Raw genomic sequence first — 57,671 nt, 5'->3', positions numbered from 1 at the left:
AAGCGCGGTAAAACCTGTTGGCTTCCCGTCAACCTCCGAGCGCACATAATTTTCTTTGGTCTTCCGGCTGAATCGAACCACAGTTTTCACGCCATCCGGATCTTCCGCCGGCGCTTCCGTCAGGTACAGGAACTTCGGCGACAGCCTGTCTTTGAACCGAACCAGTTCTTCCACCAAAGGTGCACGGGTTTCACGAGATTTCGGGAACGTGCTGGCAGCCAGGAACAAACCTGAGGCGCCATCACGCAAAACAAAATAGGCATCTTCATCCTGAGTACAAGGCAGTTCCGGCAAATGTACCGGATCTTCCTTCGGCGGTGCCACTTCACCGTTTTTCAGGATTTTTCGGGTATTCTTACAACTCTCGTTGGTACAACCCATATACTTGCCGAAGCGGCCATTTTTCAACTCCATGTCTGAGCCGCATTTATCGCACTCAACCACAGGGCCATCATAGCCTTTCAGCTTGAACTCACCTTTTTCGACCTCGAAGCCATCACAGCCAGGGTTATTACCACACACATGCAGTTTACGGGTTTGGTCAATCAGATAAGCATCCATGGCGGTGCCGCACTTCGGACAGCGTTTCTTTGCTCGCAGTGCCGCAGTTTCAACGTCCTCTTCGAGAACGTTCACCACACCTTCTTCATCGCCTAGATTAATCGTTGTTTTACAACGCTCCTTTGGCGGTAATGCATATCCGGAACACCCCAGGAATACCCCGGTCGATGCTGTGCGAATGCCCATCGGACGTGAACAGGTCGGGCACTCAATATCGGTCAGAACGATCTTGTTCGGCTTCATGCCGCCCTCGTCCTCATCCAGCTCTGCCTTTTCCAGCTCACCGGTAAAGTCACTGAAGAACTTATCCAGCACAGCTTTCCAGTTGGCTTCACCTTCTGCAATCTTATCCAGATCGCCTTCCATACGAGCAGTGAAGTCGTAATCCATCAGATCAGCAAAACTGTCTTCAAGGCGGTCGGACACGATCTCACCCATCTTCTCTGCATAGAAGCGGCGCTGATCCACTTTCACATAGCCCCGATCCTGAATGGTCGAGATAATCGACGCATAAGTCGACGGACGGCCAATCCCGCGCTTCTCCAGTTCTTTCACCAAGGCAGCTTCCGTAAAACGAGCCGGTGGCTTGGTAAAGTGTTGTTTAGGTTCCAGTTGCTCAAGAGACAGGATATCGCCGACCTGAACCATTGGCAGCGTGGTGTCTTCATTTTTTCCGGATGGGCGCTGAACTTTCGTCCAACCGGCAAAACGCAAGGTCCGGCCTTTGGCTTTCAACGTGAAATCATCTGCCTGAACAGTAATGGTACTGGAATCATATTGGGCCGGCGTCATCTGACAGGCCACAAACTGACGCCAGATCAAGTCGTACAGCTTCACTGCATCCTGATCCATGCCTTCAAGATCAGCAGGCAAGGTATCCACATTGGATGGACGAATCGCTTCGTGCGCTTCCTGTGCGTTTCCTTTACTGCCATAAACCGTTGGATTGGCAGGCAGATAGCTGTCGCCATATTCTGAGGCAATATAGCCACGAACCGCTTCAACCGCTTCTTTGGACAGATTGGTCGAGTCCGTACGCATATAGGTAATATAACCCGCTTCATACAGACGCTGTGCCAGACCCATGGTTCGCTTCACACCGTAGCCCAGGCGCGTACTCGCAGCCTGTTGCAGTGTCGACGTAATATAAGGTGCAGAAGGTTTACTGCTGGTTGGTTTGTCTTCGCGTTCAACCACTTCGTAGCTAGCTTTTTCCAGCAACGAGACCGCTGCATCCGTGTCCGTTTTATTCTCCGGACGGAAGTTTTTGCCAGCTTGCTGGGCAACCATCAGCCGTAAAGCGTCTTTGCCGCCAGTCAATGTATTGGCGTGAATATCCCAGAATTCTTCTGGAACAAACGCTTTGATTTCACGTTCCCGCTCGACAATGAGCTTCACCGCAACAGACTGAACACGTCCTGCAGACAGGCCACGGGCGACCTTCTTCCACAGCAGCGGCGAAACCATGAAACCAACCACCCGATCCAGAAAACGGCGGGCTTGCTGGGCATTCACACCATCCAGATTGAGTTCACCAGGCTTTTCAAACGCCTGCTGAATTGCATTCTTGGTGATTTCGTTGAAAACGACACGTTTATAGCGTTCCTCATCGCCGCCGATGAGCTCACGAAGGTGCCACGCAATGGCTTCTCCTTCGCGGTCCAAATCCGTTGCGAGATAGACATAATCAGCATTCTCGGCCAGTTTTTGCAGCTCTTGGACGACTTTTTCTTTACCGGGCAGCACGGCGTAATGCGCTTCCCAATCTTTATATGGGTTCACACCCATTTTATTGATCAGCGCCTTCAGCTCTTTCTCTTTCTTGACTCGTGCTTTCTCATCAACGCTCAGTCCTTTCGTCGACGTTGCAGCGGCTTTTTTTCCTGTGCTGCTAGTGCCCGTCGACAAATCCCGGACATGACCAACGCTGGACTTTACGATGAAATCCTTACCAAGGTACTTATTAATCGTTTTTGCCTTGGCGGGGGACTCCACAATAACGAGAGATTTACCCATATGACTCTATTACGTCCTCGTGCTTGCGAAATTCTCAAATAAAAACATGTAGTTGCACGCTAAAAGTTACAGTGTACGCACGGCAACGCTCTTACAATATTGGGCTACTATACAAGAAGGTCAACCTGTTTTTAATAAATTCAGACTGATTGCTCGACCCTTCTACACTTGTAAACACAGTGTTAAGTGCACCTGTTTTTTCAAATCATCCGTGACATTTCATTCAATGATGTCCGAATTCGGGCTGGCGCAGATCATTACCACCTCGTCAGCGGTTTGACTATTCTCACCCCATTTTATTTGTACCAGCTCACATAATTTTCCAGAAATGGACAAGGAAATGACGATTTTCGCACGGTTTATGTGCATCCAGATGAATTCCTTGAATATTCAGCCTCTATATCGTCAATGAAACGACGAGGATACCGAGATAATCAATGACTCTGTTCTTTCAATCGAATTACGCTGAAAAATATAACCCGCACGAAGCGGGTTATATCTGGGTCCATGTTTACATGACAGGTCGCTGTCCGCGGCCAATCCATTTCAGTAATAAATGATCCGCCGCTTCACCGCCGGCTCCTGCCAAGCGTTCCGCCAGCTTTTTACGCTGAACGAAGCGAACTTGCAAGACTTCCCGGTCCTTACAGGCAGACATAATAAAGTCATCACTGGTGCCTATCTGATCGACCAGACCCAGTGCAAATGCCTGCTTACCAAACCAGTGTTCACCGGTTGCCACCTTTTCCAGATCCAGTGCCGGACGGTGTTCTGCAATGAAATCTTTAAATAAACCATGGGTTGCTTCAATTTCGGTCTGAAACTTTTCGCGGGCTTTGTCGGTGTTTTCACCGAACATGGTCAGGGTACGTTTAAACTCACCCGCTGTGATTTGCTCAAACTCAATATTATTCTTTTTCAGCAGCTTATTGAAGTTGGGCAGTTGAGCAATCACCCCAATCGATCCCACCACGGCAAAAGGTGCCGAGATAATATGATCCGCCACACAGGCCATCATATATCCGCCACTGGCAGCCACTTTATCAACAGCAATCGTCAATTTGATTCCCGCCTGTTTCAGACGGTCCAACTGAGATGATGCCAGACCATAGCCGTGCACCATGCCGCCGCCGGTTTCCAGTCGCAGCAGAACCTCATCCCCTTCAGTGGCCACCGCCAGAATTGCAGAAACTTCTTCACGAAGGCCTGCCACTTCTTTTGCGTCGATACTGCCATGGAAATCCAGTACAAAAAGTCTGGGTTCACGGGCAACCGATAATTCACCCGACTTCGCCGCAGTCTTCACTTCATGCTGGCGGGCTTTATTTTTCTCTTTTTCGCTTTTTTTCTCTGCTTTTTCCCGCGCTTTCAGCAAAGGTTTATCAAACAGATGTGATTCAAGATGATGAACCGTCTCTTTATATTGTTCAGTCAAATCGGTGACTTCAAGGGAGCCTTTTCGTGGGCCGTGACGACCGCCTGCGCTTTTTACAATGACCAGTATCGCAATGATTGCGACAACGACGGTCGCGATTTTGGCCAGAAAAAGTCCGTAATCAAACAAAAAATCCAAAAGAAGTTCCTCAATATCGGGTTTCGTTTCATTGTAATACCAATCCAATCAAGCCTCTAGGGGCGAATCGCTTTGATTGACCACAATCTCTTCGAGTGAACCGACGCTTTTTACAATCAACGGCCCCGTTGGGTTGTCACATCGGCCAGAGAGCACCTACAATAGCGGCAAAATGCCCGACCAAGAAGGATATCAAGTGAATTATCAAATTGCGGCCGACTCGCTGAAAGATCGAGTCATTCTGGTCACCGGTGCCGGTGATGGTATCGGCCGACAAGCTGCCCTCAGTTATGCTGCACATGGTGCAACAGTCATTTTACTGGGCCGCACCGTGTCCAAACTTGAAGCCGTGTATGATGAGATTGACGCACTGGGCGCGCCTCAGCCCGCCATTATTCCCCTGGATATGAAAGGTGCAACCAAACAAAACTATCTGGATATGGTGGATACCATCAAAGATCAGTTTGGTCGTTTGGATGGTGTGCTGCACAATGCCAGCCTGCTGGGCGTTCTGAGTCCCTTTGACCAGTTGGGTGAAGACACCTTTGATGAAGTGATGCACGTCAATGTCAAAGCACAGTTCCTGCTGACGCAGGCGATCATGCCGCTGATCAAAGCATCTGAAGATGGCCGGATCATCTTTACCACGTCAACGGTTGGCCACATTGGCCGGGCGTTCTGGGGTGCCTATTCCATGTCGAAATTTGCGACCGAAGGGATGATGCAGATCGTGGCAGATGAATTGAGCAATACCAATGTCCGCGTCAACGCCATCAATCCGGGCGGTACCCGAACCGGCATGCGTGCAAAAGCCTTCCCGGCTGAAGATCCGAAAACACTGAAAACCCCCTTGGATATCATGCCGCTCTATCTGTACCTGATGGGTCCAGAGAGCAAAGATGTCAACGGTCAGTGTATTGATGCGCAGTCAAAAGACTAATCTGACCCCTTAGCATAGAGATAAAAAAGCCGACCTGTCAGGGTCGGCTTTTCATGGTTCTTTATTCAGACTGCAGTCTGTTACTTGCTGCGCGTTCGCGGCTTAGCAGGCTTATTCTTCAACGGATTCCGTCGATTTGCAGCATTTCCGGACGGCTTACGCTTGGGGCTGGCTGGACGCTCTGTTGCTTCAGCCTGCTGACCACGGGTTGAGGACCGACGGCGGCCACCCCGTGAATCATCCGTCACACGCTCTTCGTGACGACGAATGGCGCGACGAATCTTACGGGCGCCTTTCTTCCGTTTCTGGCCTTCCACCGTCAGATGCGTCCGGCTTTCAGCAGGCAGTTCAACCACTTCACGCAGATAGTTCACTTCCTGCAGTTCCAGTTCCATCCAACCGCCGCGCGGCAGATCTTTGGTCAGGAAAATATCACCGTAACGTACACGCTTCAAACGGCTGACCGTGACACCCTGGGAGTCCCACAGACGGCGTACTTCGCGGTTACGACCTTCGGTAATCACCACGTAGAACGTATGGTTCATCCCTTCACCACCGGCGTAAACAACATCTTCGAAACGGGCCATGCCGTCTTCAAGTTCTACGCCGTTGACCAGATTTCTGACCATCTTCTCAGTGACTTCACCGAATACACGAACCATGTATTCCCGCTCAACACTGCGGCTTGGATGCATCAACCGGTTTGCCAGTTCACCATCGGTTGTGAACAGCAGCAACCCTGAAGTGTTCGCATCCAGACGACCCACAGAGACCCAGCGCCCTTCTTTCAGGCGAGGCAAGCGATCAAAAACCGTTCTGCGGCCTTCCGGATCGTGTCGGGTACACAGTTCACCCTCAGGTTTGTTATAAGCAAGCACACGGCAAACTTCTTCAGAAGGCTTGACCAGATCAACTTTGTGGCCGTCAATGCGAATCAGGACATCCAAATTCTCAAGACGATCCCCTAACTGGGCTTTACGGCCATCAATACTGACGCGCCCTTCCTGAATCATCATCTCGACTTCACGGCGAGAGCCCTGACCGGAACGTGCGAGAACCTTCTGTAATTTTTCACTCATCAGACAAACCTTTGTCGCCTTCACAGGCGTCGAAACATTCTAAAAACATCACCGTACCGCTCATTTTTCAGATACAAACCGGACGGGATACCCGCCATCCATCAATAATTGATAATGGCGTCAATAATTTTTCAAATCAGCCGTGAATTATGCCAAAAATCTGCGACTGATACCACAGAAAAAGCAGGGAGAATCCGAAGGAATTCGGCCTCTCACACTGCTTTCGTATGGTCAGCGCCCGGCTCACTCAAATGGCGTCGTATCACCTGCGCCTTGACGGACAATTTCAACGCTGTCGTTGCTGAAATCGATCACAGTCGTTGGCTCTTCTCCGAGGATACCGCCATGAATAATCAAATCGACCGCGTGCTGCAATGCGTCCCGGATCTCCTCGGGATCGGACTCCGCCGTTTGATTTCCAGGCAGGATGAGGCTGGTCGACATCATGGGTTCACCCAAGGCATCCAGCAACGCCAGCGCAATTTCATTGTCCGGGACACGAATCCCAATGGTCTTCCGCTTTGGATTCATTAAACGGCGCGGGACTTCTTTCGTCCCTTTAAAGATAAAGGTGTAAGCCCCGGGCGTGTTGTTTCTCAGCAGACGGAAAGCATCGTTTTCAACCCGTGCATATATCGACAGTTCAGACAGATCCCGGCATAACAAGGTGAAGTTATGTTTCTCGTCCAATTTCCGTATACGGCAAATTCGGTCTAAAGCCTGTTTATTGGCGAGCTGACATCCCAGCGCATATCCTGAATCCGTCGGGTAAACAATCACACCGCCATTTCGGACAATCGCAACCGCCTGACTGATCAGCCGCGCTTGCGGGTTGTCTGGATGAATATAAAAAATTTGGCTCATCGCTCCTCCTGACCTGCGCCCAACGTCGGCACAGGCTTACTTCATTCTTTTTCAAGGCCCCAGTCTTGCCAAACGGGCACCGAAGCTTTGGGTAACCACAGATTACGGCCCAACTCTGTCCAGGGCGACGGATAGTGAAAATCAGAGCCTTGCGAAGACAACAGACCGAATTGTTCGGCATAGTCAGCCAGATTCCGGCGCTCCTGCTGCGCCTGCTGAGGCTGAGCGACTTCCATCGCATCCCCACCGGCTGCAACAAAATCTGCCAGCAATCGTTTCAACCATTTCGCGGTCATATCATACCGACCCGGATGGGCCAGCACGGCCTGACCACCCGCCTGATGAATCGCCGCCACCGCTTCTGCAATGCTGCACCAGTTCGGCGGAACATACCCCGGATTCCCCCGGGTCAGGTACTTCTTAAACACGGCCTGCATGGTTTTAGCATGCCCGTTTTCCACCAGCCATTTCGCAAAATGAGCCCGGGTCAGGGTTGCTTCGCCAGCCAATGCTTTTGCACCTTCATAGGCACCAATAATCTGATTTTTCGCCAGCCGCTCGCCCATCAGAACCGCACGATTCTGACGCCGTTCAGCCTGTTCCGAAATCAGCGATTGCAGTGCTGGATGTGCCGGATCGATGTTGAGCCCGACAATGTGAATATCAAAATTATTCCAAACTGTCGATATTTCAATTCCCTTGACCAAGGTTAAGGCCAAATTCTGCGCATCAATTGCCTGCTGTGCAATTGCCAGACCTGCGACGGTGTCGTGGTCAGTGATTGCCAGCACATCCACTCGGAATTCTGCAGCCCGGCAGACCAGGTCTTCCGGGGATAAACGGCCATCAGAGGCCGTTGTATGACTATGTAAATCAAACAACATAAAAAGAAAGTCTTGACATAATATTCTTGAACTAGTTTACTAGTACACAGTTACTCACTGAACACTTCATCACTCAGGTTCTGACTATGGTACAGCAAAAACATCATCAGCTTCGCGCTTTCTTCTCTTGGTGGTGGCACAACCTTTAGCGGGTCGTGAAAGTTGCTGTGCACGCTGCACACAATCATGAACCCGCCTGAAGCGGGTTTTTTTGTACCTGACAACGAAACAACATACGTATTTTCAATTTTGGCTAGTAAGGACAACACCATGATTATCGTACTGAAACCAAGCGCCACCGAAGCACAGGCAAAAGACATCCTGACCCGCATTGAACAAGCCGGCCTGAAACCATTATATATGCCGGGCGTGGAACGCATCGTGCTGGGGGCGCTGGGTGACGAGCGTGTGTTGCAAAAGCTGAATCTCGAAGCCAACCCATGCGTCGAGAATATTAAGCCCATTCTGACCAAATATAAGATGGTCAGCCGCGAAGTTCAGGCCCACGATACTGTGGTGCGCTTCGGTAACGCTGCCGTGGGTGGCAATAAATTTGCCGTGATTGCCGGTCCCTGCTCTGTGGAATCGGAACAGCAGTTACTCTCTGTCGCTGAAGTAGTGAAAAAACACGGTGCCGTTGCATTACGCGGTGGTGCGTACAAGCCCCGGACCAGCCCCTACGATTTCCAGGGCATGGGTGTTGAAGGCCTGAAGTTGCTGAAACAAGCCAGCCAAATGCTGGATATGCCGACCGTATCTGAAGTCATGGAAGTCGGTCAGATGCCGGCCATGTGTGAATACATTGACTGCCTGCAGATTGGTGCCCGAAACATGCAAAATTATGCTTTGCTTAAAGCTGTGGGTGAAAGTAAAAAGCCCGTTCTGCTCAAGCGTGGCCTTTCTGCGACGATTGAAGAACTGCTTTTAGCGGCAGAGTACATTTATGACGCTGGCAACCCGAACATCATCCTGTGCGAGCGTGGTATCCGCACCTTCGAAACGGCAACCCGCAATACGCTGGATCTCAACGCCGTTGCCTACCTAAAACAAAAAACACATCTGCCGGTCGTTGTTGACCCTAGCCATGGTACGGGTGTTCGTGAACTAGTAATCCCGCTCTCCCGCGCTGCTGCGGCAGTCGGTGCGGACGGCATCATCGTTGAATCGCATCTCAACCCGGGTGAAGCCCTGTCTGACGGCCATCAGGCCCTGACCGGCCCCATGTTCGAGCAATTGATGCAAGAACTGAAACCTTTTGTAGAAGCCGCAGGTAAATCACTATGAAAACCACGCCATTCGCTGTCGGTGAGCTGGATGTCCTGAGTTTGGATGTCCCTTATGTTGCTGACCCAACGGAACTCTACTCCGCCATCTGTGGCGAGCGTCCTCATAATCTCCTGCTGGAGTCGGCTGAAATCGACTCCAAAGAAGATTTGAAAAGTCTGATGCTGATCGATGCTGCCGTTCGTATCGTCTGCCGGGGTCGCGAAGTTCATCTGGAAGCACTGACAGAAAATGGCGTGAATGTTCTTGAGGCGGTGAAAGCCAATGTCGCCGGGAACATCGGAATCACAGCAGATGACAGCACGGTGATCCTGACTTTCGAAACCCATGGCAGAGCCATCGACGAAGACAGCCGTTTACGTCAGTCCTCGCCTTTTGATGCGCTTCGCTTGATTCAGCAAATTTTCCATCAGCCTTCTCAAGCCCGGGAAGCGTTGTTCCTGGGCGGGCTGTTTGCCTATGACCTGGTGGCCAGTTTCGAACCTCTACCGACAGTTGAAGAAGGTAATCGCTGTCCGGATTACCTCTTCTATGTGGCAGAAACACTGCTGATCGTTGATCACCAGCGTCGAAAAGGCACTTTGCAGGCCACCTTATTTGGTGGTGAGCACTTCACCACCAGTTACTTTGAACTGAGCCGCCGGTTGCAGCATATCAAAGAACAATGCCTGGAGCCGGTCGCTCTGCCAGCAGCGCAGCAACTGGAACGCTGTGAACCGGAAGTCAGTATCAGTGATGAAGACTTCTGCCAAACCGTTGAGCAACTCAAAGAATTTGTGGTGCGCGGCGATGTTTTTCAAGTGGTGCCATCGCGTCATTTTCGACTGCCATGCCCTTCACCACTGAATGCTTACAAAGCGCTGAAAATTGGGAACCCAAGTCCGTATATGTTCTATCTGCAGGATGCCGATTTCACCCTGTTTGGTGCTTCTCCCGAAAGTGCACTCAAATACTGCACCCAAAGCAATCAGGTGGAAATTTATCCGATTGCCGGGACTCGGCCACGTGGCAAGCGGGCAGATGGCAGCATTGATCTGGATCTGGATGGCCGGATTGAACTGGAACTGCGCTGCGACAAGAAAGAAAACGCCGAGCACATGATGCTGGTGGATCTGGCCCGAAACGATGTGGCCCGTATCAGCCAGCCGGGGACCCGTTATGTCGCGGATCTGCTGCAAGTGGATCGCTACAGCCATGTCATGCATCTGGTATCCCGTGTCGTCGGCCAGCTCCGTGATGATCTGGATGCCCTGCACGCCTATCAGGCCTGTATGAACATGGGGACCCTGACCGGTGCACCGAAAATCCGGGCCATGCAACTGATTCGGGATGTCGAACAACAACGTCGTGGCAGCTACGGCGGCGCCGTGGGATATCTGACAGGCCATGGCGATATGGACACCTGCATCGTCATCCGCTCGGCTTATGTCGAAGATGGAATTGCAAGCGTTCAGGCAGGCGCCGGTGTGGTCTATGACTCCGTCCCTCAGGCAGAAGCCGATGAAACGCGAGGTAAAGCGCAAGCCGTCATCACCGCCATTCGCCAAGCACACAGTGCGCAATAAGGAGCCGAACATGAACCCGACCATCGACATTGTTTTACTGGATAACTTCGACTCTTTTACTTACAACCTGGTTGATCAGTTCCGTGCTATGGGTCACCCGGTCACCATTTTCCGGAACAGCCTGAATGCCGAACAAATCGAAGCCGCACTCAACGAAAAAGCGAATCCTGTTCTCGTGCTCTCACCCGGCCCGGGCGCACCGTCTGAAGCGGGCTGCATGCCTGAGCTGATCAAACGCGTGGCAGGTAAAGTGCCCATGATTGGCATCTGTCTGGGTCATCAGGCCATCGTGGAAGCCTATGGCGGCACCGTGGCAGGCGCTGGCGACATTGTTCATGGCAAAGCGGCACAAATGCAGCACACCGGCCATGCCGTCTTTGGTTTATTGCCAAGCCCGATGACCATCGCCCGCTATCACTCACTGGTGGCAACACAGGTGCCGAGCGCACTCTCGGTGATCGCCGATGTTGAAGGCCTGGTCATGGCGGTGACTCATGAAGAAGACAACGTGTGTGGATTTCAGTTTCACCCGGAATCCATCCTGACCGCACAAGGCGCACAATTGCTGGCAAATACCCTGCTCTGGGTCACGGGCCAATCCAAAGTTCAGACCAAATTATCAAGTTGTTAAGAGGGACGCCCAGATGAGTCATTCTATTTATCAGATTACCGAAAAGCTCTATGACCAGCAGACGCTGACACAGGCCGAAAGCCAAACGCTGTTTGATGCCATTATCAAAGGTGATGTAGAGCCAGCACTTCTGGCCGCGATTCTGACCGCACTGAAAATTAAAGGGGAAACGCCCGAGGAGCTTGCAGGGGCTGCCACGGCCATGCTGGCGAACGCCGCACCATTTCCACGCCCGGATTATGATTTTGGAGATATCGTCGGCACAGGCGGTGACGGTGCAAATACAATCAATATCTCCACCACCGCAGCCTTTGTTGCAGCGGCCTGCGGGGTAAAAATCGCCAAACATGGTAACCGCGGGGTTTCCAGCAAATCCGGATCGTCCGATCTGCTGGATAAATTTGGTATCAATTTAGCCATGAGCGCGGCAGAAGCCCGAGCTGCGCTGGATGAACAAGGCGTGTGCTTCCTGTTCGCCCCGCAATATCACAGCGGTGTCCGCCATGCCATGCCTGCCCGTCAGGCCATGAAAACCCGCACGATTTTTAACTTGCTGGGTCCGCTGATTAACCCGGCCCGCCCGACCATTGAGCTGATGGGTGTTTATGATGCTGCACTGGTTCGCCCGATTGCAGAAACCATGATTGCGCTGGGCATGAAGCGGGCCGCGGTCGTTCACGGCAGCGGGTTGGATGAAGTCGCCATTCACGGCACGACACAGGTCGCAGAAATCATCAATGGCGATATTCGCGAGTATACGCTGACCCCGGAAGATTTCGGCTTGCAATCCCATGCATTAGATGCGATTAAAGGAGGGGAACCCGAAGAGAATCGTGCCATTATCACCAATATTCTGACCGGCAAAGGCACAACAGCACAACAAAGCGCTGTTGCCGTCAACGTTGCGTTGCTGCTTCGCCTGTTTGGTCAGGAAGACCTGAAAGCGAATGCGCAGCAAGCCATGGAAGTGATGCAATCCGGCAAAGCTTACCAACTGGTCACGCAACTGGCCGCACGAGGTTAAGCATGGAAACTGTACTCGCCAAAATCGTCGCAGATAAAAAAATATGGGTGGAAGCGCGCAAAGCCCGCCAGCCCCTGGACTCATTCATCGCGGACCTGACCCCGAGCGACCGGGATTTTTATCAGGCACTGAATCAGGATGGCGCCGCCTTCATTCTGGAATGTAAAAAGGCATCACCGTCAAAAGGCCTGATCCGTCAGGACTTCAATCTGGATCAAATTGCTCAGGTATACCGTCAGTATGCCCATGCGATTTCCGTCCTGACGGACGAAAAATATTTTCAGGGCAGTTTTGATTTCCTGCCTCAGGTTCGTCAGCAAGTGACACAGCCGGTGCTGTGTAAAGACTTCATGATCGACCCCTATCAGGTCTATCTGGCCCGCCACTATCAGGCGGATGCGATTCTGCTCATGCTGTCTGTGCTCAATGATGATGAATACCGCGAACTGGCTGCGCTGGCAGAAACCCTGAAACTGGGCATTCTGACCGAAGTCAGTAATGAAGCAGAACTGGAACGTGCAATTGCACTGAAAGCCAAAGTGGTTGGCATCAATAACCGGAACCTGCGGGATCTGAGCATTGATCTGGAGCGCACCAAACAGCTGGCTCCCCGTCTGACAGAAGATACCATCGTCATTTCTGAATCCGGCATTTATACCAACCAACAGATCCGGGATTTGTCTCAGTATGCCAATGGCTTCCTGATCGGCAGTTCCCTGATGAGTGAAGACAATCTGGAACTGGCGGTGCGCAAGGTCCTGCTGGGAGAACACAAAGTCTGCGGCCTCACGCATCCGGATGATGCCTGTGCAGCCTATCAAAGCGGCGCTGTATACGGTGGCCTGATTTTTGTAGAAGGCTCTCCCCGTGCGGTGGATGCTGAACTCGCCCGGCTGGTGATGAGCGGTGCACCCCTCAAATATGTGGGCGTTTTCCGGAACGCCGATCCAGAGGCTGTCGCCAAGCATGCCAATGCATTAAAACTGGCAGCGGTTCAGTTGCATGGCGATGAATCGCCAGCATATGTTACTGCCCTGAAGTCTCAGTTACATGAAGGTTGTGAAGTCTGGAAAGCCCATGGCATTACCGATTCTCTGCCGGATCTGTCCGCCTGGCCCGTTGATCGCCACCTGCTGGATACTCAGGTGGGCAATCAAAGCGGCGGAACCGGCAAGACATTCGACTGGTCAGTGCTGGCGCAATGTCCGCAAAAAGAGCAAATCATGCTGGCGGGTGGCCTCGGACCAGAGAACGCACAACAGGCAGCCCAGCAAGGGTGCCGCGGACTGGATTTTAATTCCGGCGTTGAAAGCGAGCCCGGCAAGAAAGACAGACAAAAATTACTGACGGTGTTTCAAAAGCTGAAGCCTTAACCACCTTTCAGCAACAGGGGATCACCCACACTGTTCACACAAATAGGACTGCAAACACATGAGCAAACTTGACCCGTATTTTGGCGAATTTGGTGGCCAGTTTGTGCCCCAGATTCTGGTTCCGGCACTGGATCAGCTGGAAGACGCATTTATTGATGCACAAAAAGACCCGGCATTTGAACAGGCGTTTTTAACCCTGTTGAAAGAATATGCGGGTCGTCCAACGGCGCTGACCCTGTGTCAGAACCTGACCAAAGGCACGAAAACCAAACTTTACCTCAAGCGTGAAGACTTGCTGCACGGCGGCGCCCATAAAACCAACCAGGTGCTGGGTCAGGCGTTGCTGGCCAAGCGCATGGGTAAAGATGAGATTATTGCTGAAACCGGTGCGGGTCAGCATGGCGTCGCAACTGCACTGGCCTGTGCGCTGCTCGGTTTGAAGTGCCGCATTTATATGGGCGCGAAAGACGTTGAACGTCAAAGCCCGAATGTCTTCCGGATGAAATTGATGGGTGCCGAGGTGATCCCGGTTTACTCCGGCTCCGCAACCCTGAAAGATGCCTGTAACGAGGCCATGCGCGACTGGTCTGCCACTTACGATAAAGCACATTACCTGCTCGGTACTGCCGCTGGCCCACATCCGTTCCCGACCATTGTCCGCGAGTTTCAGCGCATTATCGGCGAAGAAACCAAAGTCCAGATTCGGGAGAAAGAAGGTCGCCTGCCAGATGCTGTCATTGCCTGTGTGGGCGGTGGTTCCAATGCCATCGGCATATTTGCCGACTTTATCAAAGAGACATCAGTCAAACTCATTGGCGTTGAGCCTGCCGGGAAAGGGCTGGATACGCCCATGCATGGCGCCCCGCTCAAACACGGCAAGCTGGGGATTTTCTTTGGGATGAAAGCGCCTCTGATGCAAGATGAGCATGGACAGGTCGAAGAATCTTACTCCATTTCTGCCGGTCTGGATTTTCCGTCCGTGGGTCCACAGCACGCACACCTCAATGCAACTGGCCGTGCAGAATACGGTTCTGTCACCGACGATGAAGCACTGGATGCTTTTCAGGCACTGGCCCGTCACGAAGGGATTATTCCGGCTCTGGAATCAGCACACGCACTGGCTTATGCACTCAAGCTGATCCAGGAAAATCCGGAAAAAGAACAACTGCTGGTGGTCAATCTTTCTGGCCGCGGCGATAAAGATATCTTCACCGTCCATAAGATTCTGGAAGAAAAGGGAGCGCTGTAATGGATCGTTATCAAGCTTTATTCAGCCGTTTGGCAACGCAACAGGAAGGTGCTTTTGTCCCCTTTGTCACGCTGGGCGATCCAACACCGGAGCTCTCTCTTCAAATCATCGACACACTGGTGGAAGCAGGAGCAGATGCACTGGAGCTGGGCATTCCGTTTTCAGATCCGCTGGCCGATGGCCCAACCATTCAGGGAGCGACGATCCGGGCACTGGACGCTGGCACCACGCCGGACACCTGTTTTGAGATTCTGAAGCAGGTACGCGCCAAATATCCGGCCTTACCCATTGGCCTGTTGATGTATGCCAATCTGGTGTTTGCCGGTGGCATTGACAACTTTTATCGTCGCTGTCAGGAAGCCGGAGTGGATTCCGTTCTGGTTGCCGACGTCCCGGTGAATGAATCTGCCGAATTCAGAGCTGCGGCTGAAAAATATGGCATTCACCCGATTTTCATCGCACCACCGAATGCCGATGATGCCACGCTGAAAACAGTGTCCGACTTGGGTGGCGGCTACACTTACCTGTTGTCCCGTGCTGGGGTGACCGGCGCAGAAACCAAAGCCGGGATGCCGGTGGAACATTTGCTGAAAGCACTTCGCGACCATCAGGCTCCTCCTGCATTGCTGGGCTTTGGCATTTCTGAACCCGCGCAGGTTTCGGCAGCCATCGCAGCAGGTGCAGCAGGTGCCATTTCCGGCTCCGCCGTGGTAAAAATTATTGAGCAGCATCAGGACAATCCAACTCAGATGCTCCACACACTCAGTCAGTTTATTCAAAGCATGAAACTGGCCACAAAACGCTGAATGCGTACTTTCCTCATCCCTCTGGTTAACAGCCGTTAATCAGGGGGCTGCAATATCCACTCGATAACATTTCCATAACCTCCCTGCCACCCGCATAAAAACCGAGATGCATATTGAGATTTGCCGTCACGGGTCAAACACCATCAATTTACCAACAGAAGTAGAAAGTATCAGCCTGAACCATTGATTATCGCATTATTCTGCTGTAAAAACTCCTTTCGCAAAACTTTGACTCAAAGTCAGCAACATTTACGAAACATAAAACTTTCGCGATTTAACAAATTTCAAAATAAGGTATTCAAGGTGCTTAAACAACAAGGACTACTTGGTAACATCGGGGTACAGGTTGTCATCGCCATGTGCTTGGGGGCACTGGCTGGTGCATTGATGGAAGAGTCTGCGAGCATGTTCGCGCCACTGGGTAGCATTTTCATCCATCTGATCAAAATGCTGGTCATCCCACTGGTGGCTGTTGCCATTATTTCCGGCGCAGCCAGCCTGGGGAACAGCCAATCTGCCGGTAAAATCGGCCTGCTCACACTGGGGTTCTTTGGATTCACGTCTGCCGTTGCTGTGGCATTGGCGCTATTCATGGGTGAAATGCTTCAGCCTGGGGTTGGCGTTGACCTGACCAATGTTCAAGGAATGTTTGCCAATACCTATGCCGACAAAGGCGACCTGCCTTCATTCTGGGCAACTATTCTTGGGATGATCCCAACCAACATTTTCCAGTCTCTGAATGAAGCCAACATTCTGCAAATTTTGGTCTTCTGCATGTTTTTCGGCCTGGCAGTCTCCAAACTGGAACAGGATCGCCGCGCTCCCCTGCTGAACGGTGTGAATGCGATTGTTGATGCCATGGTGTGGATGATCAACGTTGTGATGAAGATTGCACCGATTGGTGTCTTCGGTTTGATGGCTGACGCTGTCGGTGCCTTTGGCTTTGATGCACTGATGGTCGTATTCAAACTCTTTGTCGTCTACATTGCTGCCATTCTGGTTTACGGCTTCGTCTTCTACCCGCTGATGATTCAATGCTTCAGCAAGACTTCGCCGCTGAAGTTCCTGTCAGCCATGAAGAAACCTCAGGCCGTTGCACTGTCAACAGCGTCATCAATGGCTACCCTGCCAGTGACCATGGAAACCTGTGAAGAAGAACTGAAAGTGAAAAACAGCACCGCCGCTTTCGTGCTGCCGCTGGGCGCCACCATCAACATGAGTGGTAACGCGATTTACTACGGTCTGGTTGCGGTTTTCTTTGCTCAGCTGTTCAACATTGAGCTGGATATGGCTGCCTACGTCGCCATTATCGTGACCTCAACGCTGGGTGCCGTGGGTCAAGCTGGCGTACCAGGGCCGTCTTTCCTGGTTGTCGCAGTGCTTCTGGCTGCTGGTATTCCAATTGAAGGCCTGCCACTGCTGTTCGCGCTGGACCGGATTTTCGACATGATTCGTACTGCGCTGAACATCACGGGCGATGCTGCCTGTGCTGTCATTGTTGACAGCCTGGTCAAAGATGAGAAAGCAGAAGATCTGCCAATGGCGACTCAAAAAGAAGCCTGATCTTATCCGCTAAAGCATCAACAGAGGCTGCCATTTTGGCAGCCTTTTTTCTATCCGGGGCTCACCATCCCAACTTTCGTTCAAACTTACATCGGTTCTGGGTCTGACCAGGCGCTTTCCGCTTGCAAGGTGAACCATAATTGATGAACATATAAATACCTGTTCCAATCAACCTGTAAAATGATGAATTCAGAAAATAATGTTCCTCGTGGCCAGTTATTACTGCGCACTCTGGCAATGCCTGCTGATACAAATGCCAATGGCGATATTTTCGGTGGCTGGATTATGTCGCAACTGGATTTAGCCGGTGCGATTCTGGCGAAAGAAATTTCCCGGGGCAAAGTCGTGACCGTGTCTGTCGACAACATCGTTTTTAAAGCCCCTGTCAGTGTGGGCGACGTGGTCTGCTGCTATGGCGAATGTAAACGGATCGGCAATACTTCCCTCTCGGTTGCCATGGAAGTCTGGGTGAAGCCGGTCGGCCATGACGGCATTGGTGAACGCTACAAAGTCAGTGAAGCGACTTTTAATTACGTTGCCATTGATGCCAATGGAAAACCGCGTCCAATCAAGCAGAACTGACGGAATGCCTGAACAAAGCCCCTTGGCCCTAGTTCGGGCTTTTTCTTTCCGTTATGATAACCGCTGCATTTTCACCACAAGTACAGGGAGACAGAACGAATGTGGTACGTGATTTTTTCTCAAGATGTTGAAAACAGCCTCGAACGCCGCCTGAGTGTCCGCGAAAACCATCTGGCTCGCCTGAAAGCGCTCCAGGATGAAGGCAGACTGCTGGTTGCCGGACCCATGCCAGCCATCGACAGTGAGAATCCAGGCGAAGCGGGCTTTACCGGCTCGACCGTGATTGCAGAATTTGACTCACTGGAAGCCGCAAAGGCCTGGGCAGATGCGGATCCTTACATCGAAGCGGGCGTTTATGACAACGTCATCGTGAAACCATTCAAAAAAGTACTGCCAGCTTGAATATGCGTATTCGAACAACCTTAAAAACGGGTCTCCTCGCAACGGTCGCAACTTTGTTGCTCGCCGGTTGTGCGAAATCCCCCGATGAGCTCAATCATGAATTGGCTGAACGCCGGGCAGCGGTGATCAACTCCAAAGCACCCTACCCGAAAGTGGATCAGTACCAGATCATGAAAGCCAAAGCCCGCCAGAGCATCGTCGAAATTACCATTCTCTATGGGGGCGGTGGCAAGACCTCTCCAACCAAAGCGGCGCAGGCTGCAGCAGAAAGCTTCTGTACCGATCCGGAACTGACCCCGATGGTCAGTGAAGGCTTAGGCTATCTGATTGAAATTCTGGACATGCGGGGCAGACCTGTGGTCCAGCAGCCGATCAATGCCCAGTTCTGCCAGCAGATCGCACCTCAGGGCGCATCCTAACGATGAGAAGCACCAGGGCCGGTAACATGTTCCGGCTCTGATGTTTTAGCCTTAAGCGTCAGCACGGCTGAACACCATCACTTTTAATGCACTCTCTGAATCTAAATCACCAAATTCCGGCGGATTATCGAGCCGAGTCTTCAAGACCAGTGCCGGCGCTTCCTCGGCCATACCATCCACCAGGAACTGCGGCGACACCGCAGGCGAATTCACACACGCCAGCACCTGTCCCTGCGCTGTCAGCATGTCCGGTAATCGACGCAGAATTTTGGCGTAATCTTTGGTCAATGCAAAACTGCCTTTCTGGAACGAAGGCGGATCAATCACAATCAGATCATAAGGCCCTGCTTTTTTCAGTTTGCCCCAGGATTTGAACAGATCATGCCCGAAAAAGCTCACCCGGCTAAGATCATGCTGATTCAGACGATGATTGTCGCGCCCCCGGCTTAAAGCCGCTTTGGCCATATCCAGATTCACCACCTGTGTGGCACCACCCGCAATTGCCGCGACAGAAAAGCCACAGGTATAAGCAAACAGATTTAAAACTTTTTTCCCGCGCGCCTGTTCCATCACCCAGCGGCGACCATAGCGCATATCCAGAAACAGACCGTTATTTTGTTTCTGACCCAGATCCAGCAGAAAGGTCAATCCGTTTTCAGTCACCTCCTGCATGGTTTCCATGGCGCCCCAGATCACTGCCATCGGTGATCCTTCTCTGTCTCTGTGTTGCAGCAACAATGAAGTTGCCCCGGATTGTTGCCAGCATTCTGAGGCTGCCAGAACAGCCAATTGTGTTTGCAACGCATCCAGAAACTCAGGTGTGGGTTCTTTAAATAAAGACACCAACACCTGACCGCCCAGCCAGTCAACCGTCAGTTGTTCCAGTCCTGCCCAGCATCGCCCTCGGCCATGAAACAGGCGACGGACTTCTGTCGGCGGTGACACCAGTTGCGTTTGTAAATGCTGAAAAAGTTGGGGTAAAGCAGAAACGTCCATCGAACACCGTCGTCAGTTAAACATGAAAAAAGGGAAATATGGGGTTAGTTCGCCCGTAAACCTGCCGGCAAAACGGGCCAGTCCAGTGTCCAGGGTGCCGACCAGTCTCCCAGCGCCGCGACTACAGTGTCACCCTGCCACAGCTGGCCGTGCGAAGGCGGACAAAGGAACTGATATGCTGTTCCCTGATAACGAAAACACAGCGCATAGGCATGGAGATAACCGCGATCAGCGGGTTCCTGACCATAAATATCATCTCCAGTGATGCCGGAGCCGACACTTTTCAGGGCGACCCGTATCTGGTGTGTTTTTCCCGTATAAGGTTTACAGAGAAACAAGCGCCGGCCTTCGCCAGCAGCCGTCGAAATAAACTGAGTGATCGCCGGGTTGTCCCGGCTGATTTCCAGTTTCCAGCTCCGTCTGCGTGAACGGCTCATATCGCCAATCACCGTCCCCTGTTTCTTCTTGGGCTTTTTACTGCCGATGGCCAGGTAGTATTTCTCGACTTCACGGCGGGCAAAACAGCCGGACAGCTCAGAAGCTGCCTGTGCATGTCTGCCCAGCAGTAAAATTCCGGAGGTCATTTTGTCCAGCCGGTGAATCAGATACAGTTGCTGATCACCCGTTGCCGCCGCAACTTCTGCCAGCAACGGCTGGTCTTGATCATCTTTGTGGACACTGACGCCAGCATCTTTGCTGATCACAAGAAAGTCTGGGGTTTGATGAAGCAGTGAAAACATTGGCGCACAAAATCGTCAGAGAAAAGCGGCAGTATACCGACTCTCCCGGCGGACGCCAGCCCTCTCCACTGTCCGTTATACCCATCAAAGTCAGTCAATGATCAGAAATAGCGCAGGAAAAATGGTTGAGAACAAGGCAGATTTTTTAGATAAGTAGCCATTCTACAATCAAAAAACGAACGCAGTGATCGAACATTTGAACAAGCGAGGATGACCAGTGATTGACTGCGATTGGTATTATTGCACGAAAAACACCAGCAGCATCAGAATCGGGCAGACAATCCGGACATACCAGGGCCAGATCCGCCAGAACAGACTGGACTGCACATCAGGATAACCTGCACTGATTTCAGCCAGCACTTTGTCTCTGTGCCAGATCCAACCAACCAGAATCGCGAACAAAAGGCCAATGATGGGCTGCGCGTAGGCCGTTGTCATTGTGACCACGAACCCGAACAGGGATTCAAAGTTCACCACAATCACTGTTGCAATCACACCGATGATGCAACCAATCCACCACACGGCTTTGTGTCGGCTCTGCCCCAATTCCTCGATTGTGCAAGAAACGGGGACTTCGAGCATAGAGATTGAGGATGTCAGCGCGGCAATCACCATCAGTACAAAAAACAGGGTGCTGACCAGAATACCAACACCCCCCATGCTCTCGAACATCGCGGGCAGCACACTGAACACCAGCGTATCCGATGCCAGCAAAGCACCGGATGCATCGTAAATTGCAACCCCATTGTTCTGCGCGACGAACATCGCAGGCAGAATCAGTAATCCGGCAATAAAGGCCACACCGGTATCCAGCAAAGCAACCTGCGCTGCCGTTTTGGGCAGATTCGCTGACTTACTCAGATAAGACCCGTAAACCATCATGGTACACACGCCGAGTGACAGTGAAAAAAAGGCCTGCCCCATGGCACTGACAATCAATTTTGGCGAGAAATGGCTGGGATCGGGGATCAGGAACAATTGTAATCCGTCCATCGCCCCCTCTTGGGTCAGGATATAAATCACCATCACCACGAACAGGATGAGCAGGACCGGCATCAATCGGGTCGACCACTTTTCAATCCCATTGGTCACGCCACTCCGAACCACCATCACCGTCAGCCACATGAACGCAAGCATCAGCAGCAGATTACGGGCCACCCCAAAAGTTTCCAGCCACTGAGCAACCTGCGTCAGCCCCACCAGTTCGCAAAGCGGAGCAATCAGATAGCCCAGCAACCAGCCGGCGACAATGGCATAAAAGCTCAGAATCAGCGAGACTGCCAGCATCCCGGCCAGTCCGACCAGGCCCATCAGCGCTCGTTGTGCTGGCCAGATCTTTCGCAGTGAAGTCATGGGATCGGCCTGACCATAACGACCGATCATTAATTCTGCGACCAGCAACGGATACGCCAGTGCGAAAACCATCAGCAAATAAACAATGAGGAACAAGGCGCCACCATTGCTGGCAGCCTGAGTCGGAAATCCCCAGATATTGCCCAGACCAACGGCAGAACCGGCTGCCGCCAGAATGAAGCCGATCCGTGAACTGAATTGTGCTCGGTTAGCCATCACAAGACCTCTTCAACAGCATCATTCCTAAAGATTAGCGATTCTGCAGGTTCCCGCCCCTTCAGGACTGATACAAAATGCAAAATTAAAAATCAGTCAAGTTTCTGCTTAAATCTATGTTTTCAAGGGATTCCGGTGCAGAATAGAACCCGTGTATGCAATTGAGAGACAAACCGCTTCTATGGATCATATTTACCAAGTCTTAGCCTGGCTCAGTCTGTTCGCTTACTGGATAGCGATCGCAGCCGTCACCATGCGGGTCGTTTTCAAACGACGCGTTGTCGGCGTGTCTCTGGCCTGGCTGATGATTATCTATATCATCCCCATCGGCGGCATTATTGCCTACCTACTCTTTGGCGAACTCAACCTGGGGAAAAAGCGAGCGCTCAGAGCGGAGGAAATGTTTGAACCCTTCGCGAGCTGGTTTAAACAACTGTATCACTGCCCGGGCCACCAGCCGCAGCTGATGAGCCTGCATGCCAAACCCATTCACGATTTATGTGAAAACCGGCTTGGAATTCCGTCACTGGTCGGAAACAGCCTGACGTTGCAGGATACCCCGCAAACCATTCTGCGCTCCCTCATTGATGATATTCATCAGGCACATCGCTCAATCCACATGGAGTTCTATATCTGGCATCCGGGCGGACTGGCCGATGAAGTCGCCACCGCATTGATTCTGGCAGCCAAGCGAGGCGTCAAAGTCAGAATTTTGCTCGATTCTGCGGGCAGTATGCGTTTCTTCCGTTCTCATTGGCCCCGATTGATGCGCCACGCTGGCATTGAAATCACTGAGGCGCTGGCAGTCACCCCTTTCCGGATGTTTCTGCGTCGGCTGGATCTACGGCAACACCGGAAAATCGTGGTCATTGATACCCATGTTGCTTATACCGGTTCGATGAATCTGGTTGATCCGGCTTACTTCAAAACCGACGCAGGTGTCGGACAATGGATCGATGTGATGGTCCGGGTTACCGGACCAACTGTGTCTGTCCTGAACTGTATTCAGGCCTGGGACTGGGAAGTGGAAACCGGGCAACGTTTTTTACCCCCGGTACCTGAGTGCGGCGTGGCCCCGCTGGCCGAACAGAACGATATGATTCAGGTCATTCCATCCGGCCCCGGGATGCCAGACGAAATCATTCATCAGGTGCTCCTGATCAGTATTTATCAGGCCCGCCAGAGCGTGGTGATCACCACCCCTTATTTTGTACCGAGTGAACATCTGCTGCACGCCCTGATCAGCGCAGCGGAGCGAGGGATTGATGTCCACATTATCATCCCGGCCAAGAATGATTCACTCATGGTGGAATGGGCCAGCCGATCTTTCTTTGCCGAACTCTTAAGTGCCGGGGTTTCTATCCATCGATTCAACGGCGGCCTGCTCCACACGAAATCTGTTGTCGTTGACGGAACGCACAGCCTGATAGGCACAGTCAATCTGGACATGCGCAGCCTCTGGCTGAATTTTGAAGTGACCTTGTCTGTGGACAGCCCTGAATTCACACAGCAGCTGGCCTGGCTACAGCAGGAATACATCAAGCAATCCACCCGGATTGATCATCAGACCTGGAAAAAACGTTCGCTCGGCCATAAATTTCTTGAGCAATGTTTTTACATGTTCAGCCCACTACTCTAGCCAATACCGAGAGCCCGGCGATTCTGGCTGGGCTCTGCCAATCCGTCCGACGTGCCGTAGGCGCCGGTAATCGGATCCCGATGCTCCCCGCTAAACCTCTGAAGCCACATGACTTGTATATCAGTGAAAACCTGAGATACGCTCACCAAAATGCCCAGAAACACGGCTTTCAGGAACAGAATGCCATATATCAGCCTAAACTTAAGTACCAACCCCAGATATGAAACAAGATTAATTCATTAAAAATTTGAAGCGAAGGTGCTCTTTAGGGTGACAGAAAAGTTTCATCATCGGGTCAAAAAAACATAAAATCCCACAAAATCATCATATAACGTATCTATTATCGCCTATGAAATTCTTGTCGAAATATTCCCCGCCTCACAGTCATTCGATAAAAGTATTGCTTTGCATTTTTATATGTCTATCTTTGTATTTAAGCACCAAAGTTACGATTAGCTGAGGTACATGTGATTCCCATGAAGTATAAATTCACACAATATCTCCTCAGCATCAGCCTGCTGCTCTGCGGACTGTATGGCACACCGGCGATTGCATTCAATCCGCCGCCGCTGATAATATCCGGTTTGTCTGAGGCGGGAGATCCGGTCGAGGTCATTCTGAGCCGCGATGAACTTGCCGCTTTTCCCCAGGAATCCGTATCAACGCCGATGCCTTGGGTAAACGGCATTCCAGAATTTCGCGGTGTGAATTTATATTCATTGCTGACACACTATCGTATTCAGCCTGGCAAGATTTACCTCTCCGCTTTAAATCGTTTCTCTACTGAGCTGGACTGGCAAGATATCAAACAATACCAACCCATCCTGGCAATACAACGGAACGGCGAGTGGATGCAAGTCAGAGACTATGGCCCTTACTGGCTGATTTTTGCGATCAACCGTCATCCGGAATTGGTCAATCAAGGTTTCTTGGAAAAGATGGTCTGGCAGTTACACGAAATCAACGTGGTCCCTTAATATGATGATTTTCAAGTCACTGAAAGTTTTTAATCTGGCGGGGATGCCATGGATGAAGAAGCTGCTGTTTCTGGCAGCACCGCTATTGATCGTGTTCACTTTTGTATCTGTCAGTGCTCTGGAATCGAATGCGGAATCCGTCAGTAAAAATCAGAACCTGGCCAGTTGGTTCATGATGCAACTGGGGGATGAATACAGCCAGTTAATTTTCCAGCTCCATGAATACGAGGCGGGACGTGCAACCAAAGATGATGCCCTGCTGCAATACGAAATTTTGCTGAGTCGCTTTAATTCCATTAAAGTCAACAGCCAGATGAATCGCCTGCACGATACGCTGGGCTCATTACAAACCTTTCAGCATCATTTTCAACTCGTGAAAGACTACGAACATGCTTTACAGCAACTCAGCTTCCCCGGGGAATCCATTGTACTGCTGAACCAGATTAAAACTGACTATGATGATTTAATGAGCTATGCGCTGAAGACATTCCTTTTTTCAAACAATGCATTACAGTCAAAATATAATCACATTATTTCACAGCGCTGGCTCATTCATTCCTTATTATTTTCTACCGTCCTGATCGGCTTCATCATGATTTATCTGTTGAAAAAGGAGTCGGAAGCGCATCATCGGTTGGCCATGTACGATTCACTCACCGGGATTCACAATCGTCTGTGGCTGAACCGTAAGCTGAAATCGATGGAAAAGAACCAGCATGTATTTGCCTTCTACCTGATTGATCTCAATGGATTTAAAGAAATCAACGATACTCTGGGCCATGGCGCGGGCGATCAGCTGCTGAAGACGGTTGCGCGACGTCTGGACAATTTAACCCATGAAGGCATGGATGTCGCACGGATGGGGGGGGATGAATTCGCGGTGATTCAAGCCTTTCCGCATGCGGTGAATCATGAGTATGTGGCACACTTCCTGCTCAATACCCTGGATCACGTCATGCGTATCCCAATTCAGCTCAAAGATCGGGAAGTCACGGTGTCTGCCAGCATCGGACTCAGCATTTATGTACCAGGCAGTAAGAGCCTGTCGGAACTGCTGCAGGAAGCTGATTTCTCGATGTATGAAATGAAGCAGCAATTCAAAATTCAGGCGCCGGCTCCTGCAGCCAGTATGTACCCGCCCCCTCCGTCACAGAGTATGCCCGGCTATTTCAAACGCCAGTAATACAGCATCACCAGAAAAGTCAATTGGCAGACCAGATATCGTTGTCCATCACTTTGCCCGTTTCCAGCAGTGTTTTCAGATTACTGATGATGGCTGGCCAGCCTTCAGAAACATCCTGATAGCTCAAAGAACCGGATTGTAAATCGCTGTGGATCACTGTCAGCCGGGTATCCTGTCCCAGACTTTCCAATGCAATGCTGACCTGAGATGAGTGAGTCCCGCCATGATGCGCATCCGGTTCCTGCCAACTCAGCACCAAGTGATGCGGCGGATGGATCTGCAACACTTTCCCGGAGACATCCTCAACTTCGGAACCATCAGCGCGGATATGTGCCCAACGACTACCCACTTTCCAATCAGATTCGTTGATATGCCCCCAATATTGCTGGGTCATTTTCGGATCGAACAGCGCATTCCAGACATCCGTATCTGATGCAGCGATGTAGCTGACATACTTAAAGTGTTCCAGGCTCATGTTCACTCCTTGTCGCAAGGCAGCGAGTCTGACAAATTGAAAAGGCCATCCGATTCACATCACCAATTCAGGTGCTTGTTATCGCGTCTCTATTCAGATTAGCACTCTGTCTTCAGGATCTGCCCACTTTCATTTGAGATCACGGGCACTGATCGGGCGTCAGAGAGCATCAATGAGATCACACGCAGTTTTTTTTCATTTGCAGCAAAGTCCAAGGCTGCCCCTGAAAAACACGGGATGCCTGATCAGCCTGATAGATTTCAAACCCCAGTGCCCGATAACAGCTGATTGCTCTGAAATTATGTTCAAAAACAGCCAGAGAAATTTCTTCCGCGGATAATGTCGTTTTTGCGACTTCCAAGGCCAGTTCAATCATGATTTTTCCGTATCCCTGACCCCGTTCGGACTCGCTGGCGATCAGAACACGACACAAGCGGCATTGATTCTGCCGATTGTCACACAGCTCAATATAGCCTTTCACTTGTCCGGCTACGGTAAATAAAAACGGATGAATTTCAGGGCGGGAAACATGCTTCGAAATTTGTTCGGTGGTGAGAGGAAACTGATACAGCGGCCCACCCCAGAGTAAATTGAATTCCTCATCCACAACCCAATCAATGAGTAATGCGTGATCTTTTTCTGTAAACGGTTCGAGCTGATAACGGGATTTTAGCCGTTCGTTCAACATGTTTTTCCTTATCACTAACTGACGTGTGAATTTTTCCTTCATTATGGTGCAGAGCAATGGGTGAGGCAGGGTCATACGACACTGTGCGACCTTGCGCAGATGAACCTGATTGCACAACGCACATTAGGGTCGCTGTTAATGCGTTCGAGGTCAATACTCACAATAAAATTGATTGCGCTAAGTCTCACTTTTCAAAGGAAAAACAATTGATTTCTGCTGATTTTTCATACTGATTTTCTGGTGATGTAAAAAAACGGCCCAGAACGCTGAGGCCGTTTTTTCAGTCGTGAATCACAGAACCGCGGACATCGCTGCATCAATCAATCCGCGATTTCAAAAATAGAATCGATAATCAAAGGCAAGTTGCCACGAACAGACGCAGCCCCAAACACGGAGCGAGCGTGAATCCCTTTTTCACCGAACACTTCAACCATGAAGTCGGAACAGCCATCCAATACTTTAGGGTGATGTTCAAAGGCTTCGGTGGCATTGATAAAACCCTGCAGTTTGACCACGCGACTGACTTTGTCCAGACTTCCGACAGCCAGCCTGACTGCTGAAAGAATATCCATTCCAGTTGCCCTGGCAAACGCATACCCTTGTTCAACGGTATATTCTCTGCCCAGCTTCCCCCGGGGGACTTCCGGAAATCCGGTCACCGGGCCTTTTCCGGAGACATACAAAAGGTTTCCGGTCCGGACACAATTGGCATAGCTGCCTTGGGGTTCACTGGCTGCAGGTAATACGAGCCCCAAAGTACGTAGTCTTGCTTCAGCAGACATCCATTTCTCCTGTACAACAAAATCACTGACCTGAACCAGTCAGCCTTCTACCGTGTTCAGATCAAGTTCCATAAAAATACTCAAAGGGTGCTCCTGATACAGACCATACGGCGGACGCACCCGGTATCCCAGAGTTTGATACAAACCCAGTGCTTCGGGTTGACTGACACCGGCTTCAAGCCGGACGACCTGAACGCCGTTATGCTTCAGATACTGATGCAGCGCTTCCATAATCTGCCGCGATATCCCGAGTCCACGGTAGTTATCCAGCACAAACATTCGCTTGATCTCCCCGTACTCACCATCATCATGCATCATTTTGACAGCGCCAATACCAGCCAGCGCGCCGCGAACAAAAGCACCAACCAGGTGAACATTCTCATTCATCAGAGATTCTTCACTTTCGAGATGATTGGTCTCAGGTGGATATAAAGCATACATATAGTCGTCTGATGCACTCAAAATGACGCGCACATCATCACGATTGGGCTTAATTTTTTGAATATACATAGTGTTAACTAACGGATTTTGTCACTGCTACACAGTCAAAAAATAGTGATATTCGGTGATTTGATTGAATTTCCGTCCACATGACATGTCCGGAAAAACGCCTGAGCTCCCGGGCGATATTCCGCAATTCGGAAGCAAGCGCTCATCATAACAATCTTGTGACAAGAAAGTGAGTACCGCGTTTGAATGACTGCATTTTTGTGCACTTACGCACATATTGTTTTTTCAAATCCACTTGTCTCGAAGCGCGTTTCAAAAAAACAGATGCACTCCTGATTCAGGGCACATCTGTGGTGATCTTGCAGTCTTGTGAAATGGTTTGGCCGGTGATTTCACCTTGCGTTTCAATTGTCACCTGAACCGGAAACTGGCGGCGATCCATCCGCATCTGGGCTTTGCTGCCGCCTTGCATGGTATTGCGCATTCGGTTTCCAGTGGCAGAGACCATCTCTAAATCAACGCTGGCAGATTCAAGCGCAACCACAGTCAGCGTGACGGTTTGATCGTCAACCAGGCAGTCGATGGTCACCGGTTCTTGTAACAGAGATTCAGGCTGAGCCCAGACAGCACCGGTCGCCATCATGAAAGCGGCCGCCATCGCCGCTTTCATGCTACATATACGCGCCATCACAGCTGCGTCGTGATAAAGGTGTTGCCCGAAGAGTTCACGATCGTATCGGTGGCAACATCATTGTTGGTCTGCGTAATCATCACGGTGTTATGATTCGCCGAGCCACCCGCACCACTGATATTCACGGTCGCCGTCGATGCATTCCCCCATTGTGTCACACCTACGGTATTGTGATCCGCTTCACCCACCAACGCAATCTGAGCCAGATTACCATCGCCCTGCTGCCAGACATTCACAATATTGTTATCCGGGTTATCAAATGGCGCCCCTGAAATATCAATCATCGCCATATTGGCACTGCCGATTTGCGTCGAACTCAGAATATTTTCATCACCTGCAGTAATATAAATATCCGATGTATTCATAGAACCATTTTGTGTCACTGATGCTGAGTTCCGATCTGCATTATCCATCATTAAAATCATTGAACCATTGGTTGATCCACTCTGGCTGACAGAAACAACATTGTTATCTGAATTCAGATCGGCACTCACCCAGGAAGTCTGAGTTGAGCCAAGTTGCGCAATTGTCACCGTATTGTCACTGGAACCATGATCCATAAAGATCTCTGACATGTGCGCTTCACCACTCTGATTCACTGTGGCTGAATTGCCATCAGAATTATTATCGTGATAAACGCTTGAATAGTGTCCGGGACCACCAGAAAACTGATAGACAGACACCGTATTTCCATCACTACCATTCACCGCTGTATTGAAAGATGTATTGGTTGCCACTGCGCTGCCTGACGCAAGAAGCACAGAAATTGCAAGCGCGATCTTTTTCATGGGATTACCTTATCTCTGCTAAGTGATATGAATTTCACTTCTGCTCATGTAATGGCTTCGATTATTTTCATTCATATTTACAACCAGAAAATAAATCGCTGAACACGATGAGAGAAGTCTTCCTTTTCGCCACTACCTGCATTTTTGGATTCAATTGTATTTCAACCGGGAAAAGATAAAGCGACGAACTTCGCCGCTTTATCTGTGTCAGTTCATGGGATCAGAACTGAATTGTTGTGAAGTCATTACCCGATGAATTCACGATAGTATCAACCGCAACATCCAGATCCGTCTGTGTAATACTGACGGAGTTATCATCCGCCTGACCAAAGAAACCGGTAATGGTCACGAGTGCAAATGAAGCATTACCCAGCTGATTCACAGCAACCATGTTGTCATCCGCTTCACCCGTCAGTAGAACGGTAGAGATATTGCCATCGCCTTCCTGCAGAACATTCACCACGTTGTTATCCGGGTTATCGAAAGGAGCACCAGCCGCACTGACTGTGGAAACGTTACCCGTGCCGATCTGCGTCGTATTCAGGACATTATCATCCCCCGCGAAGACCACAGTATTGGCTGTATTTGCACTCCCCAACTGGGTGTGTGAGGCAAAGTTACCATCGGCATTAAAATCCATCTGAATGTACGAGTCATTGCCAGAGCCCGTCTGCGTGACAATCATACCGTTCTCATCAGAATCGTCGTCCACAATCACTTCGGATGCGTTAGAATCGCCCCACTGCGTGACCAGGCTCCAGTTATCATCAGAACCATCTTCATAGCTCACTTCAGATGTATGCGTCTGACCGACCTGAGAAACAGTGGTGGTGTTATCATCTGAATTACCGGCATGATAAACCGATGAAAAATGACCCGCACCTGGTGAGAACTGATAGACATTCACGGTGTTTCCGTCACTGCCGCCCACTGCAGTATTCAAAGAAGTATTCGTTGCATAAACACTACCAGAGGCTAACAGTACTGAGATTGCTAAAGCTAACTTTTTCATGGTACTTTCCTTAATTGTGTTAATAAACTGAAATATTTCTGCTCATGCCATTTAAAATCATGATAGATTCATGACCGCTCTGGTTAATATCGAACCCAGAAAAAAGGACATAAGGCTTATTGACAACAACTGCTAAATTATCGTCGCCATGTTGAGTAATACTGTCACTATGGCCAATACCACTCTGGCTTAAAATTGCAGTATTTCCATTTCCGTATTGTTCTATGCTGCCATCATTTCCAATTCCATTTTGATAAATCGCAGCGTAATTTTCATTCCCATCCTGTTCAATATATGAACGGTTGTAATATCCCTCTTGATGAGAGTATGCAAAATTATCATGACCACTTATTTTTATTTTACTTTGATTCCCTCCAAGACCTCCTCCAGATTTTTGAACAATAATCGCCGTACTATCAGTTGCACCATATGCTTCAATAGAAGCAATATTGTCATCTGACCCCCAAACCTCATTCAATTCATTATTTGCTAATTCACCTGCAGTCGATACCTGCGCGCAAATAAAAGATAAAGCAAATAATCCAGAATTAATTCTTCTCAAATATTTCATTTTCTTGTCCAGAAGAAAACAGGTGTCGTAAAAATATTATGGCACTGGGATAAAATTTCACCATAAACTTAATAGTGAATTTATCAATGATAATAATTGAAAGTTACACGTCTTCATATGGAAATATTTACAATAAAATCAATTATTTAAAATATAAACACTCTGTCAGATAGCGAATAAACCATTGTGTTATCTGCTTAACCAGCTGTTCTCCAATAGGATTTACAATCAAAATTTATTACCACAACAATATCCTCATCACTTTCAAATAAATAAAATCTATCAACAATCACCACCGCCATCGGCGGTGGTTTAGGGCTGACAACAAAAAAGGCCAACACAATGTGAAGGCCCTTGATATCAATGACTTAATTTTATGGCGATAATTTAAATAATCGGCTGCTCTGTAAACATATACTTCTGAATCACAGGGTTATTGATCTCTGCACGATTCGCCAGTTTCCAGAGATTTGTATTGATCCCATCCACAATCAGTTGGATCACCGCAGCGTCTATCGCAGACATCACCGCAATATTGACCGGTTCATTGGTTGTGATACCCAACTCCGCTTCCAGCAGATCTTTGTAATCTATAAACTTGAAGACCCCTGTCTGAAACTCTTGTGAAAGAATCGTCTTACTGGTTGTGACGCTCACCAGCACCCGTCCGGTCCGCACATCAATGGCCCTGAGATTCACCGTCACCTGATCGGTCCGGTATTGTGAAGAAATACCAATCCCCAGATAACGTGCGCCGGAACCACCCGTCTGAATGTTGGTATCGTAGGCCACGATCCCCCCTTCGATGACAATATTGGATGACATCAGTGAAGGAAGATGCGAACCATGATTCACCGGTATTTCATGCTTTTGCTGTGCAGCACGGATAATCTTTCGTTCTGTGAGCAAATTTTGCAGCCCTTCCCGCTCCAGCGGAATAAACCATTTGGAGTTCAGCAAAGAAGTGGTCAGCAGCGCCGCCCCTCCCTGAGGAACCGCCGTGGAAAAGTTACTGTTCGGCTGCGGCTTATACTGCCCAGTCTGATCTCTGAAATCATAAACAGAAACAAATATCTGGCCCTGAGGCATCGGCAAAGACACTAAATCCTCAAAAATTGCCCCACGGGGCATTAACGTGGGTTCTCTGTCTGCATCAGGCATCCGCATTGAATTAGAACATGCATTGACGAACAACACAGAGCACAAAAGGATCAACTTTTTCATGACGAACTCCCTGTTAATCAGGCATCAAACCATTGACCTGAATGGTTGATGACTCTCCCGTTGTCTTATCCGTAATTTGAATCAGTAAAGTACCGTTATCATCTACAATATTCAGGACGAAATCATCGGTTGTGAGTTGCCCTGTATTGCCATTCCCCACATCTGCCAATAACTGGCTAATTAATCTGGACTCTAAGTTTGCCGTTAATCGTTCTAAATCGGATTGTTGCTCAAACGGATCACTCGCTGATGGATCTTTATGATCATTAATGGCATTTGCAACACCCAGCAAAAAGTTACCGTTTAAAGGGTTCCCGCCAAAATTCGGGTTTACGGGTGTATAAATGAGTTCGGTCGCCTGTGTATTCCAGCTCATGCAGCCAAACAATAGCAGCATACAAAACTTCCTTTTCATGAGTTTGCTCCTTAAATTTCGTCATAATCAACATCGAAGGTATCTTTTAAATACCGCTCTATTCGCCATCTGAGAACATAGTTTTTGACAGCATTTACGGCCTGATCCGTTTTTTCCTCAGCATTTTGTCGCCCCGGAGAAAGTGCGGTTCTGTAAATTATATTCTGCCGGTGATAAATGCTGATAATACTGCCTGATAAAGCGGTCGGCCTTTCTTTCACCACTAAGTTCTCTTTTAATTCATCCAATTGATCTTCAAGCTTCTGTGCAAACAGTGAATAAAAGCTTTCTCCCAGCCGTGTCATCGTTCGGTCGATCACTGCACCGCTGATTTCACGCAGACTGTCCAGGTTTTCGAGTCGACCTTTCGTTTCAAGCGGTTCATCACTTTCAAGCTTCGGACCATTCTCAAGTTTTTTCCCATTTTCTAGGGGTTGCTCTTTCCCGGAATTTTGTGCCTGGGAAAAGACAAATAACGGGCACATGCACAGCATGCACAAGAGCGTCAGGTTGAATTTTTTCATGAGCTTAAACTGTTCAAGGTATGGTTTTTCGCCCACATAAAAGCCTGCAGGCGATTCTTCACCTTAATTTTCTTAAAAACATTATGAAGGTGGGTTTTGACCGTGTTTTCACTGACAAACAGCGACTCAGCAATTTGCGAGTTTGAAGCACCAGAAACCAGCAACTGCATGATTTCCTTTTCTCTGGCGGTTAATTCAACCGACATCTTTGGAAAGCTCGTCTGGGTACTTCGGTACTCTGAAATCAATGCCTGGCATAATTTCCGACTGAACCACAACTCACCATTTTGTATTTTCTCTAACCCTTCAGATAATATCTCAAGAGAATCACTGGTATAAAAAACGCCCACTAAATTTGGCCATATTTTCAGCGCTTCGACCTGAACATCATTGGGAACATTAATTAAGACTTCCGCAGGAATCATTTCCATTTCGGAAATTGCATTTAAATAATGCTCATTCGATTTTTTCGTTGCACTGGCAGAATCCAGTAAAAAGAGTGTTTCTTCAACCTCACCTGAAGATAACGTTTTCATCTCATCAATCGAGATCGAATTGACCGTCATTTTCACATGTCGAATCAAATACTCTTTTAATATTGAGGCTTGTATACTCTCGTCAGAAACGAGTGCCAATCGGCTGTATGGTTTAATAGACATCCCTGCTAACCCTCATTTTATTTTGCTACGACTTTTGTATTGCTAACTTTAGTTCACGTCAAAAAAATAACAAACAGGGCTATCAACACACACTGACCGGATTAATCATCTATTTTTCATGACCTTAAAACTGTCTCATTCCTTAAACCTTTGGCCTTTTTATGGTCCTTTCTCAATTTCGCGACACTTTCAGGCTTTCTTTTTATTTTTTACACCAAAAGTGATTTGAATCATCAACTAAAGGACTAGTTTTAATTTTATGGATTGAAAAGAGTCAGTTAACAAAGGAAATAAAATGATAGGTGAATGAATGCATATTTTTGGGCGATGACAAATTTTTCTGGTCGGAGAAATTAGGCATGACAGAAGTCAATTCGACGGTTGGCGAAAAGCGAAGTCAAAGCAGGAACAGGAGAAGTTAGGTCGCATGATGCGCACCGTGATGCATGGATAGCGATCTGATCAGGCACAGGATCAAAAAATCCCGCCGGGCTGGTACAGTCCGGCGGGATAAAATTCGAGGGTGTAATCCGCAATCACGACTCCAGATTCATGACAATCCGGCCCGTGATTTCACCTTTCATCATGTCATCGAAGATCTCGTTAATCTCTTCCAGCGCCTTCACTTCTGTGATTGCCCGGACTTTGCCTTCTGCTGCAAACTGCAAACATTCCTGCAGATCTTTACGCGTCCCGACAATCGAGCCAATCACTTTAATACCGTTCAGGACCGTATCGAAAATCGGGATTGGCATTTCATCCGGTGGTAAACCCACCAGCACACAGCTTCCGCCACGGCGAACTGAACGATAGGCTTCCTCGAACGCGGGTTTCGAAACGGCAGTACAGACGACCCCATGAACCCCGCCCACCAATCGCTGAATCGCCTCGGAAGGTTTTTCTTTCATAAAGTCGATGCAGTGTGTTGCACCCAGTTCTTTTGCCAGTGCCATTTTCTCAGCACCCGTATCGACTGCAATCACGTTCATCCCCATGGCTTTGGCATACTGAACCGCCAGATGCCCCAAGCCACCCACACCGATGATCGCAACCCATTGCCCGGGTTTCACATCGGTCACTTTCAGCGCCTTGTAGGTTGTCACCCCGGCACAGAATAAAGGCGCAGCATCAACATAGGACAGTCCATCCGGGACCTTGACCACATACTCGCCATGGGCCAGACAGTATTCAGCATATCCTCCATTCACAGAATAGCCCGCATTGTGCTGATCCAGACACAGGGTTTCCTGACCTGACAAACAATAGTCGCAATGGCCACAGGCTGAATACAGCCAGGGCACGCCAACACGATCGCCAATCTTCAGGTGATGGATTTCGCTGCCAACCTGAACGATTTCACCCACCCCTTCATGGCCAGGCACCAAAGGCATCTTGGGTTTGACCGGCCAATCACCATGGCAGGCATGTAAGTCGGTATGGCATACGCCACAGGCGTGGATTTTCACCAGAACATCGCGAGGTTTCACGGCAGGAACAGGGATATCTTTAATTTCAAGTTTCCCTTTGAATTCATTCACAACAGCGGCTTTCATGTGTCCGGCTCCTTATGAGTAAGTGAACCGGGATTGTTGCGCAGAAAATCGGAGAAGGCATGGATCTGGATCAATATTCATCCAAATTCATATTTTTTCTGTCCGAGTTGGCTTTCCGATCCGGATTGGTTCGTGAGCGGTTTTGAATGCACAGGCACTATTACCTGCGCATTCAACTGAATCAACGCAGGGTAACTTTTGTCGAGATGCCAGAAGAAACATTCATCTTCAGGGTACCGATCGCAACCCGGGTAGAGGAACGCATTTCAAACAGTGTCTCTTGCTCCGGAATGTAATGACGCGTGATATCGTAAACCATCGTCCCGCCACCAAGAATTTCAGCATGGGTGTTCGAATGGATATTGATGGTCGTACCCGGCTTCACCTTCAGATCAAAATAGGCTTTCTGATCTTTAATTTCGTTGAGTGTATACAGGACGTTCACATCTTCAATACGCTGACCGTCAGCCAGCTCGTCAATCGGCATTTTGACCGAGAGTGTTTCCCCAACCTCGAAAGTTTTCTGATCCAGGTCCGCATACATCACGAACTGTGGCAGCAACTCGAGCACATCTTCGTCAGCCACATCCGCTTGAGCATCACCAAGTGTTTTTTCGAAATGAACCTCACCGGTTGGAGACTGCTTGGCCAGTATGCGAACCCCCTCGAGTTCAACGGCTTCCGGCGACTCAATGGATGAAGGCTCTTCAGTAGAAGAGTTTCGGAACTTCTGAATATCCAGCTCCAGCGGAACCGAGCCATCCGCTTCTGCTGCCGCAGTTGACAGATTCACAATCCTTTCCGATTTCACCTCTAAATCATCAGGAATCATCTCCAGTAAAAACGCCAGTTCCTGCGGTCTTTGTCCCTGATAATCCGAATCCATTTTGAAAGTCACATTTTCTTGGATCGTGAATGCTTGATTCGGCTGATAGCCGAGATCAATGGTCACAGATTCTTTGGGAACATCCGAACAGGCAGCCAACTGAATGCTGCACAGCAAAATTATTTTTTTAAACGCCATCATGACCACTCATTAGGAAAAACATCTCATCAAGTATGCAAATACTTGGATACGCTATAGATGCGTCCACTTGCCGGAAGAAGATAAATCAGATTTAGAATCGGCTAATTCACCGCCAAGTTGACCACGGATCGCTGAATAACCCACCGGCACTTCATCGCATTCTTAACTCAAAAACCTGCAATGCCTTCTCGATAAGTTGTAATTTTACAACAAATGACATGACCCACTTCACAGTTGGCAACTTGAGTTGCCATTTTTTGATCTAACTTTTGGGTCAAATTTTCTTGTCTTACCAGTCAGGTTTTGGTTAAATGCTCCACATTCGGCATCGTTCTTAGTCATTGAGAAGTTAAATGTTGTCACAGAACCAAATTTCACACCTGAAGTTATTTTTCTTCACTGTACTGATTAGCCTGTCTTTCCCGATTGGCAGCCATATCACGGCGACCATGGATCCACTCATCGTGACCTGGGTGCGCTACTTGCTGGCCAGTGTACTCTTTGTCGGCCTGCTGATTCTGAAGGGACAATTTCGTATCCCCTCAGCAAAGGATTTAGGGCGCTACACGCTGATCAGCCTGCCTGCACTGAGCTATTTTGTGGCCATGTTCATCGCGCTGCGTGAAACCAGTCCGCTGGATGCCAGTGCGTTGTACACCACGGTCCCTTTGATGAGCGCCGTGCTGGCGGCGATTGTATTTAAACGCCGGACTTCCCTTGCCGTGACACTGTCGCTTGTCGGGGGCATGCTGGGTGCTGCGCTGATCATTTTCCGGGGGGATATATCTGCGGCCGGTTCCATCGCCATGACAACCTCTAACAAAATCTATTTGCTGGGCTGTCTGGGTATGGCGCTGAACCCAATCATTGTGAAGAAGTGCTACAAAGGTGAGTCCTTTGTTCATCTGACCTGCTGGACTTTGATTTGTGCAACAGGCCTGCTGACCCTTGCCACCGCCCCACAGTTGATCCAAACCCAGTGGACACAAATTCCGGGAGATATCTGGCTGGGCATTGGCTATCTGGCTGTGTTTGCAACCGCAATCAGCTTCTTCCTGTTTCAGCAAGGCAGCGTGGCGCTGGCACCGGAACAGGTCTCGGCTTATACCTATCTGATCCCCGTGCTGGTGATGCTGGTCAATCGTTTTACCGGTGACATGGTGCCCTGGGAAAGTGTCAGCTATGGCGTTGTCACGGTGCTGCTGTCGATGACCGTCATGATCCGCCGCGGCGCTCCGGCTCAGGAGCAACCCGCAGCCCAGCCTGCGCAGGCCATCGCAAAATAAACCCATTTAAGCCGGGCCACTTGCCTGGCTTTCAACTATTTTCCCGCCTTTTTTGTTCTTCTCGCCTGCATCGACAATACTGGAAAAGACTTGGCAACGATTCAGGCAACTGCATGACCTCCAGAACCGATTTTCTCTGCGATCAACTCAGACTCATCGACGGCACCGTGCCTTCCAACCAGCATCCGCTGAACAAACATACCAAAATGACCTGGAGCCCTTTCCAGTTTTTCCGGGGGTCTGCTCAGATCTTCTACGCCGATTTGGCAGGCGGTGTGCTGAAGCTACCCGATCTGCTGTTCGCCAAACCAGGACAGACATTCATCATGGGCGACTGCCATCTGTCTAACTTTGGCTTCATGACCGAAGAAGGCTCGCAAAGCGATCAGGTGATTTTTGCTCCCAATGATTTTGACGATGCCTGTGTTGGCTACGCAGTCTGGGATCTGGCCCGTTTCCTGACCAGCCTGTCACTTGCCGGTGATTTCGCACGCGGTTTGCTGGAAGGAAAATATCTGACCGATGAAACAGATATTGATGACGATCTGAATGCCATCAATGACGACGACGTACGCGAAGCCAGTCAGCAATTTCTGAAGGTCTACCTGAAAACTCTGGCACAAGTGATTGACCGTGAAGAAACACGATTCAATGTCCTGCAATCTTTTGATGATGATCATGTGCTGTATAAATACAGCCGGAAAGCGGCCAAGCGCTCCGCCGGAGGAAAAGACTTTTACAGTAAAAGTCAGCTTGCAAAATCGACGCTGGTTGAAGACGGCAAGTTACGCTTTGCGGATAAGCCCGGTAAATATGTGCGGCTGCCGTCTGAAGAGTATGCCATTCTGAAAACGACCTTCCGGCCTTATCTGGATGATGAGGTGCTGGATATCGTCGTTCGCATTCATGCGGGCACAGGCTCTCATGAAGCCATGCGCTATTACTTCCTGGTCGGTCCCGGTGATTGCAGAAGTATTGAAGATTTACCTTTGTGCCACATTGTTGAAGTGAAGCAACAGCGTCAGGCTGCACCCATTTTCTCATTTCCGGATCTCAGCCCGGTGAACACACTGAACCCGGCGCACCTGACCGCCGACTGCCAGCGGTTTATGCAGCGCCGCCCGGATTTGCTACTGGATGAAGTTGTCTGGAACAATCAGCACTGGCTGGTTCGCTCCCGCCATCATGCGCGCTTATCGGTCAAACCCGAAGCGATCATCCTGAACGATACCAGTCCGGAACAGTATTTTTGCGAGTATGCACAAGCCTGTGGTGAAGCGCTCGCACTGGCCCATGCTCGCGGGGACAGACGTTCAACCCGCTTTGAGCAATTCATGGTTCAGCTCTTGCCGGAACAGACCGATGCAATCATTGAAGCTTGCCTGACCTATGCCCGGCAAGTCATCGAAGACTACGAGATTCACTGCAAGCTGATGGCAGAGTGAGCTTGTCGGCATCTCCTCGACAAGGAACATCATGAAAAACCTTATCGGGGAACGGCGTCATTCCGTGGCAGCACGGCGGGATTTTTTCTGTCGGCGGCAACGTTCTGAGCAATAGATGACCTGATGCCAGCAATCGACCCATTTTCTTCGCCAGGTAAAAGGTCGTAAACAGATCGGGCAGATTTTCTCAGGCAATGGGCGCTGGGTCATCTCGGAGTATCCTGACACCGGAGGCTGACTTTAAATCCAGACCAACTGATCGCTGTCTTTTTCTCGGAGAAACGCATATTCCTGAAACAGCCCGAGCACTTCCCCGCCCCGGCGGTATTTCAAAATCATACCCCGATCTCCCATCGACATCGCACCATCAATATAAATCCGATTACCGCACACTTTCGGTTTTAAGCCTGTGACAATATTATGGCCCATCACGACCGCATCAATATGCGCGATAGCCATCTCAGGATCATGCAGAAATGCTTCGCGATCCCAGATCGCATCCGTCAACGCTTCATCACTCAGCAGCCCTTCGTCGCAACAATGCGTAAAATACTGCCAGTCGAACGGTGAAGGGACCGCCGCATGGATCAGACCAATCTGATGACCATTAATTTGCAGGGTATAACAAACAGGCAGTGCCTGCGCAAACCGTAAAGATGCCTGTAATGCCTCAGGATCGCAGTGTTCATGCCAGCGGCCACCGTTCATCAACCATAAAGCCTGATGATCCGGATTCCGGAATGCACGGCATGCCATGTGCTCATGATTCCCTTGAATGGCATAGACCGCAGGATTATTCTGGACGAACGCCAGTATTGCCATGGAGTCGGGTCCCCGGTCAATCAGATCCCCCAGAATAAACAGCCGATCCCTGACCTGTCCGTTGTGCGGATACCTGAATCCGATTTTCTCCAGAACATCCAGCATCAGTTGATACTGACCGTGTGGATCCGACAGAAAATAAATGTCGTACTGGATATCAAGTTGTAGATATTCATGCATGATTGTGTCCACAGAATTTCCGTGTGCTTTATTTAAGTTTAGCAAGTGGAAATTCTGACTCACAACATTCAAGCAATCACAATGATATGTCGTTCCTGCGGGTGGCACTCGGGGTCAATCTTGCTCACAGCCGAATAGATGTCCCGATTCGCCCAGATTTTATAGTCGAACAAAGCCTTGAACATGAGGCGCCCTCATTCTGCTTTTTCTGAGTCTAAATACTGCTTGGCTTTGCGACCGACAAACCGACGTCCTGCATTATTGCCATTGATCCACTCATCCGGGCAAAATAAATCAAACAGACCAATTTTCACTAAGGTCGGCACTGCCATCTCCAGCTCTGCCTCAACCTCATCCCGATGTCCGGCATTAAAACGTTCAATATTGTGCAGCATGGCTGCAACCGTTCCGGTTTGAACCTGGGTCCCATCCTTCAGCTTGACCGCAGGTAAACGCTCCCCTTCAGCCACGACTTTCTGGTTAACCGCACCCAATTGCTGCGTATTTTCGGTGATCGAGTCTGACATTACATTCTCCCATCCATTCAAACAGCCCGTATTTTACAGGCGGTGCATTCAGTTTCACAAAAGAAATCATGCAAACTGAAAACATGACCTCGCTGACCATGTAAACATGGACCAGAGCAGATTGATACCGATACACCCAAATTGTATCAACAGGACAGACACCGTTTTTAAAACAAAAATCTGAAATCAGAGATCCATCCGTTCAGACAAAAATGGCCTGCTCAGGCAGACCATTTCGACTCATGTGCTGTTATTACCACATCCGGGTCAGCACATCTTCATGGCTTTTTCTGATTCGGTGCCACAAAGCCATCACGATATGACCCAGCGTGAAAGCCAGCAGCAACCAGGCCAGTTCCCCGTGAATCAGATTCCCCAGACCGACCATCCACTCGATTTTTTCACCTTCAAAGCCATCCATCAGCGGGATGCCGAAAGGAGAGAACGCGCGGCCTGAACCATATTGACGAATTAACGCCAGTACAGGAATCACAAACATCAGTCCATACAAAGCCCGGTGGCCCAGCACTGCTGCCCGGCTGACGGATGCCGGGCGACGGGACCGATTCATCAACGCCCAAAGTCCCCGGAGCACCACAAACAGCAGCAGCAAAAAACCCATCGGCTTATGGAGTCCCCATAAAAGCTTGTCCAGCCAGGAGTCCTCAAAGAAAAAACGCGTCAGAGCCGTCAAAAATTGAGCCGACAATACAATCGCCATTCCCCAGTGAAAAAAGCGGCTGACCTTGCCGTAGTGCTGCTGATTATCAAATACTGACATGACATTATCCTTATTTTGCTTCCAGTGAATCCAACCATAGACACTCAGAAATAAAGATCTATCCCGAAGCAGCAGCAGATTTACAATCCCTGACACAATTGCGGGAACTACCGCGGGACCATGAAAAAAACCACAACAAATATTGTGGTTTCTCAGGCCGTTTACAGGGTATCCGTTTCATCCAGTTGCGGGTGATTTTCCCGGAAGTATTGCCATTCTTCGACTCTGCGGCCATCCGATAGCACACAGTAAGTCACGCGTTGACCATCTTCGGTCACCATGTCGAGCTTGCCACCCTTGTCTACACAGTACATTGCCGCCGGGTTCGCCAGTCCGATGGGTTTTTCTGCCACCCGGCCGGCACAGCCAGATAAAATCACAGCCGCTGCGACTGCGGCCAGTAAATGCATTCTGTTCATGCACATCTCCAAAAATTCCCCCAGGGTTTGACAATGATCAGTTCAGGCAAAATATCGCACGATATTCCCACCCGACAACGGCATCAGTGCTTGAATAGTGGCGCGCATCACAGAGAATACTCAGCAGGCGATTTCATTTCATAGACGTCGTCAAAACATCCGTTCAGACCATCATCAGAATCAATAACATCAGACAAAAAGACGATAAAACCAACCCAATCCAGCCCAGGATAATGGTGGTCGTTTCTGAATACTTTGTCTGCAAGCCCGGAAATAAAATCGCCCCATAAGAAGCAAGCGGTGCGAGGTAAAGTAGGACGCCAGCCCGGTGAATCTGTTTGATGATCTCCGGATGAAATACATGATGAACACCGGCATAAATGACCATCACAATGGAAGCCAGCATGACATCGGCATAAATCACGTCGTCTTCCTGAAAAATCAAATAGAACATAAAAAGCCCTACGGCACACAGTGCTAGCATCATCCTTCCTTCAGCAAACAGCTCACTCTGGAAATTACTGGTTTTTACGCAAGGCTTTCAGTGCCTCACTTTCTATCGCACGCGCTTTCCCGGACATCCCGAACATGACGGCAACAGCACCAAACATAATGACCACGTTGAGAGGCGATTCTCCAACAAACAACATGAACATCGCGTTCAGCATCCCGGTCAGTGCCAGCACAATCATCCAGTTTGATAATGACTTCACATGCCGAATCGCATCCGCTTCCGATTCGGCTTCAACTGAATCGGCAACCAGCATCAATCCGGCATCCTGACACGCCTGATACTGGGCTTTCAGATCATCCGGACTCACGTTTTCTCGGGCGCTGTACATCATCCCTTTCTTCATCACAAAATATGTTTTCACGCCAACACCTGCACTTTCATCACCTCAACAACATCTGTCTCTTGGTCTGGTCCGGATTTGGACTTCACCTCTGTCACCAAGGCGACGGAAGAGCGGCCCGGATTTAGCGTGTCAAGCCTCGCAAAATTCATGGTATAAATTTGCTGAATGTATAGCGAGCATATATACATTGTCTATGCGTGTATCATGGTGAACCGGGATGTCCAATCACAATAAAGCCAAAGCAGGTAAGAAAAACAGTCAGTTAGTCATCAGAATCAATGGTGAAGAACGGGATGCTTTTGTAGCTTTATGCGAAGAACTGGACACCAGCGCGGCGCGTGAAGTCCGCCGCTTTATCCGTCAGTTTGTGAAAGAAAATTCACAGGCATCCTGACCGTGGTTCACTCACGCATGTGATCTTAGGATCAGGTTGATACGTAAGGCAAAACTGCAGTTCCTTTCCTGTCAGCCATTCACTCATTGAACCCAAAGGAGAAATGAAATGGCAAAAGTCACCAAGAAAGCGAAGAAACTGAAAAAAGAAATCAAAGTGCGTAAAGCCAAAGTTGCGAAGCACTCCGATAAGCTGAAAAAGCTGAAGAAGAAACTGAAAAAAGCCTGATTTTTCAGTGAAAATAAATCCGATGACCCCGTCATCGGATTTTTTATTTTCCTTGCGAAAGTGAATTAAGCGGTTAACCCTGCCGCATTCATCAGCGTTCGGAACAACCAGGAAACACACCCCAGTGCGACCACGCTGCTGCCCCAAATCAACGCCAGCCAACCGTATTGTTTCAGTGTCTGAGTTTTCATTCGTTGCACTCCGTTAATGATAATGTTCTTCCGGGTCCACTTTGCCGCTGAATACAGCGTAACTCCAGAAGGTGTACAGCAAGATAAAAGGAATGATAAACAGGGCACCCACCAGCATGAACCCCTGGCTTTGAGGCGGCGCCGCGGCCTGCCAGATGGTCACATCCGGCGGAATGATATTCGGCCACAAGCTGATCCCCAGCCCGCTGAATCCCAGAAAGATCAGTCCGAGCGACACGACAAAAGGCTGAATTTCTCTGCGTTTTTTCACCGAGATAACCAGAAGTGCAGCCAGGAATACGGTCAATAAGGGCACCGGGGCGAAATAAATCAAATTCGGCAGGCTGAACCAGCGTTTCGCAATATCCGGATTCGCCAGCGGTGTCCACACGCTCACCACAACAATCACCGCCAGTAATTGAAGCAAGATTTTGGGCGCCAGAAGATACATGGTGGCCTGAAGCTCGCCTTCTGTTTTCATCGTCAGCCAAGTGCATCCCAGCAACGCATACGCAATCACCAGCCCAAGGCCACAAAACAACGGAAACGGGGCCAGCCAGTCAAAAGCGCCCCCGGCAAACTGCCGGCCTTCGACCGGAAAGCCTTCGATAACAGCGCCCACCACAACACCCTGACAGAACGTCGCTACCAGTGACCCCACCATAAAGGCTTTATCCCAGAATCCCAGATGGGAAGGCAGCGCTTTAAACCGGAACTCGAACGCCACACCTCTGAAGATCAGTGCAATCAGCATCACGGTTAAAGGAATCGTCAGCGCATCAATGATCACTGCGTAAGCCAGCGGAAACGCACCAAATAAACTCGCGCCGCCCAAAACCAGCCAGGTTTCATTCCCATCCCAGACCGGTGCGACAGAATTGACCATCACATCTTTTTGTTCCGCGTTTCTCACCAGAGGCATCAGAATCCCAATGCCCAGATCAAAGCCATCCATGGTGATATACATCAGCGTGGCAAATACAATGATGCCAAACCAGATGACCGATAAATCTACACCCATCGCTGTCTCCTTTCTTTGCTCTTATTCAAATGTTGAGGCTTCAGATCCGACCGGAAACGGTTGGCAGATCATGGGGAACGGCTTCGTCACCGGGCTGCGGCCCTTTCTGGATCTGATGCACCATGTAGTAGTAACCAAATCCGAAGACCAGACTGTAAACCACGAAGAACGTCAGCAAACTGATGCTCATATGCAGATCGCCATGAGCAGACACGGCTGCATCTGTTCTCAGTAATCCGTGAACCACCCAAGGCTGACGCCCCACTTCCGTGGTAATCCAGCCTGCCAGAATGGCAATCAGCCCGGTGGGCCCCATCCAGAGAGAAAAGGTCAGGAATCCTTTATGCTGATACAGCTTGTTTTTCTTTCGGAGCCACAAGCTCATCAGCCCCTGTACGATCATCAGCAATCCCAGCGCCACCATGATGCGAAATGACCAGAATACGACGGGCGCATAAGGACGTTCGTCTGCCGGAAAATCCTTCAGGGCCGGAATGGGTTCAGTCAGGCTGTGTTTCAGAATCAGGCTGGCCATGGCCGGAATTTCAACCGCATAATCCGTGCGTTCCGTTTCCATATTCGGCCAACCGAACAGAATCAGCGGCGTGGGTTCTCCGGTGCTGTTATCCCAGTGCCCTTCCATGGCTGCAATTTTGGCCGGCTGATATTCCAGCGTGTTCAGTCCGTGCAAATCCCCCAGGAATGCCTGAATGGGTGCGACAAATACCAGCATCCACATCGACATCGAAAACATCGTCCGAATTGGCCGGCTTTGATTGCCACGCAGCAGGTGCCATGCGGCAGATGCACCCACAAACAGTGCACAACTCAGGAAAGCAGCAACCCCCATATGCATGAGCCGATACGGGAAAGAAGGGTTAAAAATCACCGCAAACCAATCCACAGGCACTACTTGTCCGTCGATGATTTCATGGCCCTGCGGGGTATGCATCCAACTGTTAGAAGCCAGAATCCAGAAGGTTGAAATGATGGTGCCCAGGGCAACCATGCAGGTCGCAAAAAAGTGCAGATTATCTCCGACCCGTTTCCAGCCAAAGAGCATCACGCCCAGAAATCCGGCTTCCAGAAAAAAGGCCGTGAGCACCTCATAGGTCAGCAAGGGGCCGGTGATACTGCCGGCAAATTCAGAGAAACCACTCCAGTTGGTGCCAAACTGGTACGCCATGACTAACCCGGAAACCACGCCCATGCCAAAGTTCACGGCAAAGATTTTCGACCAGAAGTGGTATAGCGTTTTGTAATCTTGCTGACGGGTTTTCAGCCACAGTCCTTCCAGAACAGCCAGATAGCTTGCCAGCCCAATGGTGATGGCCGGAAAAATGATGTGAAACGAAACGGTAAATGCGAACTGTATCCGCGCGAGCATGAAAGCATCGAGTCCAAACATAAGCTTCCTATTGAGTCATTGAAAAGCACGCTTATATTGAAAGAACCCAATCGAAAAAACAGATACAGAACCAGACTCAAAACCTATAACAGTTTTATTAAAAAATTGTTATATTTCCACTTCCTTTCATTCCTCTATTCCGGGACTTGGTTTGGCAAAGTATGAACAGCTGGCGTCGCAGATCCGCCATCAGATTGAATCAGGTATCTGGCGTGCCGGTGAAAAAATGCCGTCGCTGCGTAAACAGGCGGAACACGCAGGCATGAGCCTGATGACGGTGATGCATGCCTATCAGCAACTCGAGTCTCAAGGCTGGCTGGTCGCACACCCCCGTTCAGGTTACACCGTCGCCGAGAGCATCCAAATGCCCTCCCAGCCTCAGAACGCTGCTGTCGAAACGGCCGAGGCGGTCGACATCAACAGTTTCATCTTTGATGTCCTGCAAGCCAGCCGGAAACCCTATATGGTCAATTTCGCTTTTGCCTATCCGGATCCGAACCTGTATCCCCGGCATCAGGTCAATAAATCCCTGATGCATGCCGCCCGCAGCATGTCTGTTTCGAATGCGCTGGATAATTTACCGCCGGGGAACGACTCCTTGCGGGCCATGATTGCCCAGCGCTACGCAGCTAAAGGAATCAGCATTTCACCGGATGAAATTGTGATCACCGCTGGCGCGCTGGAGGCCCTGAACCTGAGCCTGCAAGCCGTCACTCGCCCCGGTGATTGGGTGGTGGTGGAATCCCCCACTTTTTATGGCGCGCTTCAGTCGCTGGAGCGCCTTGGCCTGAAAGCCTTATCCGTCAGAACCGATGCCAGAACCGGCATTGATCTGAATTCGCTGGAACGGGCCTTTCAGTCCCATCCGGTGAGGGCGTGCTGGCTGATGACCAATCATCAGAACCCGCTGGGATTCACGCTGACGGAGGAGAAAAAGCGGCAGCTCATGACCCTGCTGAATAAGTATCAGGTCGCGCTGATTGAAGATGATGTCTACAGCGAACTCTACGGAGGCACGGAGCAACCCCTTCCGGCAAAAACTTTTGATCTCCACGGCAATGTGATGCTGTGCTCCTCCTTTTCCAAATCTCTGGTTGCCGGGTTTCGGATCGGCTGGGTGGCGGCAGGTAAGCGCGCTCTGGACATTCAGAAACTTCAACTCATGAGTACCCTGACCACCAGCGTACCGATTCAGCTGGCGCTGGTTGATTATCTCAGTACCCGAAATTACGAACACCACCTGAGACAGCTCCGGCGAACGCTGGACAGACGGAAGAAAGCCATGTGCAAATTACTGGCACAGACCCTCCCGGCTGAGGTCGAGATCATTGCCGGAGACGGGAGTTATTTCGTGTGGCTTCGCTTACCGGAAACCTCAGATACCATGGCGATTTACGTACAGGCGCTGGCGGCACAAATCACACTGGCACCGGGCAAAATGTTTTCACCCGGCACGCAGTTTAACCACTGTCTGCGGCTGAACACGTCTTTCGAGCTGGATGAACGGCATACTCAGGCGATCCTTCAATTGTCCCGGATCATCCAACTTCACTGCCGCCGTGATTGAGACGCCACTCCCCGTTAACTGACCGGCAAAGAAGCACTCAATCGTATTGATTTAATCAGAATTTCTGATGATTTCCTCTGGTTCATTGCCCACCACACGCCCTCAGATGAATATGGATTCGCACCATAGAAAAAACCGATGACAGTTATTGATAAAACCGTCTTTATTCGATTGCGCTTCAGACTATATTCAATGGTGTAACTTGAAAGGTTGTGATTCAAAACCCGACACAAATACCTGAGTATTCAAGGAGTATGTATGAGCAACGGTAAAAGTGCAGCATCGGGCGGTTGTCCGTTCATGCACGGCAGCAACACCAACTTACGCGGAGAAGGGACCAGAAATGAAGACTGGTGGCCCAATCAACTCAACCTGAAAATCCTGCATCAGAACGACAAAAAGTCAAACCCGCTGGGCGAAGACTTCAACTACGCAGAAGCATTCAAAACGCTCGATCTCAAAGCCGTTAAACAAGACATTGAACACATTCTGACAGACTCTCAGGACTGGTGGCCAGCCGACTATGGTCATTATGGCCCACTCATGATCCGAATGGCCTGGCATGCAGCCGGCACCTATCGTACCGGTGACGGCCGTGGCGGTGCCTCAACCGGAAACCAGCGTTTCGCGCCACTGAACAGCTGGCCGGATAATGGCAACCTCGATAAAGCACGCCGCCTGCTCTGGCCTGTCAAACAAAAATACGGCAATAAATTATCCTGGGCCGATCTCTTTGTGCTGACCGGCAACGTCGCCCTTGAATCCATGGGCTTTAAAACCTTTGGTTTTGGCGGGGGCCGTGAAGATATCTGGGAACCTGAAGAAGATATTTACTGGGGTGCCGAGGATGAATGGCTGGGTAACAAACGCTACAGCGGTGATCGCGATTTAGAAAATCCACTGGCGGCGGTTCAGATGGGTCTGATCTATGTGAACCCCGAAGGGCCGGATGGAAACCCGGATCCGCTCGGTTCCGGCCGGGATGTCCGCGAAACCTTTGCCCGGATGGCCATGAACGATTATGAAACCGTCGCACTGACGGCCGGTGGCCACACCTTCGGGAAATGCCATGGTGCCGGTGATGCCGCGCTGGTTGGCCCGGATCCGGAAGCCGCACCGATTGAGCAGATGGGTCTGGGCTGGAAAAATGCCCACGGCAACGGAAAAGGTCGGGATGCCATTACCAGTGGCCTGGAAGGCGCCTGGACCCCCACACCAACCCAATGGGATCACACCTATTTCGAAATGCTGCTGGGCAACGAGTGGGAATTGACGAAAAGTCCGGCAGGCGCCAATCAGTGGAAAGTCAAAACCGTTACAGATAAAAATCAGGCGCCGGATCCGGAAGATGCATCCAAACGTGTCAACATCATGATGACCACAGCGGATATGTCGATGCGGGAAGATCCGGCGTATCGCAAAATCTCTGAGCATTTCCGGGATAACCCGGATGAATTTGCCGATGCTTTTGCCCGTGCCTGGTTCAAACTGACGCACCGCGATATGGGCCCAAAAGTTCGCTATCTGGGCCCAGAAGTGCCCGCTGAAGATCTGATCTGGCAGGATCCTGTTCCTGAAGTCGATCATGACCTGATCAACGACAACGATGTGGCCACGCTGAAGCAGACCATTCTGGCCTCGGGTCTGAGTGTGCAGGAACTGGTATATACCGCCTGGTCCTCTGCTGCGACCTTCCGGGGTTCAGATTGCCGGGGCGGTGCCAATGGTGCGCGGATTCGTCTGGCTCCTCAGAATCAGTGGGAAGTCAACCAGCCGGATCAGCTGAAAAAAGTACTGAGTACCTTTGAAGGGATTCAGAAAGATTTTAACGCGGCGCAATCGGGCAATAAAGCCGTGTCACTGGCGGACCTGATTGTACTCGGTGGTGCAGCAGCAATTGAAAAAGCTGCACAGGATGCAGGCGTTTCAACGTCCGTGCCCTTTGTCCCAGGCCGGACCGACGCAACCGATGATCAAACCGACGCGGAATCTTTCGACGTACTGGAACCGGTTGCCGATGGCTTCCGAAACTATCTGAAAACGAAATATTCCGTACCCGCCGAAGAAATGCTGCTCGACCGGGCACAATTGCTGACCCTGACCGCACCAGAGTTGACGGTGCTGATTGGCGGGATGCGGGCACTGGGCGCAAACCACGGTGGCTCAAAACACGGTATTTTCACCGACAAACCGGGCGTTCTGACCAATGATTTCTTTGTGAATCTGTTGGATATGAACACCGAGTGGAAAGCAACCAGCAGCGATGCGGATACATTTGAAGGGCATGACCGTCAGACTGGTCAGGTCAAATGGACCGCCACCCGGGTTGATCTGGTTTTCGGCGCAAACTCTCAGCTGCGAGCGATTGCAGAAGTCTATGGCGGCAATGACGCCAAAGAGAAGTTTGTGACCGACTTCGTCAACGCCTGGACCAAAGTGATGCATGCCGACCGCTTTGATCTGAAATAACGCTCCCTCACACAGGCACCCGCAATGGGTGCCTGTTTCAAGCGCCAAATCTGACGCATTACGTCCGCCAACCCGGCAAAAATCACGCCTCTTCGCTCATTTTCACCGTTAAGCCAGCGCATTTTCTGTAAAACTGTGAATCGTGTCATATACTTCAGGTGATGATTCCAGATGAATCCGGTGAGTGACAATAAAGTTAATTGTTGCCACAACCCGGTTGGGGAACGTACAGAAGCGAACAGCGCAGAGGGGAAACATGATCATCAGCTATGCCAAATTTTCAAAACGACATCCTTATGTTCACTTGGGGATTATCATTTCACTCAGCCTGCTGTTTCTGATCTCTGCGATCATGCTGATTGAGTTTGAAGTGGTTGAATTTGCCATTGCAATTGTGGGGATTGGGCTCCTGCTGCCTTTCTTTGCCAAAGCTTCAAAATACAAACAGCAGTACCTGTCGGATTAACACGGTATGTTCCAACCAACATCGGACACAAGCTTCACGCGTGTGTCCGATAACGCATTAACCTCTCTCGCCGTTTGTTTCACCCTTTAATGTTAGGCATCACCCGGTTTCACCTTGCCGCGGAACACATGATATCCCCATAGGGTATACATCAGAATCACAGGCAAGATCACCAAGGTTCCCATCAGTGCGAACATCTGGCTGCCGTTGGAAAGGATTCAGAACATCGCCACTGTTTTCAGAGCGACGCTGAAGGGATTCGGTTGTCTGTCCCCGCTTTTTCCAGTCGGATGGCGACAAATTTAGACGTTGGCGTGTAGGTGCGATCGCCATAGCTTTCCAGTGGGACCAGCGGATTCGTTTCCGGGTAATAAGCCGCAGCCTGACCGGACGGAATATCGTAGGCCACCAGCATAAACCCGGATACGCGACGCTCTTTTCCGTCTTCCCACAATGACACCAGATCCACTCGCTCACCGGGTTCAAATCCGAGCCGGCGAATATCGGCTTCGTTGGCAAACACCACATCCCGCATGCCAAACACACCGCGATATCTGTCATCCAGCCCATAGAGCGTGGTGTTGTACTGATCGTGAGAGCGCATGGTCTGCAAAATCAGATCCGGCTTGTCCCCCCGTGCCAGTACGGCCTCATTCACCAGTTGCTGCGGCAGCGCACAAGGGGTGAACTGCGCTTTCCCGCTCGGTGTGTGCCACTGCCGCTGTGCCGCTGTGTTCCCCAGATGAAACCCGCCCGGGTGCTTGATTTTTTCATTGAAGTTTTCAAAGCCCGGAATGGTCTCGGCAATCAGGTCGCGAATCCGGCTGTAGTCGGCCACCGCCCAATCCCAGTTAATTGGATGATCACCCAGCGTTGCTTTGGCAATCCCAGCAATAATCGCAAGCTCTGAACGCAGCTGCGGGGCTCGGGGTTTGAGCTGACCGTAGGAAATATGCACCATGCTGAAGGTATCTTCGACCGTGACGCCTTGCGGCCCTTCGGCCTGCATATCAATTTCCGTCCGTCCCAGACAAGGCAGGATCAGCGCTTCACGCCCCGTCACCAGATGGCCCCGGTTCAGCTTGGTTGAGATCTGGACCGTCAGATCGCACTGCTGTAAAGCGGCATGGGTCCGCGGCGTGTCTGGGGTGGCCTGTGCGAAATTTCCACCCAGCCCGATGAAGACTTTGGCGCGTTTTTCTTCCATCGCTTGAATCGCCAGTACCGCATTATGTCCGTGCGCACGTGGCACCCTGAATTTAAAACGATCCTCTAAAGCATCGAGAAATGCGTCGTGGGGCTGCTCATCAATGCCCATGGTCCGGTCGCCCTGTACATTACTATGTCCGCGCACCGGCGACAGCCCGGCCCCCGGCTTGCCCACATTCCCGCGCAGCAGTTGCAGGTTCACAACCTCCTGAATCGTCGGTACTGAATGGCGGTGCTGCGTCAACCCCATCGCCCAGCAGATCACCACCCTTTCCGCACGACGGTACATACGGGCAGCCATTTCAATTTCCGCCAGCGTCAGGCCTGATTGTTCAACAATATGGTCCCAGCTTGTGGCATCAACTTCAGCCAGATACTGATCCAAGCCTGTGGTATGGCGTGCGATGAAGTCATGATCGAACACCGGCGGCTCACCTTTTTCCTGAGCATCACGTTCCCAGTGCAGCAAAAACTTCGCCATGCCACGTATCGCAGCCATATCACCCCCCAGTGCCGGCCGAAAGTACGCCGTATTGGTTGGCTCTGATCCATTACTCAGCATTTCAAACGGATGCTGCGGGTGCTGAAAGCGTTCCAGTCCCCGCTCCTTCAGCGGATTGAAACACACCACCTGCGCGCCACGTTTTACTGCTTCGCGCAAAGGTTCGAGCATCCGCGGGTGGTTGGTGCCCGGATTCTGGCCGATCACGAAAATGGCATCCGCCAGTTCCAGATCCTCAAACACCACGGTGCCTTTGCCCACACCGATCGTATCCGTCATGCCAATCCCACTGGCCTCGTGACACATATTGGAACAATCGGGAAAGTTGTTGGTGCCGAAAGCACGCACAAACAATTGATACAGATAAGCCGCTTCATTGCTGGCACGGCCTGAGGTATAAAACTCTGCCTGATCCGGTGATTCCAGATTATTCAGGTGAGCAGCAATCAGCGCGAAAGCATCCTGCCAGCTGATGGGCTCATAATGGTCGCTTTCCGCGTGATAACGCATGGGGTGAGAGAGGCGGCCCTGATATTCAAGCCAGTAGTCGCTTTGTTTGCGGAGTTCAGAAACTGTGTATTGTGCGAAAAAGCCAGGATCCACCAAACGACCACTTGCTTCCCAGTTCACGGCTTTGGCGCCATTTTCACAAAACTTCACCAAACCATCTTCAGGCGACTCGCCCCACGCGCATCCCGGACAGTCGAACCCACCATTCTGATTCGTTTTCAGCATGGCTCTGAGATTTCGAAATGCATTCTCACTTCCCAGCCAGCTTTTGGTCACACTTTTCAGTGCGCCCCAGCCCGCCGCCGGGCCGTGATATTCCCGGATATTTTCCTTGTGGCTCATGAAAGTACTCCTCAAACAGGAATAACAATGAATAGATAAGTCAGTAAGAACAGTTGCGATCGCTAAAACCGAGTGGATTTCTCAATCCATCGTAATTCAGGTGCAATGGAAGACCGACCAGACAATCAGTTCGCAATAAAAATGATCTCAATCAAAGATTATGGCGATTCAAGAGTCAGGTCTAATTGATATCATTGAAGGGTTGATTGACCGGGTCTATGAACCGGGTCTGGTGCCTTTTATTTCGGGTAATTATCTTCATGTACAGCATGAATCAAATTGATCAATCGGATGATAGATAAATTTGATTTGACCCTGAGATTTCAGCTCAATACGATTTTAAATACACATCAGTTGATACTGATTTCAACATTATCCAATAAAAACTTGAAGCGTCAGAAATAAAATTCAGAACAGTTCAGAGACGTCAAAAACGAAATTAATCAGCCGCTGATTAAAACCTGAATCTTAAATAAAAACAACGCGAAATTGATCAGCACTTTCCCAAACAATACAGGTACACCATGATCGTCCATCCAAAGCCGAAACTCACCGATATTCTTTTTTCGTTAAAAGGATCCATTGCGAAACGGATTGCGGGGCGCAGTTTGATGGTGACTGCACTGGCGTCTCTGATTGTGCTGATTGAAGTCCTTTATCCAGCGTCTTTTTCCCGCGTGAATGCTACGCCTTTTACATTGCTTGGGATTTCCCTGTCTATTTTTATGAGTTTTCGTAACAGTGCCTGTTATGGCCGCTGGTGGGAAGGCCGGCAGGCCTGGGGGACAGTCATCATTGAGATGCGTTCCTTTGCCCGAGCCAGCGTCGCGATTTCGGACATTGCACAACGCGAAACCATGCTCAGAGAACTCTGTGGTTATGCCCATGCACTGAATGCCCGTCTGCGGGGTGAAGATGAACTGCATGCCGCGGGCCCGTGGATATCGAGCATGCCGGAAACCTACGGCCAGAACATCAGTGACGGTATTCTGAGAAACATCAGCTGCCAATGTTCCGAGCTGGTCACGTCTCATGCCATCAGTGACTGGCGTTATATCACGCTGGAAAAATGTCTGCATAGCCTGTCCGAAGCTCAGGGAACCTGTGAACGGATTAAAGGGACGCCGTTGCCATTTCCCTATACCCTGTTACTGCACCGGACCATCTATATTTTCTGTCTTCTGCTGCCGTTCGCGATGGCCGAGCCGCTGGGGTGGCTGGCGCCCTTATTCACGACCATTGTCAGCTATACCTTTTTCGGACTGGATGCCATTGGCGACGAGCTGGAAGACCCTTTTGGCCGGGATGAAAACGACTTGCCCACCGATGCGATGGTTCGCACCATTGAACGCGACCTGCTGGATGCACTGGGCCACACCGAGTTACCCCAACCGTTGCAGCCGGTGGCTTATGTGCTGAATTAAGCGGTGTTCATCGATGCTATCTATCAAATCATCAATGGCGTTTATTGGACTGGACGGTGAAAACAATATATTTTTGAGACCGGTAGATGAACAGGCTGTGAATGACATGAACCCAATCTCCGCTCCTTTTTCTGTACTTGTGCTCGCTGGTGGTCAGGGCTCCCGGATGGGAGGACAAGACAAAGGATTGGTCCTTCTTCATGGCAAACCTTTCATCGCTCACCTCGCTGAGATTGTCCGGCCTTTGACCGACGATCTGCTGATTTCCTGTAACCGAAATCAGCCAATGTATGCCCCATACTGTAACAAGACGCTCTGCGATGACACACAGGACTTCCCCGGTCCGCTGGCAGGTATCCTCAAAGGCCTGCAAACAGCCCGGCACCAATGGCTGATGGTTTTCCCCTGTGATGCACCCTGCATTGACCTGGCACTGGTTCAGCACATGGCCACATTCATCAGCGATACAAATCCACGTCCGGCGATGGTCAGACAAGGCACCCAGTGGCAACCCATGTTCAGTCTGATTCCGACAGCTTTACTGCCCGCATTCGAGGCTGCTTGGCAATCGGGTGAACGCAGTCTGATGACGATTCTGAAACAGCATGATGTGATTGCCATCGACTGTGATGAGAACGATCCACGGCTTCAGAACGTCAACACCCCACAGCAATTACATATTTTGCACCATAATTAGGGTCTGTGGACCCTGCCCCAGCCCCCCTGAAGCAACCGTCATTTCGCTGCATTTTCAGGGCGTCGGGGTATTCGCATTTCCCAGATCATAACAACCCCTCAGGGTAAACCATGGATATCAAACAACTGAAGTACCTGATCGCACTGGATCAGACCAAGCATTTTGGTCAGGCGGCAGCGCTCTGCCACATTACGCAGCCGACCCTCTCGATGCGGATCCGCAACCTGGAAGATGAGCTGGATCTGGTGTTAATCACCCGCGGACAACGGTTCGAAGGATTCACAGAAGAAGGCGAGCGCATTCTGGCCTGGGCCCGAACCCTGCTCGCTGCGCATGACGGCTTACAAGCGGAAGCCGCAAGCTGTCGGGGACAACTGGTAGGCAGCCTGCGCCTTGGCATGGTCCCTCTCGCCAGCCTCAATCCCATGCAATTGCTGGAGCCCCTCTCTCAACGCTACCCTGAATTACATTTTCAGCTCACTTCACTAACTTCAGAACAGATCATTGATCAACTCAACCGAAACCAACTCGATCTGGGCTTTTGCTATCTCGACCAGATTGATACGCAACTTTTTGAAGTCCTGCGCCTCACCGCCACCAGCATGGGCTTATTGTATGACATCCGTCATTACCAGTTTGAAGATGCTGAATTAAGCTGGGAAGCTACAGCCGAATTGCCGCTGGGCCTGCTGACCAAGGGGATGCACTACCGTCAGTCGATTGATCTGAGTTACCGGAGCATCGACATCGAACCGCACACCATCTTAGAAAGCGACTCGACATTTCAGCTGATCCAAGCCGTCAGCGCAGGCATCTGTTGTGCCATCATGCCCTTAAGAAGTGGTATCGAAGCAATGAACGAGCACCTGAGGATCCTGCCCATCCATGAGGCAGTTATCCACTCCCCGCTTGGGCTGGTCATGCGTCGCAGTGCGCCCCGTTCTGCGCTTGCTGAAAAATGTTTTGCAGAAGCAAAGTTAATCTTCAACCCAGCAGTATCGTAATCGAGCGGTCCTATCGCCCCATCATCACAAGCCATTGGACAGCAGACAGGCAGTTGCGTAGCCTGTCTGTATTCTTGAAAACCCTAGGTGCAGGCATCAACATGAGTGACTCTGACAACAAAGCCGATGACATGACCGATGTGAATGCAGCTCCGCCTTCACCCGATGCGTTCATTTATGTTGAACTCCTTGAGGATGATTCAGCAACGACGACATACAGTGCCGTGTTAGCCAGCGAAACCGCACTGTCGATCAGTTATAACGGCATCAGTCAGGCCGTCATGATGGTGACACCAGGCAATATTGAAGATTTCGTCAAAGGCTTCAGTCTGAGCAATGACATTGTCCGTTCCGTGAGTGAAATTTACGAAATCACGCTGACAGCCGGGTGTGATTCGCATCATGCTGAGGTGGAGATATCCAACCGCGCTTTCTGGTCGCTGAAGGATCACCGCCGGCAACTGGCAGGCACCAGCGGTTGCGGGATCTGTGGTGTGGAAGCCATTGAACAGGCACTGCCACCCTTAACACCACTCACGCCTGTCCCACCCCCTCAGGCCAGCCTGCTGCACAATTTACGTGCGCGCATCAGCGCAGCGCAGGAAGTCGCCCGCAGCAGTGGCGCATTGCACGCTGCGCTCTACGTGGATGCCGAAGGGGACATTCAACTCTGCCGGGAAGACATCGGCCGTCATAACGCGCTCGACAAACTCATCGGCGCCATGGCGACCGAACGCATCGACCCGCAATCCGGATTTACCGTAATGACCAGTCGCTGCAGCCTGGAGCTGATCCAGAAAGCCGTCCGCGCCAAAATCGGCACGCTGGTTAGCTTATCGGCTCCCACCGCCATGACAGTGCGCTGGGCGCGGCACAACAATCTAAACCTGATTCACTTGCCGCACCGAAGTGCGCCGAGGTTGTATAGCGGGAGTTATAAGAAGCTATAAGGACAGGCATCATACGTGTATAGCGGAGGCGGTAGCGGAGGCGGTAGCGGAGGGACAGGCACCTTAAACCCTTTTCGGAGTCTCTATCGGAGCTATGAGGACAGGCATCTTAATTATCTCAAGCAAAAAACACCTCTATCATTTTCATTAATTTCAGACCGAATTCTCGTCTTCATCATTTGCATCTTTCCCAG

58 protein-coding genes (1 of these 58 running past the window's edge) are annotated in these 57,671 nt (G+C 50.3%); 25 read left to right on the top strand and 33 right to left on the bottom strand.

Annotated features, from left to right (window positions below; all coding sequences use genetic code 11):
- Positions 1–2,577, bottom strand: the 5' portion of a protein-coding gene (gene topA, locus Q4579_RS10060) for a type I DNA topoisomerase (protein ID WP_303563694.1). 54 nt of this gene lie to the left of the window's left edge; only the first 2,577 of its 2,631 coding nucleotides appear in the window; its start codon is at positions 2,575–2,577; the stop codon falls past the left edge of the window.
- A 511-nt stretch (positions 2,578–3,088) separates the two neighbouring features.
- Complete coding sequence (sohB, locus tag Q4579_RS10055; protein ID WP_303563691.1) at positions 3,089–4,150, bottom strand: protease SohB; 1,062 nt, start codon at positions 4,148–4,150, stop codon at positions 3,089–3,091.
- A 196-nt stretch (positions 4,151–4,346) separates the two neighbouring features.
- Here sohB and Q4579_RS10050 point away from each other — a divergent pair, with 196 nt between their 5' ends.
- On the top strand, positions 4,347–5,090 hold the full coding sequence (locus Q4579_RS10050) for a YciK family oxidoreductase (protein ID WP_303563689.1): 744 nt from the start codon (positions 4,347–4,349) through the stop codon (positions 5,088–5,090).
- A gap of 80 nt (positions 5,091–5,170) precedes the next feature.
- Here the strand turns inward: Q4579_RS10050 and rluB are convergent, their stop codons facing one another.
- The 3 genes from rluB to Q4579_RS10035 form a co-directional block, all read right to left on the bottom strand.
- Positions 5,171–6,169, bottom strand: a complete 999-nt coding sequence (rluB, locus tag Q4579_RS10045; RefSeq protein ID WP_303563687.1) for a 23S rRNA pseudouridine(2605) synthase RluB — start codon at positions 6,167–6,169, stop codon at positions 5,171–5,173.
- A 243-nt stretch (positions 6,170–6,412) separates the two neighbouring features.
- Positions 6,413–7,033 (bottom strand): L-threonylcarbamoyladenylate synthase, encoded by a 621-nt coding sequence (locus Q4579_RS10040; protein WP_303563685.1) that lies wholly within the window; start codon positions 7,031–7,033, stop codon positions 6,413–6,415.
- Positions 7,034–7,074: 41 nt separating this feature from the next.
- The gene (locus Q4579_RS10035; RefSeq protein ID WP_303563682.1) at positions 7,075–7,917 is read right to left on the bottom strand and encodes a PHP domain-containing protein; all 843 of its coding nucleotides are present in this window, start codon (positions 7,915–7,917) and stop codon (positions 7,075–7,077) included.
- Between the two features lie 270 nt (positions 7,918–8,187).
- Here Q4579_RS10035 and aroF point away from each other — a divergent pair, with 270 nt between their 5' ends.
- The 11 genes from aroF (at position 8,188) to gspS2 (ending at position 18,815) form a co-directional block, all read left to right on the top strand.
- The gene (gene aroF / locus Q4579_RS10030; RefSeq protein WP_303563679.1) at positions 8,188–9,201 is read left to right on the top strand and encodes a 3-deoxy-7-phosphoheptulonate synthase; all 1,014 of its coding nucleotides are present in this window, start codon (positions 8,188–8,190) and stop codon (positions 9,199–9,201) included.
- Complete coding sequence (locus tag Q4579_RS10025) at positions 9,198–10,766, top strand: anthranilate synthase component 1 (RefSeq protein WP_303563675.1); 1,569 nt, start codon at positions 9,198–9,200, stop codon at positions 10,764–10,766. The genes aroF and Q4579_RS10025 overlap by 4 nt, the downstream gene beginning before the upstream one ends.
- A gap of 10 nt (positions 10,767–10,776) precedes the next feature.
- Complete coding sequence (locus Q4579_RS10020; RefSeq protein ID WP_303563673.1) at positions 10,777–11,397, top strand: aminodeoxychorismate/anthranilate synthase component II; 621 nt, start codon at positions 10,777–10,779, stop codon at positions 11,395–11,397.
- Between the two features lie 13 nt (positions 11,398–11,410).
- Positions 11,411–12,421: an anthranilate phosphoribosyltransferase gene (gene trpD, locus Q4579_RS10015; RefSeq protein ID WP_303563672.1), complete on the top strand. Its 1,011-nt coding sequence runs from the start codon at positions 11,411–11,413 to the stop codon at positions 12,419–12,421.
- Between the two features lie 2 nt (positions 12,422–12,423).
- Entirely contained in the window at positions 12,424–13,794 is a 1,371-nt protein-coding gene (trpCF, locus tag Q4579_RS10010) for a bifunctional indole-3-glycerol-phosphate synthase TrpC/phosphoribosylanthranilate isomerase TrpF (RefSeq protein ID WP_303563669.1), read from the top strand.
- A 58-nt stretch (positions 13,795–13,852) separates the two neighbouring features.
- Positions 13,853–15,043: a tryptophan synthase subunit beta gene (gene trpB, locus Q4579_RS10005; RefSeq protein WP_303563668.1), complete on the top strand. Its 1,191-nt coding sequence runs from the start codon at positions 13,853–13,855 to the stop codon at positions 15,041–15,043.
- Positions 15,043–15,849 (top strand): tryptophan synthase subunit alpha, encoded by an 807-nt coding sequence (trpA, locus tag Q4579_RS10000; protein WP_303563666.1) that lies wholly within the window; start codon positions 15,043–15,045, stop codon positions 15,847–15,849. The genes trpB and trpA overlap by 1 nt, the downstream gene beginning before the upstream one ends.
- Positions 15,850–16,107: 258 nt before the next feature.
- Positions 16,108–17,412, top strand: coding sequence for a dicarboxylate/amino acid:cation symporter (locus Q4579_RS09995; RefSeq protein WP_303563844.1), 1,305 nt, complete (start codon positions 16,108–16,110; stop codon positions 17,410–17,412).
- Positions 17,413–17,595: 183 nt separating this feature from the next.
- Positions 17,596–17,994 (top strand): acyl-CoA thioester hydrolase YciA, encoded by a 399-nt coding sequence (gene yciA, locus Q4579_RS09990; protein WP_303563665.1) that lies wholly within the window; start codon positions 17,596–17,598, stop codon positions 17,992–17,994.
- 99 nt (positions 17,995–18,093) lie between these two features.
- The gene (locus Q4579_RS09985; RefSeq protein ID WP_303563664.1) at positions 18,094–18,396 is read left to right on the top strand and encodes a YciI family protein; all 303 of its coding nucleotides are present in this window, start codon (positions 18,094–18,096) and stop codon (positions 18,394–18,396) included.
- Positions 18,397–18,398: 2 nt separating this feature from the next.
- Positions 18,399–18,815 carry a type II secretion system pilot lipoprotein GspS-beta gene (gene gspS2 / locus Q4579_RS09980; RefSeq protein ID WP_303563662.1) on the top strand — a complete coding sequence of 139 codons (417 nt, stop codon included), beginning with the start codon at positions 18,399–18,401 and terminating at the stop codon, positions 18,813–18,815.
- Between the two features lie 51 nt (positions 18,816–18,866).
- Here gspS2 and Q4579_RS09975 read toward each other — a convergent pair whose 3' ends face one another.
- The 3 genes from Q4579_RS09975 to Q4579_RS09965 all read right to left on the bottom strand — a co-directional run bounded on the left by Q4579_RS09975 (position 18,867) and on the right by Q4579_RS09965 (position 22,120).
- The gene (locus Q4579_RS09975) at positions 18,867–19,811 is read right to left on the bottom strand and encodes a class I SAM-dependent methyltransferase (RefSeq protein WP_303563659.1); all 945 of its coding nucleotides are present in this window, start codon (positions 19,809–19,811) and stop codon (positions 18,867–18,869) included.
- Between the two features lie 44 nt (positions 19,812–19,855).
- Entirely contained in the window at positions 19,856–20,551 is a 696-nt protein-coding gene (locus Q4579_RS09970) for a TIGR01621 family pseudouridine synthase (RefSeq protein WP_303563657.1), read from the bottom strand.
- Positions 20,552–20,788: 237 nt separating this feature from the next.
- Positions 20,789–22,120, bottom strand: coding sequence for a sodium-dependent transporter (locus tag Q4579_RS09965; protein ID WP_303563655.1), 1,332 nt, complete (start codon positions 22,118–22,120; stop codon positions 20,789–20,791).
- 181 nt (positions 22,121–22,301) lie between these two features.
- On the opposite strand from Q4579_RS09965, the gene cls reads away from it, so the two are divergent.
- The 3 genes from cls to Q4579_RS09950 all read left to right on the top strand — a co-directional run bounded on the left by cls (position 22,302) and on the right by Q4579_RS09950 (position 25,919).
- Positions 22,302–23,759, top strand: a complete 1,458-nt coding sequence (gene cls / locus Q4579_RS09960; protein ID WP_303563653.1) for a cardiolipin synthase — start codon at positions 22,302–22,304, stop codon at positions 23,757–23,759.
- Positions 23,760–24,235: 476 nt separating this feature from the next.
- Positions 24,236–24,736, top strand: a complete 501-nt coding sequence (locus Q4579_RS09955; RefSeq protein WP_303563651.1) for an oxidoreductase — start codon at positions 24,236–24,238, stop codon at positions 24,734–24,736.
- 1 nt (position 24,737) lies between these two features.
- On the top strand, positions 24,738–25,919 hold the full coding sequence (locus tag Q4579_RS09950) for a GGDEF domain-containing protein (RefSeq protein ID WP_303563649.1): 1,182 nt from the start codon (positions 24,738–24,740) through the stop codon (positions 25,917–25,919).
- Between the two features lie 19 nt (positions 25,920–25,938).
- Here Q4579_RS09950 and Q4579_RS09945 read toward each other — a convergent pair whose 3' ends face one another.
- The 14 genes from Q4579_RS09945 to Q4579_RS09880 all read right to left on the bottom strand — a co-directional run bounded on the left by Q4579_RS09945 (position 25,939) and on the right by Q4579_RS09880 (position 36,778).
- Positions 25,939–26,394, bottom strand: a complete 456-nt coding sequence (locus Q4579_RS09945; RefSeq protein ID WP_303563648.1) for an SRPBCC family protein — start codon at positions 26,392–26,394, stop codon at positions 25,939–25,941.
- Between the two features lie 178 nt (positions 26,395–26,572).
- Entirely contained in the window at positions 26,573–27,079 is a 507-nt protein-coding gene (locus Q4579_RS09940) for a GNAT family N-acetyltransferase (RefSeq protein ID WP_303563646.1), read from the bottom strand.
- Positions 27,080–27,402: 323 nt separating this feature from the next.
- A complete protein-coding gene (locus Q4579_RS09935) occupies positions 27,403–27,864 on the bottom strand; it encodes a RidA family protein (RefSeq protein WP_303563645.1) in 462 nt (153 codons plus the stop codon).
- A 39-nt stretch (positions 27,865–27,903) separates the two neighbouring features.
- Positions 27,904–28,305: a GNAT family N-acetyltransferase gene (locus tag Q4579_RS09930; RefSeq protein ID WP_303563843.1), complete on the bottom strand. Its 402-nt coding sequence runs from the start codon at positions 28,303–28,305 to the stop codon at positions 27,904–27,906.
- Between the two features lie 346 nt (positions 28,306–28,651).
- Positions 28,652–29,002 (bottom strand): hypothetical protein, encoded by a 351-nt coding sequence (locus tag Q4579_RS09925; RefSeq protein ID WP_303563643.1) that lies wholly within the window; start codon positions 29,000–29,002, stop codon positions 28,652–28,654.
- A complete protein-coding gene (locus Q4579_RS09920) occupies positions 29,002–29,793 on the bottom strand; it encodes a hypothetical protein (protein WP_303563642.1) in 792 nt (263 codons plus the stop codon). Before Q4579_RS09920 ends, Q4579_RS09925 begins: the two co-directional genes overlap by 1 nt.
- A gap of 220 nt (positions 29,794–30,013) precedes the next feature.
- Entirely contained in the window at positions 30,014–30,805 is a 792-nt protein-coding gene (locus tag Q4579_RS09915) for a hypothetical protein (RefSeq protein WP_303563640.1), read from the bottom strand.
- A gap of 19 nt (positions 30,806–30,824) precedes the next feature.
- On the bottom strand, positions 30,825–31,376 hold the full coding sequence (locus Q4579_RS09910) for a curlin subunit CsgB (RefSeq protein ID WP_303563639.1): 552 nt from the start codon (positions 31,374–31,376) through the stop codon (positions 30,825–30,827).
- A gap of 387 nt (positions 31,377–31,763) precedes the next feature.
- Positions 31,764–32,600: a CsgG/HfaB family protein gene (locus tag Q4579_RS09905; protein ID WP_303563638.1), complete on the bottom strand. Its 837-nt coding sequence runs from the start codon at positions 32,598–32,600 to the stop codon at positions 31,764–31,766.
- A 13-nt stretch (positions 32,601–32,613) separates the two neighbouring features.
- A complete protein-coding gene (locus Q4579_RS09900; protein WP_303563636.1) occupies positions 32,614–33,015 on the bottom strand; it encodes a curli assembly protein CsgF in 402 nt (133 codons plus the stop codon).
- 11 nt (positions 33,016–33,026) lie between these two features.
- Positions 33,027–33,539 carry a curli production assembly/transport protein CsgE gene (locus Q4579_RS09895; protein ID WP_303563634.1) on the bottom strand — a complete coding sequence of 171 codons (513 nt, stop codon included), beginning with the start codon at positions 33,537–33,539 and terminating at the stop codon, positions 33,027–33,029.
- Entirely contained in the window at positions 33,536–34,198 is a 663-nt protein-coding gene (locus tag Q4579_RS09890) for a LuxR C-terminal-related transcriptional regulator (RefSeq protein WP_303563633.1), read from the bottom strand. The genes Q4579_RS09895 and Q4579_RS09890 overlap by 4 nt, the downstream gene beginning before the upstream one ends.
- Before the next feature lie 536 nt (positions 34,199–34,734).
- Positions 34,735–35,751 carry an alcohol dehydrogenase AdhP gene (gene adhP, locus Q4579_RS09885; RefSeq protein ID WP_303563631.1) on the bottom strand — a complete coding sequence of 339 codons (1,017 nt, stop codon included), beginning with the start codon at positions 35,749–35,751 and terminating at the stop codon, positions 34,735–34,737.
- Between the two features lie 181 nt (positions 35,752–35,932).
- The gene (locus Q4579_RS09880; RefSeq protein ID WP_303563630.1) at positions 35,933–36,778 is read right to left on the bottom strand and encodes a hypothetical protein; all 846 of its coding nucleotides are present in this window, start codon (positions 36,776–36,778) and stop codon (positions 35,933–35,935) included.
- Between the two features lie 353 nt (positions 36,779–37,131).
- Between Q4579_RS09880 and Q4579_RS09875 the strand changes: the two genes are divergently transcribed.
- A complete protein-coding gene (locus tag Q4579_RS09875; RefSeq protein WP_303563629.1) occupies positions 37,132–38,064 on the top strand; it encodes a DMT family transporter in 933 nt (310 codons plus the stop codon).
- Positions 38,065–38,177: 113 nt separating this feature from the next.
- The gene (locus tag Q4579_RS09870; RefSeq protein WP_303563628.1) at positions 38,178–39,509 is read left to right on the top strand and encodes a DUF2252 family protein; all 1,332 of its coding nucleotides are present in this window, start codon (positions 38,178–38,180) and stop codon (positions 39,507–39,509) included.
- A 57-nt stretch (positions 39,510–39,566) separates the two neighbouring features.
- Here Q4579_RS09870 and Q4579_RS09865 read toward each other — a convergent pair whose 3' ends face one another.
- The 7 genes from Q4579_RS09865 to Q4579_RS09835 all read right to left on the bottom strand — a co-directional run bounded on the left by Q4579_RS09865 (position 39,567) and on the right by Q4579_RS09835 (position 43,113).
- Positions 39,567–39,719, bottom strand: coding sequence for a DUF2256 domain-containing protein (locus Q4579_RS09865; protein ID WP_303563626.1), 153 nt, complete (start codon positions 39,717–39,719; stop codon positions 39,567–39,569).
- A 30-nt stretch (positions 39,720–39,749) separates the two neighbouring features.
- Positions 39,750–40,511 carry a metallophosphoesterase gene (locus Q4579_RS09860; protein WP_303563624.1) on the bottom strand — a complete coding sequence of 254 codons (762 nt, stop codon included), beginning with the start codon at positions 40,509–40,511 and terminating at the stop codon, positions 39,750–39,752.
- Between the two features lie 194 nt (positions 40,512–40,705).
- On the bottom strand, positions 40,706–41,038 hold the full coding sequence (locus Q4579_RS09855; RefSeq protein WP_303563623.1) for a hypothetical protein: 333 nt from the start codon (positions 41,036–41,038) through the stop codon (positions 40,706–40,708).
- A 253-nt stretch (positions 41,039–41,291) separates the two neighbouring features.
- On the bottom strand, positions 41,292–41,819 hold the full coding sequence (locus Q4579_RS09850; RefSeq protein ID WP_303563621.1) for a cytochrome b: 528 nt from the start codon (positions 41,817–41,819) through the stop codon (positions 41,292–41,294).
- A gap of 161 nt (positions 41,820–41,980) precedes the next feature.
- Entirely contained in the window at positions 41,981–42,238 is a 258-nt protein-coding gene (locus tag Q4579_RS09845) for a DUF333 domain-containing protein (RefSeq protein WP_303563620.1), read from the bottom strand.
- Positions 42,239–42,401: 163 nt separating this feature from the next.
- Entirely contained in the window at positions 42,402–42,692 is a 291-nt protein-coding gene (locus Q4579_RS09840; RefSeq protein WP_303563618.1) for a hypothetical protein, read from the bottom strand.
- Between the two features lie 64 nt (positions 42,693–42,756).
- Positions 42,757–43,113 (bottom strand): hypothetical protein, encoded by a 357-nt coding sequence (locus tag Q4579_RS09835; protein ID WP_303563616.1) that lies wholly within the window; start codon positions 43,111–43,113, stop codon positions 42,757–42,759.
- A 199-nt stretch (positions 43,114–43,312) separates the two neighbouring features.
- Here Q4579_RS09835 and Q4579_RS09830 point away from each other — a divergent pair, with 199 nt between their 5' ends.
- Positions 43,313–43,489 (top strand): hypothetical protein, encoded by a 177-nt coding sequence (locus Q4579_RS09830; RefSeq protein WP_303563615.1) that lies wholly within the window; start codon positions 43,313–43,315, stop codon positions 43,487–43,489.
- Between the two features lie 293 nt (positions 43,490–43,782).
- Here the strand turns inward: Q4579_RS09830 and Q4579_RS09825 are convergent, their stop codons facing one another.
- From Q4579_RS09825 to Q4579_RS09815, 3 genes are read right to left on the bottom strand one after another with little or no spacing between them, the layout of a single operon-like run.
- The gene (locus Q4579_RS09825) at positions 43,783–43,908 is read right to left on the bottom strand and encodes a DUF2474 domain-containing protein (RefSeq protein WP_211645648.1); all 126 of its coding nucleotides are present in this window, start codon (positions 43,906–43,908) and stop codon (positions 43,783–43,785) included.
- 13 nt (positions 43,909–43,921) lie between these two features.
- A complete protein-coding gene (gene cydB / locus Q4579_RS09820) occupies positions 43,922–44,929 on the bottom strand; it encodes a cytochrome d ubiquinol oxidase subunit II (RefSeq protein ID WP_303563612.1) in 1,008 nt (335 codons plus the stop codon).
- Between the two features lie 40 nt (positions 44,930–44,969).
- The gene (locus Q4579_RS09815) at positions 44,970–46,337 is read right to left on the bottom strand and encodes a cytochrome ubiquinol oxidase subunit I (protein WP_303563611.1); all 1,368 of its coding nucleotides are present in this window, start codon (positions 46,335–46,337) and stop codon (positions 44,970–44,972) included.
- Between the two features lie 151 nt (positions 46,338–46,488).
- Here Q4579_RS09815 and Q4579_RS09810 point away from each other — a divergent pair, with 151 nt between their 5' ends.
- The 3 genes from Q4579_RS09810 (at position 46,489) to Q4579_RS09800 (ending at position 50,839) form a co-directional block, all read left to right on the top strand.
- Entirely contained in the window at positions 46,489–47,904 is a 1,416-nt protein-coding gene (locus Q4579_RS09810) for a PLP-dependent aminotransferase family protein (RefSeq protein WP_303563610.1), read from the top strand.
- A 300-nt stretch (positions 47,905–48,204) separates the two neighbouring features.
- A complete protein-coding gene (gene katG, locus Q4579_RS09805; protein ID WP_303563840.1) occupies positions 48,205–50,373 on the top strand; it encodes a catalase/peroxidase HPI in 2,169 nt (722 codons plus the stop codon).
- Positions 50,374–50,629: 256 nt separating this feature from the next.
- Positions 50,630–50,839, top strand: a complete 210-nt coding sequence (locus Q4579_RS09800; protein ID WP_303563609.1) for a hypothetical protein — start codon at positions 50,630–50,632, stop codon at positions 50,837–50,839.
- Between the two features lie 238 nt (positions 50,840–51,077).
- Here the strand turns inward: Q4579_RS09800 and Q4579_RS09795 are convergent, their stop codons facing one another.
- A complete protein-coding gene (locus tag Q4579_RS09795) occupies positions 51,078–53,402 on the bottom strand; it encodes an FdhF/YdeP family oxidoreductase (RefSeq protein WP_303563607.1) in 2,325 nt (774 codons plus the stop codon).
- A 524-nt stretch (positions 53,403–53,926) separates the two neighbouring features.
- On the opposite strand from Q4579_RS09795, the gene Q4579_RS09790 reads away from it, so the two are divergent.
- The 4 genes from Q4579_RS09790 (at position 53,927) to fdhD (ending at position 57,477) form a co-directional block, all read left to right on the top strand.
- The gene (locus Q4579_RS09790) at positions 53,927–54,826 is read left to right on the top strand and encodes a bestrophin family protein (RefSeq protein ID WP_303563606.1); all 900 of its coding nucleotides are present in this window, start codon (positions 53,927–53,929) and stop codon (positions 54,824–54,826) included.
- 13 nt (positions 54,827–54,839) lie between these two features.
- On the top strand, positions 54,840–55,523 hold the full coding sequence (mobA, locus tag Q4579_RS09785; RefSeq protein WP_303563604.1) for a molybdenum cofactor guanylyltransferase MobA: 684 nt from the start codon (positions 54,840–54,842) through the stop codon (positions 55,521–55,523).
- Positions 55,524–55,633: 110 nt separating this feature from the next.
- A complete protein-coding gene (locus Q4579_RS09780; RefSeq protein ID WP_303563602.1) occupies positions 55,634–56,527 on the top strand; it encodes a LysR family transcriptional regulator in 894 nt (297 codons plus the stop codon).
- Positions 56,528–56,628: 101 nt separating this feature from the next.
- Entirely contained in the window at positions 56,629–57,477 is an 849-nt protein-coding gene (fdhD, locus tag Q4579_RS09775) for a formate dehydrogenase accessory sulfurtransferase FdhD (RefSeq protein WP_303563601.1), read from the top strand.
- Positions 57,478–57,671 lie beyond the last annotated feature (194 nt).

Origin of the sequence: Photobacterium sp. 1_MG-2023, from assembly GCF_030547945.1 — a bacterium.
GTDB lineage: Bacteria > Pseudomonadota > Gammaproteobacteria > Enterobacterales > Vibrionaceae > Photobacterium.
Note: the sequence above shows the minus strand (reverse complement) of the source record. Positions and strands in the feature narration are given on the sequence as shown.

What these genes read in the sequence shown, in the direction of transcription:
- Q4579_RS09945 (WP_303563648.1), bottom strand. Translation starts at nt 26,394, where the DNA reads ATGAGCCTGGAACACTTTAAGTATGTCAGCTACATCGCTGCATCAGAT.
- Q4579_RS09915 (WP_303563640.1), bottom strand. Translation starts at nt 30,805, where the DNA reads ATGAAAAAGTTAGCTTTAGCAATCTCAGTACTGTTAGCCTCTGGTAGT.
- Q4579_RS09890 (WP_303563633.1), bottom strand. Translation starts at nt 34,198, where the DNA reads ATGTCTATTAAACCATACAGCCGATTGGCACTCGTTTCTGACGAGAGT.
- Q4579_RS09975 (WP_303563659.1), bottom strand. Translation starts at nt 19,811, where the DNA reads ATGGACGTTTCTGCTTTACCCCAACTTTTTCAGCATTTACAAACGCAA.
- Q4579_RS09800 (WP_303563609.1), top strand. Translation starts at nt 50,630, where the DNA reads ATGATCATCAGCTATGCCAAATTTTCAAAACGACATCCTTATGTTCAC.
- Q4579_RS10025 (WP_303563675.1), top strand. Translation starts at nt 9,198, where the DNA reads ATGAAAACCACGCCATTCGCTGTCGGTGAGCTGGATGTCCTGAGTTTG.
- trpCF (WP_303563669.1), top strand. Translation starts at nt 12,424, where the DNA reads ATGGAAACTGTACTCGCCAAAATCGTCGCAGATAAAAAAATATGGGTG.
- gspS2 (WP_303563662.1), top strand. Translation starts at nt 18,399, where the DNA reads ATGCGTATTCGAACAACCTTAAAAACGGGTCTCCTCGCAACGGTCGCA.
- Q4579_RS09935 (WP_303563645.1), bottom strand. Translation starts at nt 27,864, where the DNA reads ATGTCTGCTGAAGCAAGACTACGTACTTTGGGGCTCGTATTACCTGCA.
- aroF (WP_303563679.1), top strand. Translation starts at nt 8,188, where the DNA reads ATGATTATCGTACTGAAACCAAGCGCCACCGAAGCACAGGCAAAAGAC.
- Q4579_RS09865 (WP_303563626.1), bottom strand. Translation starts at nt 39,719, where the DNA reads ATGACCCAGCGCCCATTGCCTGAGAAAATCTGCCCGATCTGTTTACGA.
- Q4579_RS09870 (WP_303563628.1), top strand. Translation starts at nt 38,178, where the DNA reads ATGACCTCCAGAACCGATTTTCTCTGCGATCAACTCAGACTCATCGAC.
- Q4579_RS09860 (WP_303563624.1), bottom strand. Translation starts at nt 40,511, where the DNA reads ATGCATGAATATCTACAACTTGATATCCAGTACGACATTTATTTTCTG.
- Q4579_RS09970 (WP_303563657.1), bottom strand. Translation starts at nt 20,551, where the DNA reads ATGTTTTCACTGCTTCATCAAACCCCAGACTTTCTTGTGATCAGCAAA.
- rluB (WP_303563687.1), bottom strand. Translation starts at nt 6,169, where the DNA reads ATGAGTGAAAAATTACAGAAGGTTCTCGCACGTTCCGGTCAGGGCTCT.
- mobA (WP_303563604.1), top strand. Translation starts at nt 54,840, where the DNA reads ATGCTATCTATCAAATCATCAATGGCGTTTATTGGACTGGACGGTGAA.
- Q4579_RS09780 (WP_303563602.1), top strand. Translation starts at nt 55,634, where the DNA reads ATGGATATCAAACAACTGAAGTACCTGATCGCACTGGATCAGACCAAG.
- katG (WP_303563840.1), top strand. Translation starts at nt 48,205, where the DNA reads ATGCACGGCAGCAACACCAACTTACGCGGAGAAGGGACCAGAAATGAA.
- Q4579_RS09790 (WP_303563606.1), top strand. Translation starts at nt 53,927, where the DNA reads ATGATCGTCCATCCAAAGCCGAAACTCACCGATATTCTTTTTTCGTTA.
- Q4579_RS09930 (WP_303563843.1), bottom strand. Translation starts at nt 28,305, where the DNA reads ATGTATGCTTTATATCCACCTGAGACCAATCATCTCGAAAGTGAAGAA.
- fdhD (WP_303563601.1), top strand. Translation starts at nt 56,629, where the DNA reads ATGAGTGACTCTGACAACAAAGCCGATGACATGACCGATGTGAATGCA.
- Q4579_RS09895 (WP_303563634.1), bottom strand. Translation starts at nt 33,539, where the DNA reads ATGAAAAAATTCAACCTGACGCTCTTGTGCATGCTGTGCATGTGCCCG.
- Q4579_RS10035 (WP_303563682.1), bottom strand. Translation starts at nt 7,917, where the DNA reads ATGTTGTTTGATTTACATAGTCATACAACGGCCTCTGATGGCCGTTTA.
- Q4579_RS10040 (WP_303563685.1), bottom strand. Translation starts at nt 7,033, where the DNA reads ATGAGCCAAATTTTTTATATTCATCCAGACAACCCGCAAGCGCGGCTG.
- Q4579_RS09920 (WP_303563642.1), bottom strand. Translation starts at nt 29,793, where the DNA reads ATGAAAAAGATCGCGCTTGCAATTTCTGTGCTTCTTGCGTCAGGCAGC.
- Q4579_RS09880 (WP_303563630.1), bottom strand. Translation starts at nt 36,778, where the DNA reads ATGATGGCGTTTAAAAAAATAATTTTGCTGTGCAGCATTCAGTTGGCT.
- Q4579_RS09830 (WP_303563615.1), top strand. Translation starts at nt 43,313, where the DNA reads ATGTCCAATCACAATAAAGCCAAAGCAGGTAAGAAAAACAGTCAGTTA.
- Q4579_RS09905 (WP_303563638.1), bottom strand. Translation starts at nt 32,600, where the DNA reads ATGAAAAAGTTGATCCTTTTGTGCTCTGTGTTGTTCGTCAATGCATGT.
- cls (WP_303563653.1), top strand. Translation starts at nt 22,302, where the DNA reads ATGGATCATATTTACCAAGTCTTAGCCTGGCTCAGTCTGTTCGCTTAC.
- Q4579_RS09900 (WP_303563636.1), bottom strand. Translation starts at nt 33,015, where the DNA reads ATGAAAAGGAAGTTTTGTATGCTGCTATTGTTTGGCTGCATGAGCTGG.
- Q4579_RS09850 (WP_303563621.1), bottom strand. Translation starts at nt 41,819, where the DNA reads ATGTCAGTATTTGATAATCAGCAGCACTACGGCAAGGTCAGCCGCTTT.
- yciA (WP_303563665.1), top strand. Translation starts at nt 17,596, where the DNA reads ATGAATTCAGAAAATAATGTTCCTCGTGGCCAGTTATTACTGCGCACT.
- trpD (WP_303563672.1), top strand. Translation starts at nt 11,411, where the DNA reads ATGAGTCATTCTATTTATCAGATTACCGAAAAGCTCTATGACCAGCAG.
- Q4579_RS09965 (WP_303563655.1), bottom strand. Translation starts at nt 22,120, where the DNA reads ATGGCTAACCGAGCACAATTCAGTTCACGGATCGGCTTCATTCTGGCG.
- Q4579_RS09845 (WP_303563620.1), bottom strand. Translation starts at nt 42,238, where the DNA reads ATGAACAGAATGCATTTACTGGCCGCAGTCGCAGCGGCTGTGATTTTA.
- Q4579_RS09815 (WP_303563611.1), bottom strand. Translation starts at nt 46,337, where the DNA reads ATGTTTGGACTCGATGCTTTCATGCTCGCGCGGATACAGTTCGCATTT.
- Q4579_RS09840 (WP_303563618.1), bottom strand. Translation starts at nt 42,692, where the DNA reads ATGTTCTATTTGATTTTTCAGGAAGACGACGTGATTTATGCCGATGTC.
- Q4579_RS09875 (WP_303563629.1), top strand. Translation starts at nt 37,132, where the DNA reads ATGTTGTCACAGAACCAAATTTCACACCTGAAGTTATTTTTCTTCACT.
- Q4579_RS09985 (WP_303563664.1), top strand. Translation starts at nt 18,094, where the DNA reads ATGTGGTACGTGATTTTTTCTCAAGATGTTGAAAACAGCCTCGAACGC.
- Q4579_RS09955 (WP_303563651.1), top strand. Translation starts at nt 24,236, where the DNA reads ATGAAGTATAAATTCACACAATATCTCCTCAGCATCAGCCTGCTGCTC.
- Q4579_RS10020 (WP_303563673.1), top strand. Translation starts at nt 10,777, where the DNA reads ATGAACCCGACCATCGACATTGTTTTACTGGATAACTTCGACTCTTTT.
- Q4579_RS09950 (WP_303563649.1), top strand. Translation starts at nt 24,738, where the DNA reads ATGATGATTTTCAAGTCACTGAAAGTTTTTAATCTGGCGGGGATGCCA.
- Q4579_RS09855 (WP_303563623.1), bottom strand. Translation starts at nt 41,038, where the DNA reads ATGTCAGACTCGATCACCGAAAATACGCAGCAATTGGGTGCGGTTAAC.
- trpB (WP_303563668.1), top strand. Translation starts at nt 13,853, where the DNA reads ATGAGCAAACTTGACCCGTATTTTGGCGAATTTGGTGGCCAGTTTGTG.
- Q4579_RS09825 (WP_211645648.1), bottom strand. Translation starts at nt 43,908, where the DNA reads ATGAAAACTCAGACACTGAAACAATACGGTTGGCTGGCGTTGATTTGG.
- Q4579_RS09925 (WP_303563643.1), bottom strand. Translation starts at nt 29,002, where the DNA reads ATGGCGCGTATATGTAGCATGAAAGCGGCGATGGCGGCCGCTTTCATG.
- trpA (WP_303563666.1), top strand. Translation starts at nt 15,043, where the DNA reads ATGGATCGTTATCAAGCTTTATTCAGCCGTTTGGCAACGCAACAGGAA.
- adhP (WP_303563631.1), bottom strand. Translation starts at nt 35,751, where the DNA reads ATGAAAGCCGCTGTTGTGAATGAATTCAAAGGGAAACTTGAAATTAAA.
- Q4579_RS09910 (WP_303563639.1), bottom strand. Translation starts at nt 31,376, where the DNA reads ATGAAATATTTGAGAAGAATTAATTCTGGATTATTTGCTTTATCTTTT.
- cydB (WP_303563612.1), bottom strand. Translation starts at nt 44,929, where the DNA reads ATGGGTGTAGATTTATCGGTCATCTGGTTTGGCATCATTGTATTTGCC.
- Q4579_RS09795 (WP_303563607.1), bottom strand. Translation starts at nt 53,402, where the DNA reads ATGAGCCACAAGGAAAATATCCGGGAATATCACGGCCCGGCGGCGGGC.